The organism is Paenacidovorax caeni (genome assembly GCF_001298675.1).
Taxonomy (GTDB): domain Bacteria; phylum Pseudomonadota; class Gammaproteobacteria; order Burkholderiales; family Burkholderiaceae_C; genus Paenacidovorax; species Paenacidovorax caeni.
In genome coordinates, this window is record NZ_CYIG01000007.1 from 164716 (window position 1) to 218858 (window position 54143).

General features: G+C 65.7%; 54 protein-coding genes and 2 tRNA genes (2 of these 56 only partly in view). 29 read left to right on the forward strand and 27 right to left on the reverse strand.

Annotated features, from left to right (window positions below; all coding sequences use genetic code 11):
• From BN2503_RS04900 to BN2503_RS04910, 3 genes are all read left to right on the forward strand, one after another.
• Positions 1-115 carry the 3' end of a LysE family translocator gene (locus BN2503_RS04900; protein ID WP_054255618.1) on the forward strand. The gene continues 524 nt to the left of window position 1, outside the view, so only the last 115 of its 639 coding nucleotides appear in the window; the start codon falls outside the window, past its left edge; the stop codon is at positions 113-115.
• A gap of 82 nt (positions 116-197) precedes the next feature.
• The gene (locus BN2503_RS04905; RefSeq protein ID WP_054255527.1) at positions 198-815 is read left to right on the forward strand and encodes a nucleotide-binding protein; all 618 of its coding nucleotides are present in this window, start codon (positions 198-200) and stop codon (positions 813-815) included.
• Between the two features lie 107 nt (positions 816-922).
• Positions 923-1387 (forward strand): MaoC family dehydratase, encoded by a 465-nt coding sequence (locus tag BN2503_RS04910; protein ID WP_054255619.1) that lies wholly within the window; start codon positions 923-925, stop codon positions 1385-1387.
• A 68-nt stretch (positions 1388-1455) separates the two neighbouring features.
• Here the strand turns inward: BN2503_RS04910 and BN2503_RS04915 are convergent, their stop codons facing one another.
• On the reverse strand, positions 1456-1926 hold the full coding sequence (locus tag BN2503_RS04915; protein ID WP_054255620.1) for a tRNA (cytidine(34)-2'-O)-methyltransferase: 471 nt from the start codon (positions 1924-1926) through the stop codon (positions 1456-1458).
• A 195-nt stretch (positions 1927-2121) separates the two neighbouring features.
• A complete protein-coding gene (locus BN2503_RS04920; RefSeq protein ID WP_054255528.1) occupies positions 2122-2832 on the reverse strand; it encodes a ComF family protein in 711 nt (236 codons plus the stop codon).
• A gap of 26 nt (positions 2833-2858) precedes the next feature.
• Between BN2503_RS04920 and BN2503_RS04925 the strand changes: the two genes are divergently transcribed.
• The 12 genes from BN2503_RS04925 (at position 2859) to BN2503_RS04975 (ending at position 12709) form a co-directional block, all read left to right on the forward strand.
• Positions 2859-3743 (forward strand): class I SAM-dependent methyltransferase, encoded by an 885-nt coding sequence (locus tag BN2503_RS04925; RefSeq protein ID WP_054255529.1) that lies wholly within the window; start codon positions 2859-2861, stop codon positions 3741-3743.
• A gap of 176 nt (positions 3744-3919) precedes the next feature.
• Positions 3920-5089, forward strand: a complete 1170-nt coding sequence (gene coxB, locus BN2503_RS04930; protein WP_054255530.1) for a cytochrome c oxidase subunit II — start codon at positions 3920-3922, stop codon at positions 5087-5089.
• Between the two features lie 16 nt (positions 5090-5105).
• Positions 5106-6719 (forward strand): cytochrome c oxidase subunit I, encoded by a 1614-nt coding sequence (ctaD, locus tag BN2503_RS04935; RefSeq protein ID WP_054255531.1) that lies wholly within the window; start codon positions 5106-5108, stop codon positions 6717-6719.
• A gap of 14 nt (positions 6720-6733) precedes the next feature.
• Complete coding sequence (locus BN2503_RS20845; RefSeq protein ID WP_217647512.1) at positions 6734-6835, forward strand: cytochrome oxidase small assembly protein; 102 nt, start codon at positions 6734-6736, stop codon at positions 6833-6835.
• 12 nt (positions 6836-6847) lie between these two features.
• Positions 6848-7444, forward strand: a complete 597-nt coding sequence (locus BN2503_RS04940; protein ID WP_054255532.1) for a cytochrome c oxidase assembly protein — start codon at positions 6848-6850, stop codon at positions 7442-7444.
• Entirely contained in the window at positions 7441-7641 is a 201-nt protein-coding gene (locus BN2503_RS04945; protein ID WP_054255533.1) for a DUF2970 domain-containing protein, read from the forward strand. The genes BN2503_RS04940 and BN2503_RS04945 overlap by 4 nt, the downstream gene beginning before the upstream one ends.
• A 23-nt stretch (positions 7642-7664) precedes the next feature.
• Entirely contained in the window at positions 7665-8546 is an 882-nt protein-coding gene (locus tag BN2503_RS04950; protein WP_054255534.1) for a cytochrome c oxidase subunit 3, read from the forward strand.
• Positions 8547-8618: 72 nt separating this feature from the next.
• A complete protein-coding gene (locus BN2503_RS04955; RefSeq protein ID WP_054255535.1) occupies positions 8619-9347 on the forward strand; it encodes an SURF1 family protein in 729 nt (242 codons plus the stop codon).
• Positions 9316-10026: a redox-active disulfide-containing membrane protein gene (locus tag BN2503_RS04960; RefSeq protein WP_054255536.1), complete on the forward strand. Its 711-nt coding sequence runs from the start codon at positions 9316-9318 to the stop codon at positions 10024-10026. Before BN2503_RS04955 ends, BN2503_RS04960 begins: the two co-directional genes overlap by 32 nt.
• Complete coding sequence (locus tag BN2503_RS04965; RefSeq protein ID WP_054255621.1) at positions 10026-11192, forward strand: COX15/CtaA family protein; 1167 nt, start codon at positions 10026-10028, stop codon at positions 11190-11192. Before BN2503_RS04960 ends, BN2503_RS04965 begins: the two co-directional genes overlap by 1 nt.
• Positions 11189-12085: a heme o synthase gene (gene cyoE, locus BN2503_RS04970; RefSeq protein WP_054255537.1), complete on the forward strand. Its 897-nt coding sequence runs from the start codon at positions 11189-11191 to the stop codon at positions 12083-12085. Before BN2503_RS04965 ends, cyoE begins: the two co-directional genes overlap by 4 nt.
• 12 nt (positions 12086-12097) lie before the next feature.
• Positions 12098-12709 (forward strand): SCO family protein, encoded by a 612-nt coding sequence (locus tag BN2503_RS04975; protein WP_139235300.1) that lies wholly within the window; start codon positions 12098-12100, stop codon positions 12707-12709.
• 60 nt (positions 12710-12769) lie between these two features.
• Here BN2503_RS04975 and rpoH read toward each other — a convergent pair whose 3' ends face one another.
• Both rpoH and BN2503_RS04985 read right to left on the reverse strand, forming a co-directional pair.
• A complete protein-coding gene (gene rpoH, locus BN2503_RS04980) occupies positions 12770-13735 on the reverse strand; it encodes an RNA polymerase sigma factor RpoH (protein ID WP_411914282.1) in 966 nt (321 codons plus the stop codon).
• A gap of 94 nt (positions 13736-13829) precedes the next feature.
• Entirely contained in the window at positions 13830-14312 is a 483-nt protein-coding gene (locus BN2503_RS04985; protein WP_054255539.1) for a methyltransferase family protein, read from the reverse strand.
• A gap of 328 nt (positions 14313-14640) precedes the next feature.
• On the opposite strand from BN2503_RS04985, the gene BN2503_RS04990 reads away from it, so the two are divergent.
• Complete coding sequence (locus BN2503_RS04990) at positions 14641-15645, forward strand: DnaJ C-terminal domain-containing protein (protein ID WP_074930026.1); 1005 nt, start codon at positions 14641-14643, stop codon at positions 15643-15645.
• 172 nt (positions 15646-15817) lie between these two features.
• Here the strand turns inward: BN2503_RS04990 and BN2503_RS04995 are convergent, their stop codons facing one another.
• From BN2503_RS04995 to BN2503_RS05040, 10 genes are all read right to left on the reverse strand, one after another.
• Positions 15818-16513 carry a histidine phosphatase family protein gene (locus BN2503_RS04995; RefSeq protein WP_054255541.1) on the reverse strand — a complete coding sequence of 232 codons (696 nt, stop codon included), beginning with the start codon at positions 16511-16513 and terminating at the stop codon, positions 15818-15820.
• Between the two features lie 15 nt (positions 16514-16528).
• Positions 16529-17890: an esterase-like activity of phytase family protein gene (locus BN2503_RS05000; protein WP_054255542.1), complete on the reverse strand. Its 1362-nt coding sequence runs from the start codon at positions 17888-17890 to the stop codon at positions 16529-16531.
• 301 nt (positions 17891-18191) lie between these two features.
• On the reverse strand, positions 18192-18749 hold the full coding sequence (locus BN2503_RS05005; protein WP_054255543.1) for a hypothetical protein: 558 nt from the start codon (positions 18747-18749) through the stop codon (positions 18192-18194).
• A 170-nt stretch (positions 18750-18919) separates the two neighbouring features.
• Positions 18920-20038, reverse strand: coding sequence for a ribonucleotide-diphosphate reductase subunit beta (locus tag BN2503_RS05010; RefSeq protein WP_054255544.1), 1119 nt, complete (start codon positions 20036-20038; stop codon positions 18920-18922).
• Positions 20039-20176: 138 nt separating this feature from the next.
• Positions 20177-23065, reverse strand: a complete 2889-nt coding sequence (locus BN2503_RS05015; protein WP_054255545.1) for a ribonucleoside-diphosphate reductase subunit alpha — start codon at positions 23063-23065, stop codon at positions 20177-20179.
• A gap of 405 nt (positions 23066-23470) precedes the next feature.
• Positions 23471-24097 (reverse strand): 1,6-anhydro-N-acetylmuramyl-L-alanine amidase AmpD, encoded by a 627-nt coding sequence (gene ampD / locus BN2503_RS05020; RefSeq protein WP_054255546.1) that lies wholly within the window; start codon positions 24095-24097, stop codon positions 23471-23473.
• Positions 24075-25556 (reverse strand): sigma-54-dependent transcriptional regulator, encoded by a 1482-nt coding sequence (locus BN2503_RS05025; RefSeq protein WP_054255547.1) that lies wholly within the window; start codon positions 25554-25556, stop codon positions 24075-24077. Before BN2503_RS05025 ends, ampD begins: the two co-directional genes overlap by 23 nt.
• Positions 25557-25563: 7 nt before the next feature.
• Positions 25564-27258 carry a sensor histidine kinase gene (locus BN2503_RS05030; protein WP_054255548.1) on the reverse strand — a complete coding sequence of 565 codons (1695 nt, stop codon included), beginning with the start codon at positions 27256-27258 and terminating at the stop codon, positions 25564-25566.
• A gap of 16 nt (positions 27259-27274) precedes the next feature.
• The gene (locus tag BN2503_RS05035) at positions 27275-27502 is read right to left on the reverse strand and encodes a PP0621 family protein (RefSeq protein ID WP_054255549.1); all 228 of its coding nucleotides are present in this window, start codon (positions 27500-27502) and stop codon (positions 27275-27277) included.
• Positions 27499-28299 (reverse strand): cytochrome C assembly family protein, encoded by an 801-nt coding sequence (locus BN2503_RS05040; RefSeq protein WP_054255550.1) that lies wholly within the window; start codon positions 28297-28299, stop codon positions 27499-27501. Before BN2503_RS05040 ends, BN2503_RS05035 begins: the two co-directional genes overlap by 4 nt.
• Positions 28300-28402: 103 nt before the next feature.
• Between BN2503_RS05040 and ffh the strand changes: the two genes are divergently transcribed.
• The 3 genes from ffh to BN2503_RS05055 are packed head-to-tail and all read left to right on the forward strand — an operon-like array spanning position 28403 to position 31946.
• The gene (gene ffh / locus BN2503_RS05045) at positions 28403-29776 is read left to right on the forward strand and encodes a signal recognition particle protein (RefSeq protein ID WP_054255551.1); all 1374 of its coding nucleotides are present in this window, start codon (positions 28403-28405) and stop codon (positions 29774-29776) included.
• An 18-nt stretch (positions 29777-29794) separates the two neighbouring features.
• Positions 29795-30610, forward strand: a complete 816-nt coding sequence (locus BN2503_RS05050; RefSeq protein WP_054255552.1) for a TlpA disulfide reductase family protein — start codon at positions 29795-29797, stop codon at positions 30608-30610.
• Positions 30611-30641: 31 nt separating this feature from the next.
• Complete coding sequence (locus tag BN2503_RS05055) at positions 30642-31946, forward strand: amino acid deaminase (RefSeq protein ID WP_054255553.1); 1305 nt, start codon at positions 30642-30644, stop codon at positions 31944-31946.
• An 80-nt stretch (positions 31947-32026) separates the two neighbouring features.
• Here BN2503_RS05055 and miaB read toward each other — a convergent pair whose 3' ends face one another.
• The 6 genes from miaB to BN2503_RS05085 form a co-directional block, all read right to left on the reverse strand.
• Positions 32027-33364: a tRNA (N6-isopentenyl adenosine(37)-C2)-methylthiotransferase MiaB gene (gene miaB / locus BN2503_RS05060; protein ID WP_054255623.1), complete on the reverse strand. Its 1338-nt coding sequence runs from the start codon at positions 33362-33364 to the stop codon at positions 32027-32029.
• An 86-nt stretch (positions 33365-33450) separates the two neighbouring features.
• Positions 33451-33527: transfer RNA gene (locus BN2503_RS05065), tRNA-Met, on the reverse strand.
• Positions 33528-33553: 26 nt separating this feature from the next.
• Entirely contained in the window at positions 33554-34333 is a 780-nt protein-coding gene (locus tag BN2503_RS05070; RefSeq protein WP_054255554.1) for an enoyl-CoA hydratase, read from the reverse strand.
• Between the two features lie 54 nt (positions 34334-34387).
• On the reverse strand, positions 34388-36160 hold the full coding sequence (locus BN2503_RS05075; RefSeq protein WP_054255555.1) for a M61 family metallopeptidase: 1773 nt from the start codon (positions 36158-36160) through the stop codon (positions 34388-34390).
• A 93-nt stretch (positions 36161-36253) separates the two neighbouring features.
• Positions 36254-37012, reverse strand: coding sequence for a DsbC family protein (locus tag BN2503_RS05080; protein ID WP_054255556.1), 759 nt, complete (start codon positions 37010-37012; stop codon positions 36254-36256).
• Positions 37013-37021: 9 nt separating this feature from the next.
• A complete protein-coding gene (locus BN2503_RS05085; protein ID WP_175537899.1) occupies positions 37022-38170 on the reverse strand; it encodes an FAD-dependent monooxygenase in 1149 nt (382 codons plus the stop codon).
• Between the two features lie 96 nt (positions 38171-38266).
• Here BN2503_RS05085 and ychF point away from each other — a divergent pair, with 96 nt between their 5' ends.
• The 3 genes from ychF to greB all read left to right on the forward strand — a co-directional run bounded on the left by ychF (position 38267) and on the right by greB (position 40259).
• Positions 38267-39361, forward strand: a complete 1095-nt coding sequence (ychF, locus tag BN2503_RS05090) for a redox-regulated ATPase YchF (protein ID WP_054255558.1) — start codon at positions 38267-38269, stop codon at positions 39359-39361.
• A 185-nt stretch (positions 39362-39546) separates the two neighbouring features.
• Positions 39547-39623: transfer RNA gene (locus tag BN2503_RS05095), tRNA-Arg, on the forward strand.
• A 60-nt stretch (positions 39624-39683) separates the two neighbouring features.
• Positions 39684-40259: a transcription elongation factor GreB gene (gene greB, locus BN2503_RS05100; protein ID WP_054255559.1), complete on the forward strand. Its 576-nt coding sequence runs from the start codon at positions 39684-39686 to the stop codon at positions 40257-40259.
• Here greB and BN2503_RS05105 read toward each other — a convergent pair.
• The 4 genes from BN2503_RS05105 to BN2503_RS05120 form a co-directional block, all read right to left on the reverse strand.
• The gene (locus BN2503_RS05105; RefSeq protein WP_054255560.1) at positions 40253-42517 is read right to left on the reverse strand and encodes a RelA/SpoT family protein; all 2265 of its coding nucleotides are present in this window, start codon (positions 42515-42517) and stop codon (positions 40253-40255) included. The two genes, greB and BN2503_RS05105, sit on opposite strands and share 7 nt — an antisense overlap.
• A 99-nt stretch (positions 42518-42616) precedes the next feature.
• On the reverse strand, positions 42617-42820 hold the full coding sequence (gene rpoZ, locus BN2503_RS05110; protein WP_054255561.1) for a DNA-directed RNA polymerase subunit omega: 204 nt from the start codon (positions 42818-42820) through the stop codon (positions 42617-42619).
• 19 nt (positions 42821-42839) lie between these two features.
• Positions 42840-43460 carry a guanylate kinase gene (gene gmk / locus BN2503_RS05115; protein WP_054255562.1) on the reverse strand — a complete coding sequence of 207 codons (621 nt, stop codon included), beginning with the start codon at positions 43458-43460 and terminating at the stop codon, positions 42840-42842.
• A gap of 65 nt (positions 43461-43525) precedes the next feature.
• Positions 43526-44422, reverse strand: a complete 897-nt coding sequence (locus BN2503_RS05120) for a YicC/YloC family endoribonuclease (RefSeq protein WP_054255563.1) — start codon at positions 44420-44422, stop codon at positions 43526-43528.
• A 93-nt stretch (positions 44423-44515) separates the two neighbouring features.
• Between BN2503_RS05120 and BN2503_RS05125 the strand changes: the two genes are divergently transcribed.
• The 5 genes from BN2503_RS05125 (at position 44516) to hemW (ending at position 49149) form a co-directional block, all read left to right on the forward strand.
• Positions 44516-45538 (forward strand): serine/threonine protein kinase, encoded by a 1023-nt coding sequence (locus BN2503_RS05125; protein ID WP_054255564.1) that lies wholly within the window; start codon positions 44516-44518, stop codon positions 45536-45538.
• On the forward strand, positions 45535-46440 hold the full coding sequence (locus tag BN2503_RS05130; RefSeq protein ID WP_054255565.1) for a PP2C family protein-serine/threonine phosphatase: 906 nt from the start codon (positions 45535-45537) through the stop codon (positions 46438-46440). The genes BN2503_RS05125 and BN2503_RS05130 overlap by 4 nt, the downstream gene beginning before the upstream one ends.
• Before the next feature lie 41 nt (positions 46441-46481).
• Positions 46482-47207 (forward strand): ribonuclease PH, encoded by a 726-nt coding sequence (gene rph / locus BN2503_RS05135; RefSeq protein WP_054255566.1) that lies wholly within the window; start codon positions 46482-46484, stop codon positions 47205-47207.
• 45 nt (positions 47208-47252) lie between these two features.
• On the forward strand, positions 47253-47858 hold the full coding sequence (rdgB, locus tag BN2503_RS05140) for an RdgB/HAM1 family non-canonical purine NTP pyrophosphatase (RefSeq protein WP_054255567.1): 606 nt from the start codon (positions 47253-47255) through the stop codon (positions 47856-47858).
• A gap of 94 nt (positions 47859-47952) precedes the next feature.
• Positions 47953-49149, forward strand: a complete 1197-nt coding sequence (gene hemW / locus BN2503_RS05145; protein WP_054255568.1) for a radical SAM family heme chaperone HemW — start codon at positions 47953-47955, stop codon at positions 49147-49149.
• Positions 49150-49158: 9 nt separating this feature from the next.
• On the opposite strand, the gene BN2503_RS05150 is transcribed toward hemW, so the two are convergent.
• Positions 49159-49473 (reverse strand): I78 family peptidase inhibitor, encoded by a 315-nt coding sequence (locus BN2503_RS05150; RefSeq protein ID WP_054255569.1) that lies wholly within the window; start codon positions 49471-49473, stop codon positions 49159-49161.
• 77 nt (positions 49474-49550) lie between these two features.
• The gene (locus BN2503_RS05155) at positions 49551-50774 is read right to left on the reverse strand and encodes an SPOR domain-containing protein (protein ID WP_074930024.1); all 1224 of its coding nucleotides are present in this window, start codon (positions 50772-50774) and stop codon (positions 49551-49553) included.
• A gap of 181 nt (positions 50775-50955) precedes the next feature.
• Between BN2503_RS05155 and BN2503_RS20445 the strand changes: the two genes are divergently transcribed.
• Positions 50956-51315 (forward strand): DUF2946 family protein, encoded by a 360-nt coding sequence (locus BN2503_RS20445; protein ID WP_054255571.1) that lies wholly within the window; start codon positions 50956-50958, stop codon positions 51313-51315.
• A 101-nt stretch (positions 51316-51416) separates the two neighbouring features.
• Entirely contained in the window at positions 51417-53675 is a 2259-nt protein-coding gene (locus BN2503_RS05165; protein ID WP_054255572.1) for a TonB-dependent receptor, read from the forward strand.
• Positions 53676-53715: 40 nt separating this feature from the next.
• Here the strand turns inward: BN2503_RS05165 and BN2503_RS05170 are convergent, their stop codons facing one another.
• Positions 53716-54143 carry the 3' portion of a class I SAM-dependent methyltransferase gene (locus BN2503_RS05170; protein WP_054255573.1) on the reverse strand. 451 nt of this gene lie beyond the right edge of the window, so the window shows 428 of its 879 coding nt (coding positions 452-879); its start codon lies off the right edge, out of view; its stop codon occupies positions 53716-53718.

A 54143-nucleotide genomic window follows, 5' to 3' on the forward strand; every position in this document is an offset into this window, starting at 1 on the left:
CCGCCTGCTGCGCAGCGCCCAGGCCGTGCGCACGCAGAACCGCGTGTTTGGCGGCCTGCTCATGGCCGTGGGCGCGGGGCTGTTCTTCGTCAAGCGCGGCGGCGAGCATGCTTGATTTTTCATAGCGCCTGGTGCTTGCTGCGCGCGCGCTGGAGGCCATTTGGGCCATGAACGGATGAATTCCAAAGGAGGTCGATATGCCGGTGGTCGTGGTGGCCAATCCCAAAGGCGGCGTGGGCAAATCCACGCTGGCGACGAACATCGCTGGCTACTGGGCCAGCCAGGGGCACGCGGTGATGCTCGGCGATGCCGACCGCCAGCAGTCCTCGCGCCTGTGGCTGTCGCTGCGGCCCGAGAACGTGCGCCCCATCGGCACCTGGGACATCCACAGTGACTTCATCGCCAAGCCGCCGCGCGGCACCACACACGTCGTCATCGACACGCCCGGCGGTCTCAACGGCTGGCGCATGGGCGACCTGCTGAAGATCGCCGACAAGCTCGTGGTACCGCTGCAGCCCAGCGTGTTCGACATCTTCTCCACGCGCAGCTTTCTCGACGAGCTGGCCACCCAGCGCAAGGGCCACGCGCTGGAGGTCGGCCTGGTGGGCATGCGCGTGGACCGGCGCACCCTGGCCGCCGACCGGTTGCAGCAGTTCATGGAAGAGCAGGGCCTGCCCGTGCTCGGCACGCTGCGTCCCACGCAGAACTATGTGCACCTGGCGGCGCACGGCCTGACGCTGTTCGACCTGGCGCCGGGGCGCGTGGCGCGCGACCTGGAGCAGTGGCAGGGCATTACCGCCTGGCTCGACGCTTAGGCTGCCGCAGGCTACCGACATGGCGCGTGTCCATGCGGGTTTGTGCGGGGCGCGGGATGTCACGCGGCCGACATGCCCGCTGCCTGGGGCGCCGCTACATTGAAGGCATGAAAACCTTTCAGACATATTCCGAAGTCATCGCCAGCGTAGGCCAGGAAGTGGCCGTGACCGACTGGATCACCATCACGCAGGAGCAGGTCAACCAGTTCGCCGAGGCCACGGGCGACCACCAGTGGATCCACGTCGATCCCGAGCGTGCACGCTCCGGCCCGTTTGGGGCGCCCATCGCGCACGGTTTTCTCACGCTGTCGCTGATTCCGCGCTTCTTCGAGTCCGCTTTCGCCATTGAGGGCGCGCGCATGGGCGTCAACTATGGCCTCAACCGGGTGCGTTTTACCTCTCCCGTGCCCGTGGGCAGCCGCCTGCGTGCCCGCCTGACGCTGCAGGCCGCCGAGCCTCTGGAGCCCGAGGGCCTGCAGATGACCTGGCTGGTGACCGTGGAGCGCGAGGGCGCGGACAAGCCCGCCTGCGTGGCGGAGTCGCTGGCGCGCAGCTACGGTGCGCGCGCCTGATACGCGCTAGCTACTTCTTTAATAGCTGCTAGCGCTCTCCAGTAAAGCGCTAGAGGCATTTTTTGTTCTTAATCTGGCATGGCGAAGCCGTTTTGCCGCCAGGCCTCGAACACCGTTACCGCCACGGCGTTGGACAGGTTCAGGCTGCGCTGGCCCGCCACCATGGGCAGGCGCAGGCGCTGGCCGGGCGCGAAGGTCTCGCGCAGCGCGGGCGCCAGACCGCGTGTCTCGGCGCCGAAGACCAGCCAGTCGCCGGGCTGGAAGGCCGTGGCATGCACCGGCTGGGCACCGTGCGTGGTCATGGCAAACATGCGCGCCGGGTCGGGCCGTGCATCACGCAGGAAGCTCGGCCAGTCGGCGTGGCGCAGCACGCGCGCGGTCTCGTGGTAGTCCAGTCCGGCGCGGCGCAGCAGGCGGTCTTCCATCGAAAAGCCCAGGGGCTCGACCAGGTGCAGGGCGCAGCCCGTGTTGGCGGCCAGCCGGATGACGTTGCCGGTGTTCGGCGGTATTTCGGGTTCAACCAGGACGATGTGGAACATGCCGCGTATTGTGCGGCCGCGCAGCGGGGCATACGGGTTGGAGTGATCCATGGGGGTGCGCGCCACCCGCAGCGTTTAAAACTGGCGCGCCCCAGGCTGGGCAGCCGCGCAAGGGCCGCCGCGCTGGCTGCGTCCCCTTTCCATATGCTGCGTGAGCGAGGGGGAGGGCGCTGAAGGCGACTCAGGGGGTGTTTCTCAATCCTGCGGTGTGCGCGCCAGCACCAGCGCGGTAACGCGCGCCGCGCCGGCCTGGCGCAGCACGGTGGCAGCGGCCTGCAGGGTGGCGCCAGTGGTCATCACGTCATCGACCAGCAGCACCTGCCGCCCGGCCAGTTGCGCGGCGCACAGTGGCTCCACGGCGAAGGCGCGTGCCAGGTTGCGCAGGCGTTGGGTGCGGTCCAGCCCGCTCTGGGCCGGGGCGTCGTGCGTGCGCAGTAACAGCCCAGCCTGCACCCGCGCGGGCGCAAGCGCCTGCGCCAGCAGCAGGGCCTGGTTGAAGCCGCGCATGCGCAGGCGCTGCGGTGCCAGCGGAATGGGCAGCACCATTTCAGCGGCCTCCAGGGCCGGCTCGACCCAGGGCGTGCTGCGCAGCAGGGTTGCCAGGGCGCCGGCCCAGCCCGGGTCGCCGCGGAACTTGAACGCCTGCAGCACGCCGGACCAGGGGTAGCCGTAGTCCACGGCAGCGTGGCAGGCGTCCAATCCGTTGGGGTGGCGCAGGCAGGCGCCGCAGTGCGCCACGCCCTCGGGCACGGCCAGGGCGCAGGTGCGGCAGCGTGGGCGCTGGCGGGCAAAGCGCCGCACGCAGTCGTCGCACAGGCGCTGTGTGGGCCAGGCATGGCAGATGGCGCACTGGCTGGGCACCGTGCGCAGGGCCTGTGAAATCCCTTGCAGCCATGGGTGGGGCATGGGCTCAATATACTCGCCAGCTCTTCATGTCCGAGCACCTTCCTCCCACCATCGATCCCGTGGCTGCCGCGCGCTGGCAGTCCGCGGCCCCTGCTGCGTCGCCTTGGCTGCACGAAGAGGTGGCGCGCCGCATGGAGGGGCGGCTGCAGTGGATTCGCCAGGCACCTGCCGCCTGGTGCCACTGGGAGCCGGTGCGCGGGGGGCTGGAAGGTCATGCCCTGGTGGCGCAGCGCTACCCGCAGGCAGCATGCGCCGTGTACGAGCACCCGGCGCGCGAGGCGGCGGCGCGCGAGGCCCTGGGTGCCAAGTGGTGGGCGCGCTGGCGCACGGCGGCGCCGCGCTTCGGCCTGCCCGAGGCGGCCAGCGTGCACATGCTCTGGTCCAACATGGCGCTGCACACGGCGGCCGACCCGCAGGCGCTCATCGCCCAGTGGCACCGCGCCATTGCCGTGGATGGCTTTCTCATGTTTTCCTGCCTTGGGCCGGACACCGTGCGCGAGCTGCATGCGCTGTACCGCGACCTGGGCTGGCCGCCTGCCGGCCATGCGCTGACCGACATGCACGACTGGGGCGACATGCTGGTGCAGGGAGGCTTTGCCGAGCCGGTGGTGGACATGGAGCGCATCACGCTGACCTTTGCCACGCCGCAGCGGGCGCTGCAGGAGCTGCGCGAGCTGGGGGTGAATCTGCACCCGCAGCGCTTTGCCGGGCTGCGCGGCCGGGGCTGGCGCGCGCGGCTGGAGCAGGCCATGGCACAGCGCCTGGCGAGTCCGCAGCATGACGGACAGATCGCGCTCACTTTCGAGATTGTTTATGGCCACGCCTTCAAGCCTGCGCCCCGGGTGCGGGTGGAGGCGAACAGCACGATTTCCCTGCAAGACATGCGCGCCATGCTGCGCGAGCGGACCTAGCGCGCGTCGTCCATCCAGTCGCCTGCGCTTTAACCCCATTCCGGGGTAATGAAAACCGAGTATTTCCCCTTGTCAATGATCTAGCGCAATGGGCGCTACAATTTTCGCATAACGTACGCAGCTTCTCCCGGCATGGCGCCGTGGCATGTGGGCAGGGGCAATCCGGCGGGGGACTTATGAGCACCATCTCCAACATGCTGGCGACTGGGCTGCTGCTGGCAGGCTCCTGGGCCAGCAGCGGCGCATATGCTGTGCAGGATCTGCCGGGCGGCCCCGCAGTGCGCCAGTTGAACCTCCATCCACCCGTGACGCGCATCGCCCAGGAGCAGCATTCGCTGCACTGGATGATGCTGGTCATCTGCACGCTGATCTTCGTCGCCGTGTTCGCGGTGATGTTTTATTCCATCTGGAAGCACCGCAAGGCGCGTGGCGCGCAGGCGGCGCATTTCCACGAGTCGGTGGTGGTGGAGCTGGCCTGGACCATCGTGCCCTTTCTCATCATCATCCTGATGGCGCTGCCCGCTACCAAGGTGCTGGTGGCGCAGAAAGACACCACGAACGCCGACCTGACCGTGAAGGTCACCGGCTACCAGTGGAAGTGGGGCTACGACTACCTGCGCGGCGAGGGCGAGGGGTTGGCCTACATCTCCACGCTCGACAGCAGCCACCGCGCCATGTCGAGCAGCGGCAACGTGGCAAACGCGCCCGCCGACTATCTGCTCAAGGTGGACTACCCGCTGGTGGTGCCGGTGGACAAAAAGGTGCGCATCATCACCACGGCCAACGACGTGATCCACTCATTCATGGTGCCGGCCTTCGGCATCAAGCAAGATGCCATTCCCGGCTTCGTGCGCGACACCTGGTTCCGCGCCGAGCGCGTGGGCGACTACTACGGCCAATGCGCCGAGCTGTGCGGCAAGGAGCATGCGTACATGCCGATCCACGTGCGTGTACTGTCGGCGCAGGACTATTCCGCCTGGGTGGCCGAGGAAAAGAAAAAGGCCGCTGCCAAACAGGACGACCCGGCCAAGGTCTGGACGCTGGCGGACATCCTGCCGCGCGGCGAAAAGGTGTATGCCGCCAATTGCGCCGCCTGCCACCAGGCCAATGGCAAGGGTGCGGGCGCCATCAAGCCGCTTGATGGCTCGGCCATCGTGCGCGACGAGGACCATGCCAAGCAACTGCAGGTGGTGCTGCGCGGCGCGGCCAATGGCGCCATGCCGTCGTGGAAAACACTGAGCGACACCGACCTTGCGGCCGTGGTCACCTACACCAAGAATGCCTGGTCGAACCGCACCGGCCAGCTGGTGCAGCCTGCCGAGGTCGTGGCCCAGCGGGCCCGATGAGAACGAGGAGCCGAATATGAGCGCAGTTCTGGACACCCACGGCCACGCGCATGTGCACCACCCCACGCCCACGGGCTGGCGCCGCTGGCTCTACGCCACCAACCACAAGGACATCGGCACGCTGTACATGCTGTTTGCCTTCACCATGCTGATGGTGGGCGGCGCGCTGGCCATGCTGATCCGCGCCGAGCTGTTCCAGCCGGGGCTGCAGATCGTCAACCCCGAGATGTTCAACCAGCTCACCACCATGCACGGCATCATCATGGTGTTTGGGGCCATCATGCCGGCCTTCGTGGGCTTCGCGAACTGGATGATTCCGCTGCAGATCGGCGCGTCCGACATGGCGTTTGCGCGCATGAACAACTTCAGCTTCTGGCTCATGGTGCCCGCGGCGCTGCTGCTGGTGGGCTCGTTTTTTCTGCCCGGTGGCGCGCCAGCGGCGGGCTGGACCTTGTATGCCCCGCTGTCGCTGCAGATGGGACCGTCGATGGACGCGGCCATCTTCTCGCTGCACATCCTCGGGGCCAGCTCCATCATGGGGGCGATCAACATCATCGTTACCATCCTGAACATGCGCGCGCCGGGCATGACGCTGATGAAGATGCCCATGTTCTGCTGGACCTGGCTCATTACCGCATACCTGCTGATCGCCGTCATGCCGGTGCTGGCAGGCGCCATCACCATGACGCTGACCGACCGCCACTTTGGCACCAGCTTCTTCAGCGCCGCAGGCGGGGGCGACCCGGTGATGTACCAGCACATCTTCTGGTTCTTCGGCCACCCCGAGGTGTACATCATGATCCTGCCGGCCTTCGGCATCATCAGCCAGGTGGTGCCAGTGTTCAGCCGCAAGAAGCTGTTTGGCTATGCCTCCATGGTGTATGCCACCTCGTCCATCGCGATCCTGTCATTCATCGTTTGGGCACACCACATGTTCACCACCGGCATGCCGGTGACGGGGCAGCTGTTCTTCATGTACGCCACCATGCTGATCTCCGTGCCCACGGGCGTGAAGGTGTTCAACTGGGTGGCCACCATGTGGCGCGGCTCGATGACGTTCGAGACGCCCATGCTGTTCGCCGTGGGCTTCATCTTCGTGTTCTCCATTGGCGGCTTCACGGGGCTGATTCTGGCCATGGCGCCGCTGGACATCCAGCTGCAAGACACCTACTACGTCGTGGCGCATTTCCACTACGTGCTGGTGGCGGGGTCGTTGTTTGCCCTTTTCTCCGGCGCCTACTACTGGCTGCCCAAGTGGACCGGGGTGATGTACAGCGAAACGCGCGGGCGCATCCACTTCTGGGGCTCGCTCATCACCTTCAACGTTACCTTCTTCCCCATGCACTTCCTGGGGCTGGCCGGCATGCCACGCCGCTATGCCGACTACCCCATGCAGTTCGCCGACTTCAACATGGTGGCCTCCATTGGCGGGCTCGGCTTTGGGCTGATGCAGGTGTACTTCTTCCTGGCCATCGTCTGGCCTGCCATGCGCGGACGCGGGCCGAAGGCACCGCAGAGCCCTTGGGAGGGGGCCGAGGGGCTGGAGTGGGAAGTGCCATCGCCCGCACCCGCGCACACCTTCGTCACCCCGCCCAAGCTCGATGCCAGCGCCACGCGCGTGATTGGCTGAAAGGAGGCTCCCCCGTGGAAAAAAGCAACCTGCGCCTGGCGCTGACGCTGGCCACCGTAGCGGCGGCATTCTTCCTGGGCTTCATCATCAAGATGGCCTGGCTGGCACCACACTGACCGGAGTACGCCATGGGCATTCCACGCGAAAACAGGGCGATGCTGGCCAAGTTGGGCGTGGTGGCGCTGGGCATGTTCGCCTTCGGCTACGGCCTGGTACCGTTGTACCAGCGCATCTGCGAAGCCATGGGCATCAACATCCTGGCCCTGTCGGAGCGCCAGGTGCCCGGCAACGCCACGGCGCAGCCCGCCAATACCCAGGTCGATACCAGCCGCACCATCACCGTCGAGTTTGATGCCAATGCGCACGGCCCCTGGGCTTTCAAACCCGCGCAGCGGGCCGTGCAGGTGCACCCTGGCGAGCTCGCCACCGTGGTGTACGAATTCCAGAACGTGCAGGACCGCCGCATGGCCGCCCAGGCCGTGCCCAGCTATGCGCCGCGCCAGGCGGCGGCGTATTTCAACAAGCTGGAGTGCTTCTGCTTCAACCAATACCAACTCGAACCGGGTGAAAAGCGCCAGTGGCCGGTGACGTTCGTGGTCGATCCGCGCATCTCACACGACGTCAAGACCATCACGCTGTCCTACACCTTCTTTGAGGTGGGCGGGCGCGCGTTGTCCGCGCCGCAAGCGGCGGTGTCCCTGCGGGGCACGGAGGCCGGATCATGAATGCGGCGCCGCCACGCAAGGGCTCGTTCCTGCGCACGGTGCAGGCGGTCGCGTGGTCGCTCATCGGACTGCGCCAGCACAGCGCCTACCAGCAGGACATCGAGAAGCTGCACCCGCTGCACATCGTGCTGGTCGGCCTGGTGGCCCTGCTGCTGTTCGTGGCCGGGCTGATCGTATTGGTGAAGTGGATCGTTTGAATGGATAGGAGAGGAGCGCAGACATGAGTGCAAGCACCCCCGGCGCAACGCCGCACTACTACGTGCCCGCCGACTCCCGCCACCCCATCATGGCGGCGGGCGGCCTGTTCTTCGTCATCCTTGGCGCCACCATGTGGATCAATGGCCACGGCTGGGGCGCATATTCGCTGGCCTTGGGGCTGGCGTGGTGGCTGTTCGTGCTGTTCCAGTGGATGCGCGACGCCGCGCGCGAGAGCGAGGGCGGCCTGTACGGCCGGCGCATTGACCTGTCGTACCGCTGGAGCATGAGCTGGTTCATCTTCTCAGAGGTCATGTTCTTCGGCGCCTTCTTCACGGCCTTGTGGTGGGCACGGGCGCACTCGGTGCCGCAGCTCGCCAGCCTTGACAACGCGCTGCTGTGGCCCGACTTCAAGGCCGTGTGGCCAAGCAACGGCGTGGGCGTGACGGCGTCGCCCGCGGGCATCGTCGAGCCGTTCCAGACCGTGGGGCCGCTGTGGCTGCCGACCATCAACACCGCGCTGCTGCTGACTTCGGGCGTCACCCTCACCATCGCCCACCACGCGCTGCGGCTGGGCCAGCGTGCACGCACCATCGGCTTCATGTGGGTGACGGTGCTGCTCGGCGCCGCTTTCCTGGTTCTGCAGGCCTATGAGTACCACCACCTCTATACCGCGCTGAACCTCAAGCTCAGTTCGGGCGTCTTCGGCTCCACCTTCTTCATGCTCACCGGCTTCCACGGCTTCCACGTCTTTCTGGGCATGCTGATGCTGCTGTTCATCACGCTGCGCCTGCACAGCGGCCATTTCACTGCGCAGCGCCACTTTGGCTTCGAGGGGGCTGTGTGGTACTGGCACTTCGTCGATGTGGTGTGGCTGGGGCTGTACCTGCTGGTGTATTGGTTGTGAAACTCCTTTTTTGATAGCTGCTAGCGCTTGTCTGGTAAGCGCTGGAGGCTGTTTTTGCTAGTATCCAGTCGCATGCTTCACACTGTCTCTGCGCGCTGGCGTTTTGCCCTGGTCACGGGCGCTGCCCTGGCGGGGGTGCTGGCCACGGCGTCCCTGGGGTTCTGGCAGCTCGACCGGGCGGCGCAGAAGGAGGCCCTGCAAGCCGCCATGGACGCGCGCGAGCAGCAGGCGCCTTTGGATGGCGCAGCTGCCATCGCGGCGCTGGCGCCGTCAGAGCGGCTGCACCGCGCCGTGTACCTGCAGGGCCGCTGGCAGGCAGAACACACGGTGTACCTGGACAACCGGCAGATGCACGGGCGGCCTGGCTTTTACGTGCTCACGCCGTTGCGGCTTGACCCCGGCCCTGGCGTGGTGCTGGTGCAGCGCGGCTGGATTGCGCGCGACTTCCAGGAGCGCACGCGCCTGGCGCCGGTGGAGACGCCTCCCGGCCTGGTGCGCATCGCCGGGCGCGTGGCTGGCGCGCCCTCGCGCCTGTACGACTTCGCGCCAGCCGCAGCGGAGCCAGGGTCTTCGCCCATCCGGCAGAATCTCGACCTTGATGCCTTTCGCGCCCGCACCGGGCTGGATCTGGCGCCCTGGACCGTCGTGCAGACAGGCGCGCCCAGCGAAGGGCTGCTGCGCGACTGGCCGTCCGTGGGGTCGGGCGTGCACAAGCACTACGGCTACGCATTCCAATGGTTCGGGCTTTGCGGCCTGATGGCACTGCTTTATGTCTGGTTCCAATTCGTCCGACGCGCTTGACGCTGGCGTGCCCAGCGGCGTGCAGCCCCTGGGGTTGACCGTGCACAGCCTGCCCGTGGCCGAGGATGCCCTGGCGGCACAGCGCACGCGCCAGGGCCGCTGGAAGATGCTCGGCGTGCTACTGGCCTGTGCCGCGCCCGTGATCGCCTCGTACTTCGCTTACTACGTGGTGCGGCCCGAGGGGCGGCGCAACTACGGCGAACTGGTAGAGCCGCAGCGCCCCATGCCCGCGATGGCCGCGCAGGCGCTGGACGGCACCACGCAGCCCCTGGCGGCATTGCAAGGGCAATGGCTGCTGGTTAGCGTGGCCGGCGGCGCATGCGACGCGCAGTGCCAGGGCAACCTGTACCTGCAGCGCCAATTGCGCGAGAGCCTGGGCAAGGACAAGGAGCGTGTGGACTGGGTCTGGCTCGTCACCGACGGCGCGCCCATTCCCGCCACCATCGCGCCCGCATTGCAACCCGCCCGCGTGCTGCGTGTGGACGAGGCCGCGCTGGCGCGCTGGCTGGCGCCGGCACCGGGCCATGCGCTGACGGAGCACCTTTACGTGGTCGATCCACAGGGGCATTGGATGCTGCGCTTCCCCGCGCACATGGACGCCAAGGATGCCGTGCGCGCGCGGCGCGACCTTGATCGCCTGCTGCGTGCCTCGGCCTCATGGGACCCACCGGGGCGCTGATGGAAACCCCACCGCTGTACGACCTGGCACCGCTGGCGCGCCTGATGCTGCTGGGCGCGGCCATTGCGCTTGCGCCGCTGGCCTGGGTGTACTGGCGCAGTCGCCACCATGCGCCGCACGATGCGCCTGGCCAGCGCTGGCAGGCGCTGGCGTTGCTCACGCTGTTTCTGACCTTCGACCTGGTGCTGTTCGGCGCTTTCACGCGCCTGACGGATTCGGGCCTGGGCTGTCCCGACTGGCCTGGCTGCTACGGCCATGCCAGCCCCGTTGGCGCCCAGACGCAGATTGCCGCCGCCCAGCAGGCGCTGCCTTCCGGGCCCGTCACGCACGGCAAGGCCTGGGTGGAAATGGTGCACCGCTACCTGGCCACGGCGGTGGGCGTGCTCATCATCGCCCTCACCGTGGGCGCCTGGCGCCAGCGCGCGCGCGGTGGGCAGGCGGCGCCCAGCCCCTGGTGGGCTACGGCCACCCTGGTATGGGTGTGCCTGCAGGGCGCCTTCGGCGCGCTGACGGTGACCATGAAACTGTTCCCCGCCATCGTCACGCTGCACCTGCTCGGCGGCGTGGTGCTGCTGGTGCTGCTGTGCGTGCAGACCGTGCGCCAGGCGCAGCGGGCTCAGGGTGTGGCGCCTGTGCCGGTGGCACGCGGCATGCGTGTGGCGCTGTGGCTGTGTGCCGGGCTGCTGGCCGGACAAATCGCCCTGGGCGGCTGGGTTAGCACCAACTACGCAGTACTGGCCTGCAGCAGCTTTCCGCAATGCCAGGGCAGTTGGTGGCCCGAAATGGCGTGGCGCGAGGCCTTCGTGCTGTGGCGTCCGCTGGGCCTGCTGCCGGATGGCAGCCACCTGGCGTTCGCTGCGCTCACGGCTATCCACTACGCGCACCGGCTGGCCGCCTATGTCGTTTTGGCAGCGCTGCTGCTGCTGGCCTGGCGGCTGGGGCGCGTGCCGGCGCTGCAGCCGCAGCGGCGCTGGCTGGCGGGTCTGGCGCTGCTGCAGCTTGCCACGGGGCTGTCCAACGTCGTACTCGGCTGGCCGCTGCTGGCGGCGGTGCTGCATACCGGGGGCGCCGCAGCCCTGGCCCTGGTGCTGACCTGGACGCTGTGTGCCAGCCGTGCGGCCCCCGTTTCCCTTGCGCCTGCGGGCGCGAACCGAGTCCCTGCATGAGTGCCGTTGCTTCCCCGTCGCCGCCTTCGCGGCTGTCCCAGTTCTACGTGCTGACCAAGCCGCGGGTGGTGCAACTCATCGTTTTCTGTGCCTTCATCGGCATGGTGCTGGCCGTGCCTGGCATGCCGACGGGCGCCCAATGGGGGCACATGGCACTGGCCAGCCTGGGCATTTGGTTGGTGGCCGGGGCAGCGGCGGCATTCAACTGCCTGGTGGAGCGTGGCATCGACGCACGCATGAAGCGCACCGCCTGGCGCCCGACCGCGCGGGGCGAACTGACGAGCCTGCAGGCCCTGGCGTTCTCTGGTCTGCTGTGCGTGGCTGGCTCGGCTTTGCTGTACTGGACAGTCAACCCGCTGACCATGTGGCTCACGCTGGCCACGTTCATCGGCTACGCGGTGGTCTACACCGTGGTACTCAAGCCGTTGACGCCGCAGAACATCGTCATTGGCGGCGCCTCCGGGGCCATGCCGCCGGTGCTCGGCTGGGCCGCCATGGCGGGGGAGGTGGGGCCCGAGGCGCTGATCCTGTTCCTCATCATCTTCCTGTGGACGCCGCCGCATTTCTGGGCCCTGGCGCTGTACCGTGTCGAGGACTACCGCAAGTCCGGCTTGCCCATGTTGCCGGTGACGCATGGGAACGAATTTACGCGGCTGCAGGTCTTTCTCTACACCTTGATCCTGTTCGCGGGCTGCCTCATGCCTTTTGTGTATGGTATGAGTTCGTGGATCTACCTCGCGGCAGCGGTGCTCCTGGGCTTGGGCTTCTGCGGTTACGGCTTCGCGCTGTGGCGCAGGTATTCCGATACGCTGGCGCGCAAGACTTTCCGTTTTTCCCTGATCCACCTGAGCCTGCTCTTTGCGGCGCTGCTGGTGGACCATTACGTTCTGTGATGTTGGAGTGGCATGCTCAAACGCGATGCTCTTAGATTGATAGCTGGTTGCGCTTTATCCATAAGCGCTGTAGCCATTTTGGCTGCATGTTCTGAAAAGAAAGCGCAGTTCCGCGGCGTTGACGTAACGGGCGCGGACTACGCCCGCGACTTGCCGCTGCCGGACCACAATGGCCAGATGCGCAGCCTGCGCGACTTCCGTGGCAAGGCCGTGGTGGTGTTCTTTGGCTACACCCAATGCCCGGACGTGTGCCCCACCTCGCTGCAAGAACTGGTCGAGGCCAAGCAGTTGCTGGGTGCTGATGGTGAGCGGCTGCAGGGCGTTTTCGTCACCGTAGACCCTGAGCGCGATACTGCCGAGATGCTCAAGGCCTACATGGCCAACTTCGACCCCAGCTTCTTGGCGCTGCGCGGCTCGCCCGAGCAGCTCGCTGCCGTGGCCAAGGACTTCAAGGTTTACTACAAGCGCGTCGAGGGCAAGACGCCCACCAGCTACACCATGGACCACTCGGCTGGCAGCTACATCTACGACCCGGCCGGGCGGCTGCGCGTGTACCACCGTTACGGCAGCGGCTCTCAGGCATTGGCGGAGGATGTGCGCACGCTGTTGCGCGAGACGCCGTAAAAAAACGAGGCGCACGGCCCGAAAGGGCGGTGCGCCTTGGCGGTGGCGGCCAGTGGGGTGTCAGGCGTACTCGGCCAGCGACTTCTTCATCTTCTTCATCGCAGCCACCTCGATCTGGCGGATGCGCTCAGCGCTCACCCCGTATACGGCGGCCAGTTCGTGCAACGTCATGCCGCCAGAGCCGTCGTCGTTTACCTTCAGCCAGCGCTCCTGCACGATGTGGCGGCTGCGCTCGTCCAGACCGGCGAGCGCCTGGGCGATGCCGTCAGTGGCCAGCACATCGCGCTGGCGCGACTCAATCATCGCCGTTGGTTCGTGCGCCTTGTCCGACAGGTAGGCGATGGGACCGTAGGCCTGTTCGCCGTCGTCCGAGGGGCTCGGATCCAGCAGCACGTCGCCGCCGGCCAGGCGCGTCTCCATCTCAATGACTTCCTCGCGCTTGACGTTGAGCTGCTCGGCTACCAGGTCGATCTCGTGCTCGGACAGGCTCTCGCGGTGCGCGTCGGCGTCCAGCGCCTCGGCTTTGAACCCCTGTTTCATTGAGCGCAGGTTGAAGAACAGCTTGCGCTGCGCCTTGGTGGTGGCCACCTTGACCATGCGCCAGTTCTTCAGAATGTATTCGTGAATCTCAGCCTTGATCCAGTGCATGGCGTAGCTCACCAGGCGCACGCCCTGGTCGGGGTCGAAGCGCTTGACGGCCTTCATCAGCCCGACGTTGCCTTCCTGGATCAGGTCGCCCTGCGGCAGGCCGTAACCCAGGTATTGGCGCGAGATCGATACCACGAGGCGCAGGTGCGACATCACCAGGCGCCCAGCTGCGTCCAGGTCGTTGTGTTCCTTGAGGCGGCGCGCGTAGTCCTGCTCCTCCTCGGGGGTGAGCAGCGGCAGCCGGTTCACTGCCGAGATATAGGCATCCAGGTTACCCAGCGGAGGCACCAGCGCCCAGGGATTGGCAGGCGCCAGAGCGGTCACGGCGGGAGCGGAGACAGCGGCCATTGCACGATTCCTTTCTTCCAGATAGGGCATGTTAGCACTCTATGTGAGAGAGTGCTAAAGACAAAGTTCCCCACCCGCTATGTCTGACGGGCTCAGGAAATCGAGGGGACTTCAATACGCTCGCTTACAGCCAGCGCCGCACCTGTTGGCAATAGATATCGAACGACACCCCAAATCGTGCGCGCAGCGCGTCTTCCTCCGGTCGTATCTGAAAGTGCTGCAGGTAGGCCACAAACAGCGGCACGAGAAGTATCGCCGACATCTTGCCCAGCCACACGGCAAGGGCCAACAGCAGCAATGCGAAGCCTAGGTACATGGGATTGCGTGTCAGTCGATAGACCCCACACACCACCAGTGCCGTCGAAGCCTCCGGGTTGGTCGGATTCACTGTGGTGTTTGCATGCCGAAATGCCAGAACGCCAGCCATACAAAGCGAGCCACCTGCCATAGCCAGCGCGCAAGCCACAATCCACACACCGGGGATCATGATCGATAGGAGAGCGGGCAAAGACCACATGGTGATGGCAAACAGAGCGGCGAGCACCAGGGGTGGCACACGCAGAGACAACCAAGGGTAATGGTTCCGCGACGGAGATTGAGAAGACATGTGAGGGGCGGTGCAGAATGCGGTCGATAGACTTTAAAGCTTGAAGTGACTTTAGGGTCAACGCATAGGTGCAGGTATGACCGTAGACTTGCTTAACCTTCTCCAGCCATGGCCGACCAATTCCTCTACCAGCGTTGGACACGTCACAGTTTCCGAGTTTTGCAACGGAATGGCACCTGCGCAGCTTTCCATGAAGCGGACATCCCTGGAGTCGGGCAAGGCCTGCGGTGTACAGACGAAGCCAGACTGGCGCTCAGCCTGAGGAGGCTGGGGGCAAGCGGTGCCTGCTACCATGCTGCATCGCAACAAAGCTTGCGCCATTGATGCCATGGACCTCGACGACCCATACCACGAACTTGGCCTGGCACCGGGCTCCAGCGATGCAGAGGTAAAGGTTGCTTGGCGCCGCCTGTCAGCACGTTGGCACCCTGATCGCAACAGCAGCCCGCATGCCTTGCGAAAGATTCAGCGCATTAATCGGGCGCTGGAGATGATCCGTAATGCCCGGGGCGAACCGGTGGCTGAAACCGAGAATCCCGCCTCCGATGCGGAAAAATCCATCTTGGAGCACACCATCAGCCTCACGCTCGAGGAGGTGGTGACCGGTTGCGTCAGGGAGGTGCGGGGCGAGGTGTCGGAAGACTGTGCGGAGTGCTGCGGCAGTGGCTTGCAACTACAGGCGACCCAGTGCGGCGAATGCGGTGGCACCGGCCACCTCCGGCAGCCTCTCTGGTTCGCCTGGGTCTCATCCTCGGTCGAATGCACAGCCTGCCAGGGGCAGGGGAAGACGCGCCAAGGCTGTGCAGCCTGCGCTGCCAGCGGCAAGGCACCGGCGCGCAAGTACCGCTGCCGGGTGCCGATCGCGCCTGGCGCGCGCGCTGGCGACCTGCTCGATGTCACAGCCTGGGTGCAAGGCCGTCAACGCCAGCACGCACTGGCGCTGCGCGTGCGTGTGGAATTGCAGCCGCACGCATTCTTCAACGCTGAAGCCGACGGAACCTTGAAGTGCGAACTGCCCGTCGATGGTTTTGCATGGATGGCCAATCGCTGGATCGAGGTTCCAACCCCCTGCGGGCTGCAACAGATGAAGCTACGGCGGGGCCACCTGAACTACCGCATCAAAAACGCAGGCCTTCCGTGGACGAGCCAGGCCGAGGCTGGGGATTGCATCGTCACCGTCGTGCCGATGTTTCCGCACGAGTTCAGCCAAGAGCAGGAAGCAGCGATAGATCGGCTGGTGGCCAGCAACTCCGGTAGGGCCGATACGTCGGCTGGCGAGCGCCTGGCGGCATGGAACCAAGTGTTGGACTCCTGGCAGGATCGGCGCACGTGAGATGGTCAGTGGCCATCAGCATGGCGGACTGATGGTGGCCGTAAAGCTATGACCGCCTTGTTCAGGCTGAAAGCTGCTATTGCACAGCGTTGGCTTGGGCGGCACAGCTTCCTATCAAGAAAGGCCATGCAGCCGGGCGACCCTGCCGCCCGGCTTTGGGCTCACGTTGGGCTCAGAGCTGTTCCAGCGTGCTGCGGATCACCTGCTTCCAGACCGAGGGCGGCTGACCGCTGCGCAGGCGCACCAGGTAGACCTCATCGTTAGCCTGCTTGATGCGCGCCACCGCTTCGGCCACTGGGATGTCGAGCAGGGCTGCAAGTACCAGCGGATTGACGCCACCATGGGCCACGATGGCGATGCTGCCGGTGGTGTGGCTGGTAGTGATCTGGCGTACGGCTGCCTTCACGCGGTCGGCTTGGCTCTGCAGCGACTCGCCGCCTTCCAGGCTGTCGTCCAGCACGGTGCCACGTTTACCGAACTCGGCAAAAAGGGCGGCATCGCGCTGGTCTTCGTAGATGCCTTCAAACTTGCCGAAAGAGCGTTCGTTGAGGGCAGGCAGCGCAGTCACTGGTGTCGCGCCAGCGAAAGCGGCTGCTGTCTCCTGCGCACGGCGCAGGCCGCTGCTGTAGATGTGGCTGAACGACACCCCTGCCAGCCGCTGGGCCAGCTCCGCGGCTTGGCGGCGGCCGGTTTCGTTGAGCACGTTGTCGGTGGCGCCTTGCAGGCGTTTTTCCAGGTTCCACTGGGTCTGGCCGTGGCGCACGAGGTAGATGTCTAGTGCCTGTGTCTCTGCCGCCACCGGCAGCGCGAGGGCGCAGCTGGCGGCGAGCAAGGCCGAGGTAAGCAGGGTGCGGCGTTGCATGGTCATGTTGCCCAACTCCTTTCAGCGTGCCGACAGCAACTCGGGCACGTGCAGCAGGATGAACTCGTTGTCGTCGTTCTTGCCCAGCTGGCGGCCCGAGGAGTAGGGCAGGTTGTTGTCGTTCGCCACGATGATGTGCTCGGCGTCGACCACATCCACATCCTCAATCGTCACGAAGGGGAAGGTGAACTTGCCGTTCTGGCCACCGACTTTAGCCACGCCCTTTGGATCCTGGATGTCGAGCAGGTCGATGTAGCCGATCTTGCGCACGAAGCCGTTGGCATCCGCATCCTTCAGGCTGACCTTGTAGACGCGTTTGAATTTGGCCGGTACGTTTTGGCAGTCCGGGCGCGCCGGGCCGTTGCAGGCCGTGCTTTCAAGGCCCTCGCCGTTGTCACGCTCGATGATCAGGCCGGTGTCGGCATCGATCATGTTGAAGTCACCGATGTTGTTGCCGTTGAGTTCCAGCGCGTACTTCCAGGAGCGGCCGGTCCACTCGCCCTTGGCCACGCTGAATTCCAGAATGCGCAGGTACTCGCGGCCATCCTGGGTCTCCCATTTCTTCTCTGCTTCATTCCACAATGGGCCTTCGAGCAGTGGGTAGAGATATTGGCCATCCTTTGAAGCGGCCATGCCTTCGTAGCCGCGCGAGCGACGTACCGGGGTGGAGAAGACGCCGGCCACGGCCGGCGTGGTCACGGAGAAATGGTCGGGCGAACGCACCGTCTTACCGTCGATCTTGGTGTCGAAAACGGCCAGCACCTTGCCCTTGCGGTCGGTCTTGATCAGGTAGGGGCCGAGTTCGTCACCGAACCAAACATGCTCACCGATGAACTGCATCGACTCGATGTCGAAGTCTGCGCCCGTCAGGTAGCGTTGCTTCGTGCCTTCGTTGACGATCAGGAAGGGTACCTTCTGGTCAGGGTCGTGCAGGAACACGGTCTGCAGGCGCTGCACGCTGCCACTCTTCCAGTCCGGCTTGACGTGGTGGAACATCAGCATGGCGTCGGCTGAATTGGCCTTGCTACCAAAGCCGTTGTCCGTCAGCACCCAGTAGCTGCCGTCCTTCATGGTCTTGATGCCAGAAAATCCCTGCACCGGCTGGCCCTTGAACGGCAGGCTGATGCCGGTGGGCTTGGGTGCGTCCTTGGCCGAGAGGTAGGAACTCCCGGCAATGGCGCCCAGACGGTCTTCACGTCGGCCGTCAGCGGTGGTGTACTTGCCCGACGTCTGCAGGCTGGCCGGTGCGTCTTTGGGGGCTGCCACAAAGGTCTGCGCGGGCAAGGCGGCGTGGCCTACCAGGGTGGCGGGGTAGGCCTGCTGGGCCTGTGCGGTGGCGCAGCTCAGCAAGACCAGGAGGGGAAGCAGAGGTTTCTTGTGCATGGTTTCCTAGGCGGGTGGTGTGAACAGACTGCCCCATGCTACGAAGTACCCGCGACAGATCGATGAAGCTTTTGCTACAACTTCAAGGCACTGGCAGGGGGCGGCTACGACCGGGAGCAGCCCCCACGCAGTGAAAAGTAAATACAACGATGTGTACTGCAGGCCCCACTAAGTGCTTGATTTTTCTTGAGCGTGTGAATGCAACGCTCAGCGCACATTGACACCCGCGAAGCGCGGTGTTGGTGTCCGCCCGAAATGAAAAACCCGGCATAAGCCGGGTAGTTTGCATGTGCGTCGGAGTTTACGGCTTGCCGCCGGTGGGGAAGGGCCACTTGGCTTGAGGGTTGAGCGTGGTCTGCACGGCAGGAGCGGCTGGTGCCGCCTTGGCTACTGGCTTGGCGGCGGCTTTCTTCGTTGCCGGGGCTTTTTTCGTGGCGGTACTGGCCTTCGCGGCTACCTTTTTGGTTGCAGGTGCGGTGGCTTTCTTGGCGGGTGCGGCCGCTTTATTTGCAGCTGTAGGCGCGGCCTTCTTGGCGAGGGTGGCCTTTTTTGCGGGGGCTACGGCCGCTTTTTTCGCGGGCGCAACCGCTGCCTTCTTGGCGGGAGTGGCAGCCTTGGCTTCTTGCGGTGTGGCTGCTACCGCTTTCTTGGCGGCGGGAGCGGCTTTTTTTGTCGCTACTGTTTTGGCCGGTGCAGCGGCTTTCTTAGCGGGTGCTGCGGCCTTCTTGGCGGGTGCTGCGGCCTTGGTAGCCGGCGCGGCCTTTTTTGCGGCTACGGTCTTCTTGGCCGGTGCCTCGGTGGCTGTGGCCTTCTTGGCGGGTGCGGCTTTTTTGGCGGCCGGCTTCTTTGCAGTTGCCATGATGGTCTCCTGGGTCGATGGGCATGGAGCACTTCACGCCGAACCGGTGCGAAGCGATCCATGGCGTTGGATACGTGCATCCAACGCCATGAATGAGGCAAGCCCCTGGGTGCGGCAGCGTGCCAGCCGCCAGTGGGCTTGGGGAATATTTGCCATCGCCGTGCAGATCATCAGTCCCAGGAGAGTGCACCGCCAGACTGGTACTCGATGACACGTGTCTCGAAGAAGTTGCGTTCCTTCTTCAGGTCGATCATCTCGCTCATCCAGGGGAACGGATTTTCTTCATTGGGGAAGAGTGCCTCGAGCCCAATCTGGGTGGCACGGCGGTTGGCGATGTAGCGCAGGTAGCCTTTGAACATGGAGGCGTTCATGCCGAGCACGCCGCGCGGCATGGTGTCTTCGGCGTAGCGGTACTCCAGGTCTACGGCCTTGAGGAACAGGGTCTTGATTTCGTCCTTGAACTCGGCTGTCCACAGGTGCGGGTTCTCCAGCTTGAGCTGGTTGATCAGGTCGATGCCGAAGTTGCAGTGCATCGACTCGTCGCGCAGGATGTACTGGTACTGCTCGGCCGCGCCCACCATCTTGTTCTGGCGACCAAGCGCCAGGATCTGCGTGAAGCCCACATAGAAGAACAGCCCTTCCATCAGGCAGGCGAAAACGATCAGGCTCTTGAGCAGCGTCTGGTCGGTCTCTGGGGTGCCGGTGTGGAAGTTCGGATCCATGATCGCGTCGATGAACGGGATCAGGAATTCATCCTTGTCGCGGATCGAGGCGATTTCGTTGTACGCGTTGAAGATTTCGCCTTCGTCCAGGCCGATGGACTCGACGATGTACTGGTAGGCGTGGGTGTGTATGGCTTCCTCGAATGCCTGGCGCAACAAAAACTGACGGCACTCGGGCGCGGTGATGTGGCGATAGGTGCCCAGCACGATGTTGTTGGCGGCCAGCGAGTCGGCCGTGGTGAAGAAGCCCAGATTGCGCTTGACGATGCGGCGTTCGTCTTCGGTCAAACCGTTCGGGTCCTTCCACAACGCGATGTCGCGCGTCATGTTGATTTCCTGCGGCATCCAATGGTTGGCGCAGGTGGCCAGGTATTTTTCCCACGCCCACTTGTACTTGAAGGGGACGAGTTGGTTGACGTCGGTCTGGCCGTTGATGATGCGCTTGTCGGCGGCGTTGACGCGGCGTTGCTGAGAAGCAGCCGCAGAAGCTTGCGGGCTGTGGGGGGGAGTGCCGCTTTGCAGGGAATCTTGCGGTGCGGGCTTGGCTTCTTCGTCCCAGGTCAGCATAGGTTGTCCAGTGTCCGGATTATGAAAGCAGTGCTGCAAAAAGGAAAGCGCTGCAGCGTTGTGCAGCAAGGTTTTGTTGCATGGTGGCTGCGTGCACGGCCCGGTTTCCCGGGGCGTGCAACGGGCCCTTCCCAGGCTTTACTGGCAGGCCTCGCAGCCCGGGTCGTCGATGGCGCAGAACTTGACGTCCGTGGCCGGGACGGCGTTCATCTGTGCCTGCGCCGCTGCGGCCGCTGCCTCTAACGCGTCCGTACCATGACTGGCCACAGCGTTGAGCTGGCGCTTGTTCACCGTGCTCATTTCGACGTGGGTTGCGCTTTGCGTGCGCAGGTAGTAAGTGGTCTTGAGCCCGCGCACCCATGCCAGCTTGTAGGTTTCGTCGAGCTTCTTGCCCGATGCACCGGCCATGTAGATGTTGAGGCTTTGCGCCTGGTCGATCCACTTCTGGCGCCGCGAGGCGGCCTCCACAAGCCAGCGCGGCTCGATCTCAAACGCGGTGGCGTACAGCGCCTTGAGCTCCTGCGGCGCGCGGTCGATGGGTTGCAGCGAGCCCTTGAAGTGCTTCAGATCCATCACCATCACGTCGTCCCACAAGCCCAGGCGCTTGAGGTCGCGCACCAGATAGGCGTTGACCACCGTGAATTCGCCCGACAGATTGGACTTGACCGACAGGTTGCCGAACGAGGGCTCGATCGAGGCATCAACCCCGACGATGTTGGAGATGGTCGCGGTGGGAGCGATGGCCACGCAGTTGGAGTTGCGCATGCCGTCCTGGGCGATCTTGCGGCGCAGCGCGTCCCAGTCCAAGCGTGTGTTGCGATCCACCTGCACGTGGCCACCGCGTGCCTGCTCCAGCAGGTTCAATGTGTCCAGTGGAAGGATGCCGCGATCCCACAGCGAACCGCGGTAGCTGGAGTACTGGCCGCGTTCCTTGGCCAGCTCGGTCGAGGCCCAGTAGGCGTAGTAGCAGATGGCTTCCATCGACTCGTCGGCGAAGGCCACGGCGGCGTCGGACGCGTAGGGAATGCGCAGCTCGTACAGGCTGTCCTGGAAGCCCATCAGCCCCAGGCCCACGGGGCGGTGGCGCATGTTGGCATCGCGTGCCTTGTCCACGGCGTAGTAGTTGATGTCGATGACGTTGTCGAGCATGCGCATGGCCGTGGCGATGGTTTTGCGCAGCTTGGCGTGGTCGAGTTGGCCGCCCTGGATGTGGCGCAGCAGATTCACCGAGCCGAGGTTGCACACCGCAGTCTCAGTCTCGCTGGTATTCAGCGTGATCTCGGTGCACAGGTTCGATGAGTGCACCACGCCCACATGCTGCTGCGGCGAGCGGATGTTGCACGGATCCTTGAAGGTGATCCAGGGGTGGCCGGTTTCGAACAGCATCGACAGCATCTTGCGCCACAGATCCACGGCCGCCACGCGCTTGAACAGCGTGATTTCGCCACGGTCGGCCTTGGCCTCGTAGGCGCAGTAGGCGCGCTCGAAGTCCTGGCCGTACAGGTCGTGCAGGTCGGGCACGTCGGAGGGGGAAAACAGCGTCCACTGGCCCTTGTCCATCACCCGCTTCATGAACAGGTCGGGGATCCAGTTGGCCGTGTTCATGTCGTGCGTGCGGCGGCGGTCGTCGCCGGTGTTCTTGCGCAGCTCCAGGAACTCCTCGATGTCCAGGTGCCAGGTCTCCAGGTAGGTGCAGACAGCGCCCTTGCGCTTGCCACCCTGGTTGACTGCAACGGCGGTGTCGTTTACCACCTTCAGGAAGGGCACCACGCCCTGCGATTCGCCGTTGGTGCCCTTGATATGGCTACCCAGGGCGCGCACGCGTGTCCAGTCGTTGCCCAGGCCGCCGGCAAACTTGGATAGCAGCGCGTTTTCCTTGATGGCGTCGTAGATGCCCTCCAGGTGGTCGGGCACCGTGGTCAGGTAGCAGCTCGACAACTGCGAGCGAAGCGTGCCGCTGTTGAACAGGGTGGGGGTGCTGCTCATGAAGTCGAACGACGACAGCACCTCGTAGAACTCGATGGCGCGTGCATCGCGGTCGCTCTCGCGCAGCGCCAGGCCCATGGCGACGCGCATGAAGAACGCCTGCGGCAATTCGATGCGGGTCTTGCGCACATGCAGGAAGTAGCGGTCGTACAGCGTCTGCAGGCCGAGGTAGTCGAACTGCAGGTCGCGTTGGGGCTGTAGCGCCTTGGCGAGCCGGGGGAGGTCGAACTGCAGCAATTGGGGGTCGAGCAGCTCGTTGTCTACCCCCTTCTGGATGAACTGCGGGAACGAATTGGCATAGGCCTCGCCCATGGCAGCCGGTGCCACGTCCTGCCCCAGCACTTCGCGCACGATGGTGTGCAACAACAGGCGCGCGGTGGCGTAGGTGTAGTCGGGCTCTTTCTCGATCAGGGTGCGCGCCGCCAGAATCGAGGCCTTGTAGACCTCGTCCATGGGAATGCCGTCGTACAGGTTGCGCAGTGTCTCGGCCACGATGGGCTCGGGCTGCACGTCGCTGCTCAGCCCCGTGCAGGCGCTGGCCACGAGCGCACGCAGGCGCAGCGGGTCGAGCGGCACGCGCTGGCCGTTGTCCACCACGTGGATTGCCGCAGCCTGGGGCAAGAGCTGCGCCTGCTGTTGCGCGCGTTCCTGCGCGCGGCGCTCGCGGTACAGCACGTAGGCGCGCGCCACTTCGTGGTGACCGCCGCGCATCAGGCCGAGTTCCACCTGATCTTGGACGTCTTCGATGTGAAAGGTACCGCCGCCGGGGCGTGAGCGTGCCAGCGCGCGCACCACGGTATGGGTCAGTTCGTCCACCACATCGCGCACGCTGGCCGAGGCCGCGCCCTGCGTGCCGTGCACTGCCAGGAACGCCTTCATCAAGGCGACGGCGATCTTTTGCGGCTCGAAGGCGGCTACGGAGCCGTTGCGGCGCAGGATCTGGTAATGGGCCAGGGCGGACTGGGCGCGGGCGGTCGCCTCGAAAGCCTGGAGTGCCGGGTCGGCATGCGTGGAAGAAGGCGTGTCAAACGCAACTTGCATGGTGAATCCTCGGGTTGGGGTCTTTGGTCAGCCGGGCGCGCGCAGCGGGGGCTGTACCAGGGTGTAACGCTACATCTAGTGGTTCGCACGAAGGCGAGACGCTACCTGTAGTGTACCGTCGTTGCGGTTATCGATGCGGCACCCGGGTCGGGCTGCTGTGGGTAGCGTCGGGGGAGGCTGCGTGCAAAACGCCACGCCATGCGGCTTGCCTGGCCCAAATGACGGGCCCATGCCGCTCGCGCCGCGATTTCCGCTGGCAGGCGGCGTGGATACTTGGGCGCGCCGTTTCTCTGCGTGCGATGAAAACCCTTTTGTGACGTGGGGTAAGGAGGGCTCGGCGACTGGTCTGTGTTGCCATTTTTGAGGTTTTTTGGCCTCTAGCCCTTATGTGGCAAGCGCAAGGCGCTATGTTTTTTGATTTTCGCTGCGATCCGGTGCGGGAAAACGGGCCACCTCCCACCCCAGCGCCTGCTGCAGGCGGCGCCACTGGAATCCGGGGCCAGGGTCTTGTTTGCGCCCCGGGGCGATGTGCTCGTGTCCCGCAATGTGGGTGATGGGGTAGCGCGCCGCCAGATCCTGGCTCAGGCGTACCAGCGCCGTGTATTGGGCGGGGGTAAAAGTTTGCCCCTCCAGGCCTTCGAGCTCGATGCCGACCGAATCATCATTGCAGCGCTCGCGGCCACGGTAGCGCGAGACGCCCGCGTGCCAGGCGCGCTGGTCGCAGTCCACGAACTGCCACAGCACCCCAGCACGCGTGATGAAAAAATGGGCGGAGACTTCGAGCCCGCGCAAGCCCTGGTAGTAAGGGTGGGCGTCCCAGTCAAGCTGGTTGGTGAACAGCTGCTGCACCGCGCCCGTACCGTATTCCCCCGGCGGCAGACTGATGGAGTGCACGACGATCAGGTCGATGTGCGCTCCCGCGGGCCGGGGACCAAAGTTGGGCGAGGGCAGGCGCCGTGCGCCGGTGTGCCAGCCTCCGTCCCAGGTGGTGGTGGCAGGTGCGGGCTCCTCACTCGGCGTCGTCGGCACCATCGCAGTCCTGTGGGGTGGGGATCTGCAGGCGCGCGATGCGGTAGCGGATCTGGCGCAGGCTGATGCCCAGGCGCACGGCAGCGGCGGTGCGGTTGAAGCCGCTGTCGCGCAGGGCGCGCACAAGAATTTCGCGCTCCTGCTGGTCCAGCCAGCCTTGCAGGTCCGAGGGCAGCTCCTGCAGCGTTTGCGCCGGCGCTGGCGCTGGCAGGGGCTCGGGCGTTTGCACTGGCGCGGGTGGCTTTTCGGGCGTGGGAGGCGCCACGGGCGGTGGCGCCGTTGCGTGGCCAAGCTGCAGCGTGCCTTCCTCGCTGAGGGTCATGGCCCGGTGAAGCAGGTTTTCAAGTTCGCGCACGTTGCCCGTCAGCGGGTGGTTGGCGATCTGTGCCAATGCCTGCGGCGTGAGTTGCGGGGCGGGCTGGCCAGATTCCTGTGCGATGCGTGCCAGCAATGCCTCGCACAGCGCAGGCAGATCCTCGCGGCGCTCGCGCAGGGCAGGGAGCACCAGCTCGATCACGTTGAGCCGGTAGTACAAGTCTTGGCGAAAGCGCCCGGCCTGCACGTCGGCGGCCAGATCGCGGTGCGTGGCGCTGATGATGCGTACGTCCACGGTCTCTTCCTGGGTGGAGCCGAGTGGACGCACGCTGCGCTCCTGGATGGCGCGCAGCAGCTTTGACTGCATGGACAGGGGCAGATCGCCAATTTCGTCGAGGAACAGTGTGCCGCCTCGCGCCGCCTGGAAATAGCCGTCGCGGTCCTGGGTCGCGCCGGTGTAAGAGCCCTTGCGGGCGCCAAAGAACTCGGCTTCAAGCAGGTTCTCGGGGATGGCGCCGCAGTTCACCGCCACCAGCGGGCCATCGGCGCGCTGGCTGTTGGCGTGCAAAGCGCGCGCCACCAGCTCCTTGCCGGTGCCTGATTCGCCGCGCACCAGCACGGGGGCCATGCCGCGTGCCACCTTGGTGATGTGCTGCTTGATGGTGCGCATCGGCTCCGAGTCGCCCACCAGGCGGTCGAGCGCGGCGCAGCCGTCGTGCAGCGCGGCCGCGGGTTTGGTGCCGGGGCGCGCGCTGCGCGGCGCAGGTACGCCGCCCGTGCCCTGCACGGCAGAGGCCACGACGGCGCGGAACTGCTTGAGATCCACCGGCTTGGTCAGGTAGTCGAAGGCGCCAGCACGCAGTGCTTCCACCGCGTTCTCGGCCGAGCCGTAGGCCGTCATGACCACGCAGCGCTCACGCCGCTGGGCGTCGCGCAGTTCCATGATCAATTCCAGGCCCTGGCCGTCGGGCAGGCGCATGTCGGTCAGCACCACGTCAAAGTGCTGCGCGCGCAACTTTTGCCGCGCCTCTTGCACGCTGGCAGCGGTTTCCACGCGGTGGCCCTCGCGCAGCAGGGTCAGCTCATACAAGGTGCGCAGATCGGGTTCGTCGTCGACGACCAGTACGGAGGCAGCGTTGGCGGTCATGGGTGGTTCAGACCAGGAGGGTGTCGAAAAGCCCCGCAGGCTCTGCCGGGCGCGTGGTCTTGCGGAAAGTAACGGTGAAAGCGTTGCCGCCGGTCGGACCCAGTGCCGTGGCACGGGACAGCCGTTGGTACGTCAGCGATGCACCATGGCGTTGGCACAGCTCACGGCAAATGTACAGCCCCAGGCCGCTGGAGCGGCTGTGCGAGGAGAAGAAGGGCTCGAACAGGTGGCGCTCCACCGAAGGGTCGAGGGGGGCGCCATCGCTCCACACCTGCAGGCTGACCAGGCCGGTGCCGGCGGCGTGGGTATGGAGCTGCAGCGAGTCAGGCTGCGAGCCCATGAAGCGCAGCGCATTGTCGAGCAGGTTGATGAGTACGCGCCGCAGATGCTCCGTGTCGAACTCCACTTGCACCCCAGGCGCTTGCAAGGCCACCATGGCCTGGCGTCGCACGGGCTCGGTAGCGCGCCATTCGTTCCAGACCTGGGTGACGGTTTCATCCAGTGCCAGCGAGGCGGCGGGTGCATGGCTGATTTGGTTTTGCACGCGCGCGATGTCGAGCACCTCCTCGGCGATGCGTGCCAGGCGTTCAGCGTTCTGCTGCACCATGTGGCACAGCCGCTGCTGCGCGGGGTCGCTGAGGTCTTCGCCGAGCAGTGCGTTGGCTTGTACGATGGCGGCCAGTGGGTTGCGGATTTCATGCGCCACTGCGGCCGACATGCGCCCCATGGCGGCGAGCTTTTCGGTGCGCAGCCGTGCCTCCAGTTCGCGCAGGTCATGCAGAAACATCACGCACTGCGGCTCCGTGCGGGTCTCGCGCGTACCCTGCTGTGCGGCCGTGAGCCAGGTGCGCACGCGCAGACCGGTAGGGCTCTGCCCAGGGTGCAGCAGGCCGACATCGGCGCGCTGCGGTTGCCCGCTGGCGAAGGTGGTGTGCGCCATGCGCCACAGCGGTTCCCATGCAGGCTCGGCGCCGAGCAGGAAGGGTGGCTTCAGACCCTCCGCCCGTCCGCCCAGCAACTGCCGCGCCGCCGGGTTGGCAGCACGCACGCTGCAGTCCTGCGACAGCACGAGCACGCCGTCGCTCAGGTTCTCGATCACCAGCGCATTGACCTGGCTCTGCTCGCGCGCACGTTGCTGGCTCTGCTGCGCCATCTGCTGCTCGCTCAGCAGGCGCTGGGCCAACTGGTACGCAAGGTACGCCACCATGAAGTAGCCGGTGCCGGTGAGTGCTGCCTGCAGGTAATGCGGCGCGGCATCGCCCGCGCTCGGATCCAGGCTGCGCCACCAGGCGCTGCCCAGCAACAGCAGCGTGGCCGTGGCGGTGGTCCCCAGCGCCAGGGTGAGCGAGCCCAGCACCGAGGCCATGAGGATGGGAATGCCAAACAGCGGCGTGTAGTTCATGCTGCCGCTTTGCAGCCACTGCAGCAAGCCCACCATCAGCAGGTCCACGCCCAGCAGCGGCAGCCACGACGGCCCCGGTTGCGGGTCGGGCGGCAGCGGCGCTGCCAGCAGCCGCGTGAGCACGGCCACCACCAGGTACAGCGCACACAGTGCCAGAAGCTCGGGCTCAGGGTTTTGGTGCAGCGCCAAGCCAGCGCCCTGCAGCAGCAGCAAGGCCAGCGCCACGAGGGCGCGCGCGCTCAGGAAACCGTGCCACAGGCGCTGGAAGGGGGTGTCGGAACGCTGCGGGGTGGCAGGCATCGCTGCGGGGCGCGTGCTAGCGCGGGCCGGCGCTGCGGTGCTCGGCGCAGCAGTAATGGCGGTGCGCGTGCTCCAGTGCTTCGGCGCGCGGCAGGTGCAGTCCGCAATGGGCGCAGGCCACCATGGCCTGGGGCGCCGACTTGGCGGGCGTGCGTGCCGTGGGAGAGGGCGGGGGCGTGCGGTGCTTGTTGCGCCACAGCGCCCAGGCCAGGCCCAGCACGGCAAAGACCAGCAGGTACTTCATGCGCTCTTGCCCAGCACCACTTCGAGCACGAAGCGTGAGCCCACGTAGGCCAGCAGCAGCAGCATGGCGCCGCCGTACAGCACACGCATGGCGCTGCGCCCACGCCATCCGAACTGCGTGCGTCCCAGCAGCAGGATGGCAAAGGTCACCCAGGACAGCAGCGAGAACACCACCTTGTGGTCCCAGCGCCAGGCGCGCCCATAGAGTTGCTCGCCGAACAGGCCGCCCGCCAGCAGCGTGGCCGTGAGGAGCACGAAGCCCGCCATGACGAAACGGAAGGTGAGCCGCTCCAGCGTCAGCAGCGGCATGCCGCTGTGGGGGTCTGCGGCCTGGCGGATCTGTCGTTCAGCGCGTGCCATGAGCGCGGCGTGCACCACGGCGGCGGCAAACAGACCGTACGACGCGATGCCCAGCGTCAGGTGCAGCGGCAGCCACGGCGAGGCTGTGCCGTGCAGCGGCTGGCCCGGAAAGACGCTGGCCAGCAGCACAACGACAGCGCCCAGCCCCGCCAGCATCCAGCGTGCCTGCATCTGGGGAAACAGCTGGCGCTCCACGGCGTAGACCGTGAGCACCAGCCAGGCGGTCATCGACAGCGCAGGTGCGAACCCGAAGCGTGGCGGCGTCTCGCCCACCAAGGCCCAGGCCAGGACGGCACCATGCAGCCCCCATGCCAAGGCCAGTGCGGTGCGTGTGGCACCCGTGCCCAGGCGCGGGCCTGCGGCGGCTGGCACGGCATAGGCGACGGCTGCAGCCGCCGCGAGCAGCCAGCCGAAGGGGGAGGCACTGGGTAAAATCATGTCCCACAGTGTACCTTTGGGCCAGGGGTTTTCCCTCTGGCACCGCCCTTCCATCGCCCTCGGCTGTCCTGGCCCGCGGGCCCATCCAGAGACCGCAGCAGACATGGCTTCCGCACTTACCGACAAACTCTCGCGCCTCGTCAAGGAAATGCGCGGCCAGGCCCGCATCACCGAATCCAACGTGCAGGACATGTTGCGCGAAGTGCGCATGGCCCTGCTGGAAGCCGACGTGGCCCTGCCCGTGGTGCGTGACTTCGTCGCGCGCGTGAAGGAAAAAGCCCTGGGCCAGGAGGTGCTGGGCTCGCTCAAGCCTGGACAGGCGCTGGTGGGTATCGTCAACAAGGAACTCGCCGCCACCATGGGCGAGGGCGTGGCGGACATCAACCTCAACGCCCAGCCGCCAGCCGTCATTCTCATGGCGGGCCTGCAGGGCGCGGGCAAGACCACCACGACGGCCAAGTTGGCCAAACACCTGCAGGAAAAACGCAAGAAGAAAGTGCTCACGGTCTCGGGCGACGTGTACCGCCCGGCCGCCATTGAGCAGCTCAAGACCGTCACCAAGCAAGCTGGCGCAGAGTGGTTTCCCAGCCGCCCGGACCAAAAGCCGCGCGACATTGCGCTGGCTGCGCTGGACTACGCCAAGAAGCATTACTTTGACGTGCTGCTGGTCGATACCGCTGGCCGTCTGGCCATTGATGACGTGCTGATGCAGGAAATCAAGGAACTGCACGCCACGCTGAACCCGGTGGAGACGTTGTTCGTCGTCGATGCCATGCAGGGCCAGGACGCGGTGAACACCGCCAAGGCCTTCAAGGAAGCGCTGCCGCTCACGGGCATCGTCTTGACCAAGCTCGACGGTGACTCGCGCGGTGGTGCGGCCCTGTCGGTGCGCGCCATCACCGGTGCACCTATCAAGTTTGCCGGCGTGTCGGAAAAAATCGACGGCCTGGAGGTGTTCGACGCCGAGCGCCACGCGGGCCGCGTGCTCGGCATGGGCGACATCGTGGCGCTGGTCGAGCAGGTGACGCAGAACGTGGACCTGCAGGCCGCGCAGAAGATGGCCGAGAAGCTCAAGAGCGGCGACGGCTTCGATCTCAACGACTTCCTGGCCCAACTGCAGCAAATGAAGCAGATGGGCGGCCTCTCCAGCCTCATGGACAAGCTCCCTGCCCAGCTCACGGCCAAGGCCGGTCAGGTGGACATGGACAAGGCCGAACGCGAGATCCGCCGCAAGGAAGGCATCATCTGCAGCATGACCGCGCTGGAGCGCCGCAAGCCCGAACTCATCAAGGCCACCCGCAAGAAGCGCATCGCCCAGGGCGCGGGCGTGCAGGTGCAGGAAGTGAACCGCCTGCTCAACGAATTCGAGCAGATGCAGACCATGATGAAGAAGATGAAAGGCGGCGGTCTCATGAAGATGATGAAGCGCATGGGCGGCATGAAGGGCATGAAAGGCATGCCCGGCCTGCCGTTCTAAGCTGCTGCGCACGCGCCCATGGGCGACACCCTGCGCCTTGGCCCGCTGGCGCTGTCATGGGGCGTGCTGTTCCTGTTCGCCGGTTGGTGGCTGGGCACCTGGGTGCACGAGCGCTCGGCGCGCCGCCAGGGCTTGGTGCCCGGCCCGCACGCCTGGCGCCTCGGGCTGGTGGCGTTGCTCGTTGCGCGCCTGGGTTTCGTACTGCAATACCCGGCTGAATACGCAGCGGCCCCTTGGTCCGTCATCGACATCCGCGACGGCGGCTGGGCGCCCTGGTGCGGCCTGGCCGCAGCGCTGGCCTATGTGGCCGTCCTGGCCTGGCGGCGCAGCCCGTGGCGCCGCACCGTTGCCACTGGACTGGCAGCGGGTGCGGGGCTGTGGCTTGTGGGGCTGGCCGCACAGCATTGGAGCGGCCCCGACCCCGCGCCACTACCGCACTGGCAGGGCGTCGCGCTGGACGCCTCCACCGTCGCGTTGCCCGAGCTGCGCGGCCAGCCCGTGGTGATCAACCTGTGGGCCACCTGGTGCCCACCGTGCCGGCGCGAAATGCCGGTGCTGCGCCAGGCACGCGCGCAGCATCCGCAGGTGCGCTTTCTGTGGGTCGACCAGGGCGAAGCGCCCGACGTGGTGCAGCGCTTCGCCGCACAGCAGGGCCTGCCGCCCGCCGATGTGCTGCTCGACCCAAGCTCCCGCCTGGGCGCGTTGCTGGAGCGCCGTGCCCTGCCCACCACGCTCTTCTTTAACGCCGAGGGCGGGCTGGTAGCGGTGCGCACGGGTGAGTTGTCGTCGGCATCGCTGGCGCATCATTTGGCGCAGATACTGCAAAAACCATAGCTGCCAGCGCTTGCTGCATAAGGGTAAGACCATGAAAAACCTTAAAATACTCGCCGCAGAGCCGCTGCTTGACGCCTCGTACAAGGGCTACCCGCTGACCGCGCCGCCGTGCCGCCCCGGCGCGCTCGCGCAGCAGGGCTGGAATGTGCTTGCGGGCGACCTGCCGCTGCCGCTGGCTGTGCTCGACCGCGAGGCGCTGGCGCACAACCTGGCGTGGATGCAGGACTACGCCCGGCAGCGTGGCGTGCTGCTGGCACCGCATGGCAAGACCACCATGTCGCCTGAACTGTTCGCGCAGCAGCTCGCCGCCGGGGCTTGGGGGCTGACGTTCGCCAGCGTCTGGCAGGCGCGCGTGGGCGTGGCGGCGGGGGCGCGGCGCATCATCATCGCCAACCAGGTGCTGCAGGACGCCGACCTTGACGGGCTCGACGCCCTGCTGGCCGCAGTGGACGGGCTGCGCGTGTGGTTCCTGGTCGATTCAGCGGCGCAACTGGCACTCATCGAGGACTGGGCCGCGCGGCGTGGCAGCGCGCGCGTATTCGACGTGTTGCTGGAGATGGGCATGCCCGGCCAGCGCACCGGCTGCCGCAGCACTGAGGAGGCGCTGGCGCTGGCGCGGCGCCTGGCGGCCAGCCACGTGGTGCGCCTGGGCGGTATCGAGTGCTATGAGGGGCTGGCCGCACGTTGTGACGACGCGCACGACGTGCCTGCCGTCACGGCCCTGGTGCGCAGCGTGGGCGCGGTGGCGCGCGGCTGCGACGCCGAGGGCCTGTGGGCGCCGGGCGAGGCTGAGATCCTGCTGTCGGCCGGCGGCTCCGCCGTGTTCGACCTGGTGGTGCCGCTGCTGCGTCTGCAGGGCCTGTCGCGCCCGGTGGCCGGCGTGCTGCGCTCGGGTTGCTACGTGACACACGACCACGGCAACTACCAGCGCTTCGTGCGCCTGCTGGCGCGGCGCGAGGGGCTGGACGAAACCTTGCGCCCGGCGCTTACTGTGTGGGCCCAGGTGCAGTCGGTGCCTGAGCCAGGGCTGGCGCTGCTGGGCTGCGGGCGGCGCGACGTGTCGTTTGACATCGACATGCCGCTGCCGCTGCGCCGCGCCGCCTGGGGTGCGCGTGTGGCACAAGCGGCGCCGCAGGACTGGCGCATTACAGCGCTCAATGACCAGCATGCTTACCTGCGCTTCGACCCCGAGGCACCCGAGGGTGCCGCGCCACAAGTGGGCGAGCGTGTGGAGCTGGGCATCTCGCATCCCTGTACCACCTTCGACAAGTGGCGCTGGATGCCGGTGGTGGATGGCGACGGTACCGTTACCGGGGCCATCCATACCTGCTTTTAGAACGGCGTTGAGACATCTCTCGGATTCGTTGCCTTGTCGAGAGAATCCGGCTGTAAGGCGCTTTCAGCAAGCGCTGGATGCTATGGTTTTTGATTCTTCATGACCACTTCGCCACGCAAGGTATAGGTCATGGCCTCGGTGATCTGCACGTCGATCATCTGCCCGACCAGACGCTCCTGGCCAGGGAAGTTGACTACGCGGTTGCACTCGGTGCGGCCCATCAGCTCGCCGTTGCCACGCTTGCTGAAGCCTTCCACCAGCAGGCGCTGCACCGTGCCCACGCGCTCCAGGCTGATGTCCTTGATGTTCTGGTTGATCACTGCCTGCAGTTCCTGCAGGCGGCGCAGCTTCACCTCGTGCGGCGTGTCGTCGGGCAGATTGGCCGCAGGCGTGCCGGGGCGCGGGCTGAAGATGAAGCTGAAGGAGTTGTCAAAGCGCACGTCGTGGATGAGCTTCATCATCTTCTGGAAGTCTTCCTCGGTCTCGCCGGGAAAGCCGACGATGAAGTCGCTGCTCATCGCCATGTCGGGGCGGATGGCACGCAGCTTGCGGATCGTGCTCTTGTATTCCATGGCGGTGTAGCCGCGCTTCATGGCCATGAGAATGCGGTCGCTGCCGTGCTGCACCGGCAGATGCAGGTGGCTCACCAGCTTCGGGATCTTGGCGTAGGCCTCGATCAGGCGGGGGGTGAACTCGTTCGGGTGGCTCGTGGTGTAGCGAATGCGCTCGATGCCGGGAATTTCGGCCACGTATTCGAGCAGCAGCGCAAAGTCGGCCTTCTCTGCGGTGTCGCCCATGGCGCCCAGGTAGGCGTTCACGTTCTGGCCCAGCAGCGTGACCTCCTTCACGCCCTGGTCGGCCAGGCCGGCGACTTCCACCAGCACGTCTTCGAACGGGCGGCTCACCTCTTCGCCGCGCGTGTAAGGCACCACGCAGTAGCTGCAGTACTTGGAGCAGCCTTCCATGATGGAGACGAAGGCGCTGGCACCTTCCACGCGCGCGGGCGGCAGGTGGTCGAACTTCTCGATCTCGGGGAAGGAGATGTCCACCTGCGGCTTGGCCTTGGCGGCGCGGGCGTTGAGCAGTTCGGGCAGGCGGTGCAGGGTTTGCGGGCCGAAGACCACGTCCACGAACGGTGCGCGCTTGATGATCTCTTCGCCCTCTTGGCTGGCCACGCAGCCGCCCACGCCAATCAGCACGCCTTTTTCTTTGAGGTGCTTGACGCGGCCCAGGTCGCTGAACACTTTTTCTTGCGCTTTTTCGCGCACCGAGCAGGTGTTGAACAGGATCAGATCGGCGGCTTCAGGGTCGTCCGTGGGCTCGTAGCCTTGTGCGGCACCGAGCACGTCGGCCATCTTGTCCGAGTCGTACTCGTTCATCTGGCAGCCAAAGGTTTTGATGAAGACTTTCTTGGTCATGGCGTGGGGCGAGGCAGACGAGCCCGGGCGCACGCGCGCCCATGTGAAAAACCCGCAGCATGTTGCCACGCTGCGGGTTTTGATTTTGGTGGTCGTAGGTGGACTTGAACCACCGACATCAGCATTATGAATGCTGCGCTCTAACCAACTGAGCTATACGACCGACAGAACAAAATTATATGCCAAAAATTATTGGTGTGTAAAGTTCGCCGGGCGCTTGTTGACGAAGGCGTCCATGCCTTCCTTCTGGTCGGCCGTGGCGAACAGGCCGTGGAACAGGCGGCGCTCGAACATCAGGCCATCGCTCAAGGTGCCTTCGAAGGCGCGGTTCACGGTTTCCTTGGCGGCCATCACGGCGATCTGCGAGAAGCCGCTGATGGTCAGCGCTGCGCCCAGGGCTTCTTCCATCAGCTTGTCCAGCGGCACCACGCGGCTGACGAGGCCGGCGCGTTCGGCTTCGGTGGCGTCCATCATGCGGGCGGTCAGGCACATGTCCATGGCCTTGGATTTGCCCACGGCGCGTGGCAGGCGCTGCGTGCCGCCGGCGCCAGGGATCACGCCGAGCTTGATCTCGGGCTGGCCGAACTTGGCGTTGTCGGCAGCGATGATGAAGTCGCACATCATCGCCAGCTCGCAGCCACCGCCCAGGGCGAAACCGCTCACGGCGGCGATGACGGGCTTGCGGATGGTGCGCAGGGTTTCCCAGTTGCGCGTAATGAAGTCACCCTTGTACGCATCGGCGAAGCTGTACTTGGCCATGGCCGTGATGTCGGCGCCAGCGGCGAAGGCTTTCTCGCTGCCGGTGACGATGATGCAGCCGATCTTCTCGTCGGCGTCGAACGCCTTGAGCGCCTCGCCCAGCTCGTTCATGAGCTGGTCGTTGAGCGCGTTGAGCTGCTTGGGGCGGTTGAGCGTGATGACGCCGACTTTGTCGGCTTCAGTGCGCACGGCGATGCATTCGTAGGCCAAGGGAATCTCCAGAATGGTTGTGGTTGAACCAAGGAACTATACCCAACGGCGCTGTCAGCCTGCGGACAGCCACGCCTGGGCGCGTGCGGCGTCGGCCAGCTCCAGGCGCACGGTGTCGCCGCTGGCATCGGGCGCGGGCAGGTCCAGCGGCAGGCGCAGCAGCCGCCCGTCGCGCGCCACCAGGGCCGTGGCCTGGCGCGCGGTGCCGGCGTACAGCGCCAGGTCGTCCAGGCGCTGTAGGCGCCAGGCCTGGCCTGCGGCTTCTAGCCCGAGCCATTCGTCACCCGCCATGAAGCCGGCACGCTCGGCGGCGCTGCCACGCAGCACGGTCTTGATCTGCACGCTATGGTTTTCCTGCACGCGCAGGCCCAGGCGCTGGGCGGGTTGGGGCGGCTCGGCCTTCAGCGCCACGCCCTGGGCGGCGAGCAACTCGGCCAGGGGCAGCTCGGCGGTGCCGTGTACCCATTGGGCGATTTCGCCCTGCCAGTCGCGGCCGGTGAGGGTTTGCAGCACGGCCAGCAGGTCGGCCTCGGCCATGGGGCCCCCGGCGCAGCGCTGCCACAGGGCGCGCATCACGGCGTCGAGCGTGGCGCCGCCTTCGCGGCGCAGCGCCAGATCCAGGCACAGCGCTACCAGCGCGCCCTTGGTGTAGTAGCTCACGGTGGCGTTGGGCGTGTTTTCGTCCTGGCGGTAGTACTTGATCCAGGCGTCGAAGCTGGCCTGGGCCACGCTCTGCACCTGGCGGCCCGGGGTTTGCAGCACCTGGGTGCAGGTCTTGGCGAGTAGCTTGAGGTAGGTCGCGTCGTCGATCAGGCCGGCGCGGCGCAGCAGCAGGTCGTCGTAGTAGCTGGTGAAGCCCTCGAAGAACCACAGCAGTTCGGTGTAGTTCTCACGCGTGTAGTCGTACTGCGCAAACTCGCGTGGGCGCAGGCGCTTGACATTCCAGGTGTGGAAGTACTCGTGGCTGATGAGACCGAGCAGCTGTGTGTAGCCGTCGCTGGCCTTGGCATCACCCAGCCGTGGCAGGTCGCGGCGGCCGCAGATCAGCGCGGTGGAGTTGCGGTGCTCCAGGCCGCCGTAGCCGTCGTGCACGGTATTGAGCAGGAACAGGTAGTTCTGGAACGGCGGCTTGCCGCGGGGGTGCCAGAAGCGGATGGCGGCTTCGCAAATCTTGCGCGTGTCGGCCAGCAGGCGCGCTCCGTCGAACGAGGGCGCAGCGCCCGCGACGACGAAGCGGTGCGGTACGCCGCAGGCGTTGAAGCTGGCGCTCCAGAAGGCGCCCATTTCCACCGGGCAGTCGGCCAACTCGTCGTAGTTGGCGGCGCGGTAGCGGCCAAAGCCGCGCATGTCCACTTTCAAGGGAAAAAGGCCTGTAGCGCAATGCCAGAGAGCGCTACCAGCTCTCTTTTTGGGAGCAACGATGTCGATCTCGCACGGCAGCGCGGTCTGGCCTGCCACCTGCAGGCACAGGCTGGTGGCGTTGAAGAAGCCGCGCGCGGCGTCGAGCCAGGCGGTGCGCACCGAGGCGTCGTAGGCGCACACCTCGTAGGTCAGCACCAGCGGCTGGCCCGCCTGGCAGTCGGCGCGCCAGCGGTCTTTGGCCAGTTGCACCAGCGCCACGGGCTGGCGGCCTTGGCGCGCGGCCAGGCGCTGCAGGTTCTTGGCGAACTCGCGCACCAGGTAGCTGCCAGGAATCCAGGCGGGCAGGGCCAGCTCCTGCGCGGCGGCGGGCCGCGCGATGGTGAGCGTGACGTGGTACAGGTGGGCGTGGAGGTCGGCCGCTTCCACGCGGTAGTGGACGGCGGCGCGGGTCTGGGCAGAGGGCATGGCGGATGCTTCGAAAAAGAGAGCTTCCAGCGCAGGCTGGATAAGCGCTGGGGCCTAAAAAGGCCCCATTTTTTCAGTGCGGTGTGCGCGAAATCAGTTTGCGGTGGTGGCGCTGGCCGCTTCGGCCAGGCGCTTTTCCACGTCTTGCGCACCGATGGCGCCGGGCACACGCGTGCCGTTGGCAAAGATCAGCGTGGGCGTGCCGGTGATCTTGTGCTTTTTGCCCAGCGCCAGGTTGCGTTGCAGCGCGGCGGTGTCGCAGCTCGCGCTGTCTGGGGCTTTGTCGCGCAGCATGTAGTCGTTCCATGCGGCGGCGCGGTCCTTGGCGCACCAGATGTTGCGCGATTTCTCGGCCGAGTCGGGGCTCAGGATGGGGTAAAGGAACAGGTAGACCGTGACGTTGTTGACGTTGCGCATCTCGCGCTCGAAGCGCTTGCAGTAGCCACAGTTCGGATCCTCGAACACGGCAATCTTGCGCGAACCGTCACCGCGCACCAGCGTGAAGGCATCCTTGAAAGGCAAATCCTCGAACTTGACGGCCGTGAGCTGGTTGATGCGGTCCTCGGTCAGGTTGCGCCGTGCCTTGGTGTCGATCAGCTCGCCCTGGATGACGTAGTTGCCCTTGGCATCGGTGTAGAACAGGTCGGTGCCCACGCGCACCTCGAACAGGCCGGGCATGGAGGTGGTGCGCACCTCGTCGATCTTGGCCAACTGCGGAATGCGCTCACCCAGGGTCTTGCGGATGACGGACTCATCGGCATGGGCGCCCAGACCCAGCAGGGCCAGGGTTGCGCCTGCGCACAGCGAGGACAACGCGCGGAAGGGGGATGGTTTCAGTTTCTTGGCAGTCATGTTCGTTCTTCAGTGCGTTGTTCCCATGGCCTGGCGGGCCGTCCATTCCTTGAGCAACCCGCTGCGCTCGAAGCCCTTGAGGCCCCAGTTACGCAGCGCCTGCAGCGGTGCCTCGCGGCGCGCGAACAGCTGCTGCAGCCCGTCCATGGCCAGGCCCATGGGCAGTAGCGCCGCTTTGCGTTCGCGCTCGTAGCGGCGCAGCAGCCGCAGATCGGCAATGCTGCGCCAGTCGCGCTCCATCAGGGTGCGTGCCAGCGCCTGAACGTCGGCCAGCCCCAGGTTCAAGCCTTGGCCCGCCAGCGGGTGCACGTTGTGCGCCGCATCGCCGGCCAGCACCCAACTGTGCGTGCTTGGTGTCGTGCTGCCTGCGTGCAGGCTGCCGCACCAGTGGTTGGCCCAGGCTTGCTGCAGCGGCCAAGCCGCGCGGCTGCTGGCCAGCTCGAGTGCGCCCAGCGCACCGTGACTGGCTTCTTGCACACGCTGGGCAAAAGCCTCGGGTTCCAGCGCCAGCAGCTGCGGTGCCTGTTCCTGGGGGACAGACCAGACGATGGCGACAGAGTTCCCCTGCTCGCCACCCAGCGGCAGAAAAGCCAGGATGCTGCCATCTGCCTGGAACCACTGGCGTGCTATCTGGCCATGCGGCAGGGTGCAGTGCAACCGCGCTGCAATGGCTTGCTGGGCGTAGGGGGTGGTGGCGAATTCCACGCCGAATTCATCGCGTGTGCGGCTGGCGCGGCCCTCGCACACCGCCGTGAGCGTGGCTGGGACGGGGCTGGAAACAAGCTCCACCTGCGGCTGGTAGCGCACGGCTTCGGCCAGACGGGCCTCCAGCGCGGGCACATCGACGATCCAGGCCAGCGCGTCCACGCCTTGCGCTGCCGCGTCGAAGTGCACGCTGCCATCCTGGTCGCCCTGAATCTCCATGCGCGCCACGGGAGTGGCGTGGCGGGCGTCGGGCCAGGCGCGCAACGACTGCAGCAGCCCGCGCGAGGTGGCGTTGAGGGCGTAGGCGCGCACGTCTTCGTGCGGCTCGGCCGATGAGGGGGTGTCGCTGGGCCCGACCAGCGCTACGCGCAGGCGGTCGCGGGCCAGGAGCAGAGCGAGCGTGCGGCCCACGATGCCACTGCCGCGGATACATACATCAAAGGTTTGCGCCATGGCGGGCATTGTAGGAGGCGCCAAGCCTGACGGATGTGCTGGAGACGGGGCACGTAAAATGGTTGGTTTGTCTCCTCCCTACCAGAAAGCCACGCCATGAGCCTGAAATGCGGCATCGTGGGCCTGCCCAATGTGGGCAAGTCCACTCTCTTCAACGCCCTCACCAAGGCGGGCATTGCCGCCGAGAACTACCCCTTCTGCACCATCGAGCCGAACACTGGCGTGGTCGAGGTGCCTGACCCGCGCCTGGCGGCGCTGTCCGAAGTTGTTCAGCCGGAACGCGTGGTGCCGGCGATTGTCGAGTTCGTGGACATTGCGGGCCTGGTGGCCGGTGCCTCCAAGGGTGAAGGCCTGGGCAACCAGTTTCTGGCCCATATCCGTGAGACGGACGCCATCGTTAACGTGGTGCGCTGCTTCGAGGACCCGAATGTGATTCACGTGGCGGGCAAGGTCGACCCCATCGCCGACATCGAGGTCATCCAGACCGAGCTGTGCCTGGCCGACCTGGCCACTGTCGAAAAGGCCCTGAATCGCTACAGCAAGGCCGCCAAGAGTGGCAACGACAAAGAGGCGGCCAAGCTGGTGCAGCTCCTCACGCCCATCCAGGCCGCGCTCAACGAAGGCAAGCCCGCGCGCACCATTCCAGTGAGCAAGGAAGACGCGCCGCTGCTCAAGCAGTTCTGCCTCATTACGGCCAAGCCTGCGATGTTCGTTGGCAACGTGGCCGAGGATGGCTTTGAGAACAATCCGTTGCTCGACCGCCTCAAGGACTACGCTGCCGCGCAAGACGCACCCGTGGTGGCCATTTGCGCCAAGATCGAGGCCGAGATGGCAGAAATGAGCGACGACGACCGCGCCATGTTCCTCGAGGAAATGGGCTTGGAGGAGCCGGGCCTGAACCGCCTGATCCGCGCGGGCTACGACTTGCTGGGCCTGCAGACCTACTTCACCGCTGGCGTGAAGGAAGTGCGCGCCTGGACGATTCACAAGGGCGACACCGCGCCACAGGCCGCAGGCGTGATCCACGGTGACTTTGAACGTGGCTTCATCCGCGCGCAGACGATTGCGTTCGATGACTTCATCCAGTTCAAGGGCGAGCAGGGCGCCAAGGACGCAGGCAAGATGCGCGCCGAAGGCAAAGAGTACGTCGTCAAGGATGGCGATGTGATGAACTTTCTGTTCAACGTCTAAGGTTCAGTCCTGGCGCGCCGGTTTTTTCTTGGTGTGCCGGTGTAGGTGACGCAGGATTTCATGTTTTTCTTCCGAGCGGGGAAAAATACGTTAGAATCATGGCTTCGCTTAGTTTTCTTCTTTTCGAGAAAACGCTGTAAAAGAAATTTTTAAACGCAAAAATTTCTGCTACAATAAATAGCTTAGCGGCTGTAGCTCAGCTGGATAGAGTACTTGGCTACGAACCAAGGGGTCGTGGGTTCGATTCCTGCCAGCCGCACCAAACGGTAAGCCCTGGAACTAAAAAGTTCCAGGGCTTTTTCGTTTTTGTGAAAATTTCACCATGAGCAAGGCTTTCACGAAAGAAACGGACGGCGACGAGGAGGAAGTAGCGCTTGCGCCGATTCCTCCAGGTGGCAAGAACTACATCACTCCTCAGGGCTATGCGCGTCTGCGGGGCGAGTTGTTGGAGTTGATCGATGTCGAGCGGCCGAAGATGGTCGAGGTGGTGCATTGGGCTGCCAGCAATGGCGACCGTTCGGAAAATGGCGACTATCTCTATGGGAAGAAGCGCTTGCGCGAGATCGACAGGCGCATCCGCTTTCTGACCAAGCGTCTGGAGATTGCCGAGGTGGTCGATCCGGCGCTGCACGCGGGGCGTGACCAGATCTTCTTTGGTGCTACTGTCACCTACCTGGAGGATGGAGAAACCGAGCGGGAGGTAACAATCCTGGGGATTGATGAAGCGGATAGCGCTCAAGGGCAGATCAGCTGGATTTCTCCGGTGGCACGTGCGCTCCTGAAGGCACGCATAGGGGACGAAGTCCAGTTACCGACGCCGGGTGGGTTGCGCGCCCTTGAGATCGTGGCGGTGCGCTACCCTCCAAAGGGGGAGCGCACAGATCCCGACGCTTATTGAGGAAGGATGCGTTCCGCGCGAAGGACGGCTTGCGTACGGCGCAGGTTCTTCAGCGCATTCTCAAGGTGGGCCTGGTCGTGGGCGAGGACGATGAAGCGCAGGTCCACCGTGTCCATGGCGGTCTCGTCATCCATGTCCACATGCACGATGTCGGCTTCGGATGTGGCCAGCTCCGAAGCAATGCGCGCCAGCACGCCTTTGCCGTTGCGCACCGTGATCTTGATGCCTGTCTCAAATGCCCGTGTTGGCTCTTCACTCCAGTCAACTGCGATGAAGCGTTCACTGTCCTTGTGTTGTAGTCGTTTCGCCACATTGCATTCCGTGCGGTGTACCACCAAGCCTTCTCCGCGTCCGAGGTATCCAACAATGGTGTCGCCTGGCACGGGGCGGCAGCAGGATGCATATTTGACCGAGGCGTTCTCGCTCCCATCCAGTGCCACTGCGCCTTGCGAAAGGTTCTCATGAGAGGTGTAGCGCTCTTTGGTCATCAGCAAGGCATTCGGGCGATGGCCATGTTCACTGAGCAGTACCATGAGCCGCTTGGCAACAATGCTGGCAATCCGCTTACCCAGCCCAATGTCGGTCATGAGCTCTGCGCGTGTGCGATTGCCTGTGAAGCGTAGTAGCTTGTCCCACAGAGGCTGGTTGTCCGCTTCGTCGCCAGGCAATTGATCCATGCCTTCAGCGCGCAGTGCCTGGGCGAGTAATTTCTCACCCAGGGTTGCGGATTCGCTTTGTGCCATGGTCTTCAGGTAGTGGCGAATCTTGGAGCGGGCGCGGCCCGTACGAACAAATCCGAGCCACGCCGGGTTCGGGGTGGATTCTGGCGCGGTGATGACTTCAACCACATCCCCGTTGTTGAGCTCGGTGCGCAAGGGAACCGGCTCATTGTTGATGCGTGCCGCAGTGGTACGGTCCCCAACATTGCTGTGGATGGCGTACGCGAAATCCACCACGGTGGCGCCGCGTGGCAATGCCATGATTTGGCTCTTGGGCGTGAAGACATAGACGGCGTCGGGAAACAGGTCAACCTTGACGTGATCCCAAAACTCGGCTGCATCGCGTGTCTCGTTCTGGATATCCAGCAGGGATTGCAGCCATTTGGTGCCGAGCCGCTCGGCCGCGCCGCTGCCGGTGTCCTGTGCCTTGTAAAGCCAATGGGCGGCCACCCCGGCCTCGGCGACCACATGCATTTCCTCCGTGCGCATCTGAAATTCAATGTTGATGCCCGAAGGGCCTACCAATGTCGTGTGCAACGATTGGTAGCCATTGAGTTTGGCGATCGCGATATGGTCCTTGAACTTGCCAGGGACGGGTTTGTACATCTGGTGCAGCACGCCCAGTGCCGTGTAGCAGTCAGTGACCGTGGGCACGATGACCCGGAAGCCATAGATGTCTGTGACCTGGGCAAAGCTCAGGTGCTTGAGTTTCATCTTCTGGTAGATGGCGTACAGCGTTTTTTCCCGCCCTGCCAGACGAACACGCATGCCGAGCTTTGCGAAAGCGGCGTCTACTTCCGTCTGCACTTTCTGAATCAGGTCACGTCGCCGGTTGCGCGATTTGCCGACCGCCTTAGTCAGTGTGGCGTAGCGCCATGGGTGGAGGTGGCGGAAGGCGAGATCTTGCAGTTCGCGGTAGGTTTGGTTGAGCCCCAGTCGGTGTGCGATGGGCGCATAAATGTCCAGGGTCTCCGAAGAAATACGTGACCACTTGCTGCGCGGCATATCCGACAGCGTACGCATGTTGTGCGAGCGGTCGGCAAGCTTGACCAGAATGACGCGGACGTCCCGGGCCATGGCAAGGAGCATCTTGCGAAACGACTCGGCCTGGTTTTCTTCCCGCGTGTTGAATTGCAGTTTGTCGAGTTTGGTGAGTCCGTCCACCAGCTCAGCTACTGGTGCGCCAAAACGGTCGATCAGATCAGCTTTCGTAACGCCGCAGTCTTCCATGGCGTCGTGCAGCAATGCGGCCATGAGGGCCTGTGCATCAAGCTTCCAGCTTGCACACTGTGCAGCTACCGCGATGGGGTGGGTGATATAGGGTTCACCGCTGTTGCGCAGTTGTCCCAAGTGGGCTGCGTCGGCGTAGCGGTAGGCCTGCCGTACCTGTTCGATGCTGGCTGCGTCAAGGTAGCCCAAGTTTTCTGTCAGCGCAGCGAAACTCGCCGCAGCGGCATTGGCGGCAGCAACGGTGGGACCCGCCGGGCTTGGGCTTGGGTCGATTCGAGAGAGGGTGGCTGGGGGCGTGGCCGCGTTCATAGCCTTAATGTAGCGCGGAGAGGGGCGGTTGGGGATTGGGCAAAAAAAAGCACCGCTTGGCGGTGCTTTTCCACGGGAAGGCGTGGCGTGCGTTTGGTATCAGCCCGGCACTTTCTTCAGCATTTCCAGGCCAACCTTGCCCTGGGCAATCTCGCGCAGCGCGGTGACTGCGGGCTTGTTGCGGCTTTCGATTTTGGGGGCGTGGCCTTGGCTGAGCATGCGCGCACGGTAAGTTGCGGCCAGCACAAGCTGGAAGCGGTTGGGGATCTGCTGCAGGCAGTCTTCAACTGTGATGCGTGCCATGGGAAATACTCCAGAGGAATCAGGTGATATTGAGCGACTCGAACGTGCTTGCGCGGGCGCGGCGCTGGGCCGCGTACTTGAGGCGCTGTGCGTGCACGATAGCCTTCAGGTCGAAGAGCGCACGCTCAAACATTTCGTTAATTATAACGAAGTCAAACTTTTCTACTTGCGCCATCTCGTGCGCAGCATTGCGCAGGCGCCGTTCGATCACTTCGGCCGAGTCTTCGCCCCGTCGCTCCAGTCGGGAGCGCAATTCTTCCCAGCTCGGCGGGAGGATGAAAACCAGCACGGCATTGGCGAATGCTTGCTTGATCTGCAGGGCGCCTTGGAAATCAATCTCCAGCACGATGTCTGCACCCTGGGAAATGCGCTCTTCGATGGCTTTCTTCGAGGTGCCGTAGCGATTGCCGTGCACATTGGCCCACTCCACGAAGGCGTTGCCGGCCACCATGGCATCGAATTCCTGCTCGGAGGCAAAAAAGTACTCCCGCCCGTGCTTCTCCTGGCCTCGGGGTGCGCGTGTCGTGTGCGAAATGGAGCGGTGGGCTTGCGAGTCCAGTTCGAGCAGGGCCTTGACCAGCGTGGATTTGCCCGCCCCGCTGGGGGCAGAGACGACGAACAGATTTCCAGGGTAGTCCATGCTGCCCTTACTCCAAAGACCAAAACGGGATTATCCCAGATCGTTAGCGCCCTCCGGGTTGGGCATCACTCAATGTTCTGCACCTGCTCGCGCATTTGCTCGATCAGCACCTTCATGTCCACACTGATGTGCGTGAGATCCAGCGCAGCCGACTTGGAGCCCAGCGTGTTCGCCTCGCGGTGCAGTTCCTGGATCAGAAAGTCCAGGCGCTTGCCAATTTCGCCGCCTTTTTCCAGCAGGCGTTCGATCTCGTCGAGGTGGGACTGCAGGCGCGTGATTTCCTCGGCCACGTCGATGCGAATGGCGAAGGCGGTGGCCTCGGTCAGGGCCCGGTCCTGCGCCGCTTCCGGCGCCACGGCGCCATCGGCCAGGGCCATGGCGTCTTTCCAGCGTTCCATGAAGCGCTGGCGCTGCTGCTCCACGAGTCGGGGCACCATGGGGGTGGCCCTGCCGGCCAGCGCGCGCAATTGCGCCACGCGGTCCTGCAGCATCGTGGCCAGGCGCTGGCCCTCGCGTTCGCGTGCCGCGATCAATTCGTCCAGGGCCTGTTCGGCGAGTTGTGGGGCGATGCTGCTCCAGTCCTGGTCGGTGCTGGCATTGGCGTTGGCGCACAGGCGCAAGGCGTCGGCCACGCTCAGCGGGGCGGCCTGGGGCAGCCAGGCCTGCACGCTGTCCTGCAGCCCGTTCAGGCGCTGCAGCAACTGGGGTGAAGGGGTGGGCAGGGCGCCGCCGCCTTCGCTTTCGATGGCGGCGCGCAGCTCCACCTTGCCGCGCTTGAGCCGGGTGGTCAGCAGCGTACGCAGCTGCGGTTCCAGTGCACGCAGTTCGTCCGGAAGACGCAGCGTAAGGTCAAGGAATCGGCTGTTGACGGAGCGGATTTCCAGTCCCAGCCGGTGTGCCGCCGCCGGCGTCTGGGTGCCCTCCGCACTGGTGCCATGCTGGGCACTGGCGTACCCGGTCATGCTGTAAACTGGCATAGGACTTTCCGATGGTTGCTTGCGATCCGGCGATTATCCGGGTTCCGCCACCCTGCCCGAGGTCTCTTCGCAGAAAGTATGTCGTCGCCCAAGATCAAGCCCGCCCCTTTGCCTCCCGACACCCTGATTGGTGGCTATCGCGTGGTGCGCCGGCTGGCCGCCGGGGGCTTTGGTGTCGTGTACCTGGCGGTGGATGGCGAGGGCCAGCAAGTGGCCATCAAGGAGTACCTGCCTGCCTCGCTGGCCACGCGGGCGCCGGGGGAGTTGACGCCCAAGGTGCCGCCGGAAAAGCTCTCGCTGTACCGCCTGGGCCTCAAGAGTTTCTTTGAAGAGGGGCGCTCGCTCGCGCAGATCTCGCATGCCTCGGTGGTGAGCGTGCTCAACTTCTTCCGTGAGAACGAAACCGTCTACATGGTGATGAACTACCTGGAGGGCGCGTCCCTGCAGGACTTCATCATCACCGCGCGCGAGCTCAAGACGCAGAAGGTGTTTCGCGAGTCCACCATCCGTTCGCTGTTCGACGAGGTGCTGCGCGGCCTGCGCATCGTGCACCAGCACAAGATGCTGCACCTCGACATCAAACCGGCCAATATCTTCATCACCGACGACAACCGCGCCGTGATGATCGACTTCGGCGCGGCGCGCGAGGTACTGTCCAAAGAGGGCAACTTCATCCGCCCGATGTACACCCCCGGCTTCGCTGCGCCCGAGATGTACCGGCGCGACGCCTCGATGGGCCCGTGGACCGACATCTACGCCATCGGCGCCTGCATCTATGCCTGCATGCAGGGCTTTCCGCCCAACGAAGCGCCGCAGCGCACCGAGAAAGACCGCCTCTCGCTGGCGCTGACCAAGCTGCGTGGCGTGTACTCCGACAACCTGATCGAGGTGGTCGAGTGGTGCATGGCACTCGATCCGCTGTCGCGTCCGCAGTCCGTGTTCGCCCTGCAGAAAGAGCTTTCGCGCGAGGGCGAGCGCCGCTACACCAAACTCACAGTGGCTGAAAAAATGCGCTTGCAGCTTGACACCCTGGTCTCCGACGCCAAGAAGAACGTGCAAAAACTTGGCGAGGCCACCGATCTCGGTGTGAAGCCCAAATGAAGTTCTCCGTATTCCAGGTCAGCCGCCGTGGCGGCCGCGAGAAGAACGAAGACCGCATGGGCTACTGCTACACGCGCGAGTCGGGCCTGTTCGCGCTCGCTGACGGCATGGGCGGGCATCCCCAGGGCGAGGTGGCGGCGCAGATCGCGCTGCAGACCATCTCGGCGATGTTCCAGCGCATGGCCAAACCCAAGCTCGACGATGTGCGTGAGTTCCTCTCCGAGGCCTTGCTGGCGGCGCACCACCAGATCCTGCGCCATGCCATCGACAAAGGCATGCTCGACACGCCGCGCACCACGCTGGTGGCCGCGGTGGTGCAGGACGGGCGCGCCCAATGGATTCATTGCGGCGACTCGCGCCTTTACATGGTGCGCGACGGTGCGCTGCTCTCGCGCACGCGCGACCACTCCTACCTGGAGTTGCGCAACATGGCGCTCACTCCCGGCCTGGAGCGTGTCAACCGCAACGTGCTGTTCACCTGCCTGGGCTCGCCGTCCAAGCCCATCTTCGACATCACCGGCCCGGTGACGCTGGAGCAGGGCGACCGCATCCTGCTGTGCTCGGACGGCCTGTGGGGCAGCCTGGACGACGAAACCATCACGCGCGAGCTCGGTCGCCAGGGTGTAGCCCATGCCGTGCCCGACCTGGTGGAAGACGCGCTGCGCAAAGCCGGCAGCACCAGTGACAACGTCACCGTCGTGGCCATGGAATGGGAAACGCCCGACGCCTTCGAGTCCACCCAGGGCATTTCTACCGAGGGCATCGATGACGACGCCTTCGAGTCCACCATCCAGGCGGGGCCGCTTGATGCACTGGTCGATGACCTCGACGATGCGGCGATCGAGCGCTCCATCGCCGAGATCAACGAAGCCATTCGCCGCTCCGCCGCCAAAAAAGCGTGAGCGCACAGCGCACTACGCCTCCCCGAAAAGGAATCTTCTCCATGACGTTTGAACGCAGCGGCCAGCGCGCCGCCGACCAGTTGCGCGCCGTGCGCATCACGCGCGGCTACACCATCCATGCCGAGGGCTCGGTGCTCATCGAGTTCGGCAACACCAAAGTGCTGTGCACCGCCTCGGTTGAAGAAAAGGTGCCACCGCACAAGCGCGGCAGCGGCGAAGGCTGGGTCACCGCCGAGTACGGCATGCTGCCGCGCTCCACCCACACGCGCAGCGACCGCGAGGCCGCGCGCGGCAAGCAAAGCGGGCGCACGCAGGAGATCCAGCGCCTCATCGGTCGCAGCCTGCGCGCGGTGTTCGACCTCAAGGCGCTCGGCGAGCGCACCATCCAGCTCGACTGCGACGTCATCCAGGCGGATGGTGGCACGCGCACGGCGGCCATCACCGGCGCCTTCGTGGCGGCGCAGGATGCGGTCAACGGCTTGCTCGCGGCGGGCAAGTTGGCCGCCTCGCCCATCACCGCGCCCGTGGCGGCGGTGTCGGTGGGCATCGTGCAGGGCACGCCGCTGCTCGACCTGGAATACGTCGAGGACGTCGATTGCGACACCGACATGAACGTCGTCATGACCGGCGCTGGCCACTACGTGGAAGTGCAGGGTACGGCCGAGGGCGTGGCCTTCACGCGTGCCGAGATGGACCAGCTGCTGGCGCTGGCCGAAAAAGGCATTGGCGAACTGGTGGCGCTGCAGCGCCAGGCACTCTCGAACTGATAGCTGCCAGCGCTTGGTGGACGGGCGCTGGAGCCCGATTTGACTATGAAAATCGTTTTGGCATCGAACAACCGCGGCAAGCTCGCCGAGCTGCAGGCCATGCTGGCGCCGCTGGGCGTGGAGCTGGTGCGCCAGGCCGACCTGGGCGTGGGCGAGGCCGAGGAGCCGCATTGCACCTTTGTCGAGAACGCCTTGGCCAAGGCGCGCTTCGCTGCTGAGCACACGGGCCTGCCCGCGCTGGCCGACGACGCGGGTCTGTGCGTGCACGCCTTCGGCGGCTTGCCGGGCGTGCAGACCGCCTACTACGCCACCCAGTTCGGCTACGACAAGGGCGACGACACCAACGTGCGCGCACTGCTGGAGCAAATGCAGGGCATCGCCGACCGCCGCGCCGCCATGGTCAGCACGCTGGTCGCCGTGCGCAGCCCGCAAGACCCCGAGCCGCTCATCGCCGTGGGCCGCGTCAAGGGCGAGATTGCGACCGAGCGCCGCGGCAGCGGCGGCTTTGGCTTCGATCCGGTGATGTTCATCCCCGAATTCGGCAAGACCTTCGCTGAACTGCCTACCGAGGTGAAGAACGCGCACAGCCACCGTGGCCGCGCCGCGCAGCAGATGCTGGCGCTGATGCGCGAGCATTGGCTATCAAAATGAGAGCTTGTGGCGCTTTTCTATCGTGGGATTGCGATGGTTTTTGCATCGAAAGCCTTGCTGATAAAGCGCTAGCCGCTATTTTTTCAAGAGCGCAATGACTTCTCCCCGCGACATCCAGCACTACATGCGCCCCGGGCTGCTGCAGCTGCAGAGCCTGCCGCCGCTGTCGCTGTACGTGCACCTGCCCTGGTGCTTGCGCAAGTGCCCGTACTGCGACTTCAACTCGCACGAAATGAAGGCGGGCGAACTGCCCGAGCAGCGCTACATCGACGCACTGGTGGCCGACCTCGAAGCCGCGCTGCCGCTGGTGTGGGGCCGCACCGTGCACAGCATCTTCATCGGTGGTGGAACGCCCAGCCTGTTCTCGCCCGATGGCATCGACCGGCTGCTGTCGGACATCCGCGCGCGCCTGCGCGTCGAGGCCGACTGCGAGATCACGCTCGAGGCCAACCCTGGCACGTTCGAGAAGGAGCGTTTTCGCGCCTTCCGCGGCGCCGGGGTGACGCGCCTGTCCATTGGCGTGCAGAGCTTTGACGACGGGCACCTGAAGGCCCTGGGCCGCGTGCACGACCGTGCACAGGCGCTGGCGGCCGTGCAGGAGGCCGCGCAGGCGTTCGAGACCTTCAACCTCGACATCATGTACGCGCTGCCGGGCCAGACCCTGGCCGGCCTGGAGCGCGACCTGGAGACGGCGCTGTCCTTCGCGCCACCGCACCTGTCGGTCTACCACCTCACCATCGAGCCCAACACCTGGTTCGCCAAGCACCCGCCCACGCTGCCCGAGGGCGATGAGGCCTACGCCATGCTCGACCGCATCACCGAGATGACGGCGGCCGCAGGCCTGGCGCGCTACGAAGTGTCGGCCTACGCGCGCAAGGGCCACCAGTGCGTGCACAACAGCAACTACTGGCAGTTTGGCGACTACCTGGGCATCGGCGCCGGGGCACACAGCAAGCTCAGCTTTGCACACCGCATCGTGCGCCAGGTGCGTTACCGCGAGCCGCGCCTGTACATGGACAACGCCCTGGCGGGCTGTGCCGTGGCGCAGGACGAGGACGTGCGCCGCGCCGACCTGCCGTTCGAGTACATGCTCAACGCCCTGCGCCTGCGCGAAGGCTTTGCCCTGCAGGACTTTTGCGAGCGCACCGGCCTGGCGGTGACGGCCATCGCACGCGGGCTGGACGAGGCCGAGCGCAAGGGGCTGGTCGTACGCGACATGGGCCACGTGCGCCCCACGGAACGTGGCTTTGACTTCCTGAGCGACCTGCAGGCGCTGTTCCTGGCCGATTAAGGCCTGCCGTCAGCCGCAGCGCACGGCGACGATGCGCCCCTGCGCATCGACTTCGAGGTTCAGGCGCTCGGCGTCAAACTCCTTGGTCACGGCCTGCCCGGGCCGCAGAATGCGCGCCATCAGCGCCCCCGAGCGCTGGCGTGCCTGCTCCATGACGGATGCCGTGGCTTGCTGGCCCACCACCGACTGCGCCGGCCCCGCGCTGCAGGTGCCGCCTTGCGGCTGCCAAACCGGCGAGGCGTGCGGGCGCGGGCTGCTACAGCCGGCCAGCACGGTCAGACCGACCAGGGCGCAAAGCAGTGGGAACGTGGGGGATTGGCGCATGGCGGGAACTCCTGTCGTAGTGGATGGGGACGCTGCGCTACCTTATCCGGCTTGGCGCCAGCGCGTGTCACCAACTGTCAGCGCTGCTGGAATACCACCGCCTCCAGCCCCATGGCGCGGATGCGCCGGGCGGCCGCGCGGGCTTCGCTGGCTTTGCGGAAAGGGCCGGCGCGCACGCGTGTGTACTCGCCCTTGTTGGTGCCCACGGTTTGCACCTGGGTGGGGATTTTGGCCTGGCGCAGCTGCTTGTCCACCTTGCGCGCGTTGGCGTCGTCGGCAAACACGCCGACAGTGATGTAGTAGCGCTTGGCCTGCAAGGGGGCCGGCTCGGTGTCTGGTGGCGCCTTGGCCGGCGCGCTGCTGGCCTGGGCCGGCTTGCCCGCCGTCTTCTTGGCGCTGGTTTTCGTCGCTGTGGCGGATTCGGTGGCTTTGGCCGGGGGCTTGGCCGCTGGGCGGTGCGCCTTGCTGCCCGCAGGCTCGGCAGCGTGGGCGGCCGGTGCTGCGGTGGCTACCGCTGGCGCGTGGGGCGCCACGGGCGCTGCCGCGGGGGGAGGTTCTGGCAGCGGGGGCACCTCTGCCGACGGCGGTGGGGGCGGCGCATCCGATGCGGCCGCCACGCTGGCCGACGCGACGGTCAGGGGCTCTGGCGCCGGGGCGGAGGCCGGCGTGCGCGGCAGGACGGTGGCCGTGCCTGCGTGGGCCACGCTGGTTGTGACTTCGTGCGAGGGGCGCGGCACCCACAGCGCTGCACCCAGCAGGGCTGCGCCCAGGGCCACGTACAGGCCGGCCAGCGCATAGAGCCGTGGCAGAGTCGGGGCCACCTGCGCCAGCGCGGTGTGCGCCTGGGCCACGCTGGGCGCGGCATCCAGCGCGCGCAGGGTGCGCTTGCGAATGTCGGTATAGACCAGCGCATCGCCCCACAGGCCCGGCAGCGCGCAACTCAGCACCAGCAGGGCCAGTCCCAGCCCGGCCTCGATGGGCAGTGGGGGCTGCAGCCAGGGGCGCAGGGCCGCGAACCACAGCAGCACCAGGCCCTCCACCGTGCAGGCATACACCAGAGCGGGCAGCCACAGCCTGCGGTAGAGCAGCCAGCCCAGGGTGCACAGCGCGGCGGCCCAGTTCCACCCCGTGCGGGTGCGTCCCAGGGTCTCGAAGATTTCGAAGCGGGGAAGGTAATGCGGCGCCCCGGTCGGGCCGAGGGCGGCTTGGTACAACGTGTCGATCACGTTGGGCGGGGTGTCGTCGGTGCGTTGCGGGGGGGCCATCTCGGCGTCCGCCGCAGAGGCCGGGGTCGCATGCATACCGCATTGTGGCATGGGGGCATGGCCGGCCCGTGCCGCGTGCGCGCCGATGGCGTTGCGCACCGGCAACCCCGGGCCGTTTATTGATGCCCGACAAGGCGGCACAGGGCCCTTGGTGGCAGCATGGCCGCCCGTGACTGCTCCCGCTTCTTTCTCTCGCCACCGCCGCTGGGGCTTGGGCATGGCCCTTGCCGCCCTGGCGCTGCTGGGGCAGCTGTGGATGGGGCAGCTCAGCACCGCGCACCTGGCGCGGTGGCTGTCGGCGCAGTACCTGCATGGCGATATTTGCTCCGTGCAGGTGGCCGACGCATCCGGCGCTGCCAGTGTGCCGGTGCAGGACACCGACCCCATGGGCCACCATGGGCAGGGGTGTCCCGTCTGCAGTGTGTCCGGCACGGGGCTGGCGCCCGCCAGCACTGCCTCTGCAGTGCCGGGCCTGGCACTGCAGGCATCGCGTCCTACCCTGCCGGAGCCCGAGGCACTGCGCACGCTGCTGCGCAGCTATGAGCGCCCGCCTGCGCAGGCACCGCCTTGGGCCTGAGTGTTCGCCTGAGTCTTTTTCTGCCTGGTTTCTGTGACCGTGTCGGCGTGCTGTTCGCTGCCGCGCGCACACGGCCCGTCCCTTTTCGTTTTTGATTTGCCATGAACCGTGAAAACCGTTGGCACGCCCGTGCGGCATGCCCGCGCAGCCTTGCGCTGCGCCCTCTTTGTGCCTTTCTTGCCACCCTGCCGTTGCTCGCTGGCGCCCAGGAAAGGGCGCTGGACGCCGTCAATGTGACGGCCCCTCGTTCCGCGACCCAGCCGCTGGGCGCCAGTGCCGCCGACGCCGCCAGCCTGCAGGCCGGGCGCGCCTGGGACAGTGACACCGCACAGCTGCTGCGCAACCTGCCCGGCGTGAGCCTGGTGGGCGCAGGCGGCGTGTCCAGCCTGCCCAGTGTGCAGGGGCTGTCGGACGACCGGCTGCGCATCCAGGTGGATGGCATGGACCTGGTTTCCTCGTGCGCCAACCACATGAACCCGCCGCTGTCGTACATCGACCCGGCGCGCGTGGGCAGCGTGCGCCTGTTCGCCGGCATCACGCCGGTGAGCGTTGGGGGCGACAGCATTGGCGCCACGATCCAGGTGGAGTCGGCGCCGCCGGAGTTCGCCGAGCCCGGCCAGGCGCGCCTGCTCAAGGGCGAGCTGGGTGGCTACTACCGCAGCAACGGCAACGCCAGCGGCGCCCGGGCCTCGGCCACCTATGCCACCGAGCAGATGAGTCTGCGCTACGACGGTGCGGCGGCGCAATCGGACAACTACAAGGCTGCGAGGGCCTTCAAGGCCGCCGGGCCCGCTGCCAGCAACAAACCTGCCCAGTGGCTGGGGGGCGACGAAGTGGGCTCCAGCAGCTACAAAACGCGCAACCACGCTCTGACCTATGCACTGCGCGATGCCACGCAACTGGTGGAAATGCGCCTGGGGGTGCAGGACATCCCGTACCAGAACTTTCCCAACCAGCGCATGGACATGACGCGCAACGACAGCCAGCAGCTCAACCTGCGCTACCAGGGCCAGTTTGACTGGGGGCAGCTGCAGGCGCGGGCCTACCACGAGCGCACCCGCCACGGCATGAACTTCGGCTCCGACAAACAGTTCTGGTACGGCGCTGCCAACAACGTGCCGGGCATGCCCATGGACACCGAGGGCAAGACCACGGGCGTACAGCTGCGCGGCGAGATCCCCTTGTCTGCGCGTGACACCTTGCGTGTCGGGGGCGAGGCGCAGAACTACCGCCTGGACGACTGGTGGCTGCCTTCCGGTGGCGGCATGGCGCCAGATACGTTCTGGAACATCCGTGACGGCCGACGCGACCGCCTGGACCTGTTCGCAGAGTGGGAGGCGCGCTGGAGTCCGCAGTGGCTGACACAGGCCGGACTGCGCGCCAGCCGCGTGCGCACCGACAGTGGGCCGGTGCAGGGCTACAACAGCGGCTATGCCATGGAGGCCCAGGCCTTCAACGCGCGTGACCGCCAGCGCAGTGACAACAACCTCGACTTCACTGCACTGGCACGCTACACCGCCAGCGCCAACGCCAGCTATGAATTCGGCTTTGCGCACAAGTCGCGCACGCCCAATCTGTACGAGCGCTACGCCTGGTCCACGGGCGGGATGGCCATGCGCATGGTCAACATGGCGGGTGACGGCAACGGTTACGTGGGCAACCCCGACCTGAAGCCCGAGGTGGCCAACACGCTGAGCGCCACCGCCGACTGGCACGACGCCAGCGGTGAGCGCTGGGGCATCAAGTTCACCCCCTACCTCAGCTATGTGGACAACTACATCGACGCCGAACGCTGCAGCGGCGCGGGCACCATGTCGGCCTGCACGGCAGCCAACCGCACGGCCACGCAGGGCTTTGTGTACCTGCGCTTCGCCAACCAGGACGCGCGGCTGTACGGCATGGACCTGTCGGGCTTCGCCGATCTGGGGCAAGCCGGTGCCTGGGGGCGCTGGCAGTTGGGCGGTGCGGTGAGCTACGTGCAGGGCAAGAACCGCAGCACCGGCGATGGCCTGTACAACACCATGCCGCTGAACGCACGCCTGGCGCTCACGCAGCGCCAGGGGGGCTTCACGGCGTCGGCAGAGTGGCTGCTGGTGGCGGCCAAAACCCGCACGTCCCAGGTGCGCAACGAAGTCAGCACCCCGGGCTACGGCCTGCTCAACCTGCGCGCCAGCTACGCCTGGCAACAGGTGCGCCTGGACGTGGGCGTGGACAACCTGCTCAACCGCATGTACTACCACCCGCAGGGCGGTGCCTACCTGGGGCAGGGCATGACCATGGCCGGCACAGCCGTGCCCTGGGGCGTTTCGGTGCCGGGCATGGGCCGATCGCTCAGCGTGGGTTTGACGGTCAAGTTCTGACCCCGTCGCCGGGCGGTGGGGCGGCGCCTGCGCTGCCCGGCTATTCCACCCCGAGTTCGGCCAGGCCGTACAGCGGCGCGCTGAACCAGGGGCGCCACAGCGCCTCCATGGCCAGGCCGGCCCAGCCGTAGCATTCGGCCACGCTGTGCGTTTGCAGCAGCCGCAGCCGGGGATGGCAGTCGGTCAGCTCGCGCATGTGCCGGATGCCCCAGTGGAACTGCGCACCCGTGCGGCACACGCTGGCGTGCAGGCCCGCTTGGCCCACGGCGCACTGGGACAGGGTGTCGATGAGCAGGCGCGAGCCTGCTGGTGCTTGCGTGGCGAATTCGCGCAGCACCTGGCGCACCTGCGCAGGCTGCAGGTACATCAACACGCCCTCGCACAGCATGAACAAGGGCTGCGCCAGCGCGCGCCGGGGCAGGTGCAGCGCCTGCCACCACTGGGGATTGCGCAAGTCGAGCATGGCCT

What these genes read in the sequence shown, in the direction of transcription:
- BN2503_RS05120 (WP_054255563.1), bottom strand. Translation starts at nt 44,422, where the DNA reads ATGACCGGGTACGCCAGTGCCCAGCATGGCACCAGTGCGGAGGGCACC.
- BN2503_RS05000 (WP_054255542.1), bottom strand. Translation starts at nt 17,890, where the DNA reads ATGCACAAGAAACCTCTGCTTCCCCTCCTGGTCTTGCTGAGCTGCGCC.
- ychF (WP_054255558.1), top strand. Translation starts at nt 38,267, where the DNA reads ATGAGCCTGAAATGCGGCATCGTGGGCCTGCCCAATGTGGGCAAGTCC.
- BN2503_RS05035 (WP_054255549.1), bottom strand. Translation starts at nt 27,502, where the DNA reads ATGAAGTACCTGCTGGTCTTTGCCGTGCTGGGCCTGGCCTGGGCGCTG.
- BN2503_RS04995 (WP_054255541.1), bottom strand. Translation starts at nt 16,513, where the DNA reads ATGACCATGCAACGCCGCACCCTGCTTACCTCGGCCTTGCTCGCCGCC.
- BN2503_RS04990 (WP_074930026.1), top strand. Translation starts at nt 14,641, where the DNA reads ATGGACCTCGACGACCCATACCACGAACTTGGCCTGGCACCGGGCTCC.
- BN2503_RS04940 (WP_054255532.1), top strand. Translation starts at nt 6,848, where the DNA reads ATGGGCATTCCACGCGAAAACAGGGCGATGCTGGCCAAGTTGGGCGTG.
- BN2503_RS05025 (WP_054255547.1), bottom strand. Translation starts at nt 25,556, where the DNA reads ATGACCGCCAACGCTGCCTCCGTACTGGTCGTCGACGACGAACCCGAT.
- BN2503_RS04950 (WP_054255534.1), top strand. Translation starts at nt 7,665, where the DNA reads ATGAGTGCAAGCACCCCCGGCGCAACGCCGCACTACTACGTGCCCGCC.
- hemW (WP_054255568.1), top strand. Translation starts at nt 47,953, where the DNA reads ATGACTTCTCCCCGCGACATCCAGCACTACATGCGCCCCGGGCTGCTG.
- rdgB (WP_054255567.1), top strand. Translation starts at nt 47,253, where the DNA reads ATGAAAATCGTTTTGGCATCGAACAACCGCGGCAAGCTCGCCGAGCTG.
- BN2503_RS04975 (WP_139235300.1), top strand. Translation starts at nt 12,098, where the DNA reads ATGCTCAAACGCGATGCTCTTAGATTGATAGCTGGTTGCGCTTTATCC.
- ctaD (WP_054255531.1), top strand. Translation starts at nt 5,106, where the DNA reads ATGAGCGCAGTTCTGGACACCCACGGCCACGCGCATGTGCACCACCCC.
- BN2503_RS04965 (WP_054255621.1), top strand. Translation starts at nt 10,026, where the DNA reads ATGGAAACCCCACCGCTGTACGACCTGGCACCGCTGGCGCGCCTGATG.
- greB (WP_054255559.1), top strand. Translation starts at nt 39,684, where the DNA reads ATGAGCAAGGCTTTCACGAAAGAAACGGACGGCGACGAGGAGGAAGTA.
- BN2503_RS04955 (WP_054255535.1), top strand. Translation starts at nt 8,619, where the DNA reads ATGCTTCACACTGTCTCTGCGCGCTGGCGTTTTGCCCTGGTCACGGGC.
- coxB (WP_054255530.1), top strand. Translation starts at nt 3,920, where the DNA reads ATGAGCACCATCTCCAACATGCTGGCGACTGGGCTGCTGCTGGCAGGC.
- BN2503_RS04925 (WP_054255529.1), top strand. Translation starts at nt 2,859, where the DNA reads ATGTCCGAGCACCTTCCTCCCACCATCGATCCCGTGGCTGCCGCGCGC.
- BN2503_RS05105 (WP_054255560.1), bottom strand. Translation starts at nt 42,517, where the DNA reads ATGAACGCGGCCACGCCCCCAGCCACCCTCTCTCGAATCGACCCAAGC.
- BN2503_RS05080 (WP_054255556.1), bottom strand. Translation starts at nt 37,012, where the DNA reads ATGACTGCCAAGAAACTGAAACCATCCCCCTTCCGCGCGTTGTCCTCG.
- BN2503_RS05075 (WP_054255555.1), bottom strand. Translation starts at nt 36,160, where the DNA reads ATGCCCTCTGCCCAGACCCGCGCCGCCGTCCACTACCGCGTGGAAGCG.
- BN2503_RS04915 (WP_054255620.1), bottom strand. Translation starts at nt 1,926, where the DNA reads ATGTTCCACATCGTCCTGGTTGAACCCGAAATACCGCCGAACACCGGC.
- BN2503_RS05050 (WP_054255552.1), top strand. Translation starts at nt 29,795, where the DNA reads ATGGGCGACACCCTGCGCCTTGGCCCGCTGGCGCTGTCATGGGGCGTG.
- rph (WP_054255566.1), top strand. Translation starts at nt 46,482, where the DNA reads ATGACGTTTGAACGCAGCGGCCAGCGCGCCGCCGACCAGTTGCGCGCC.
- BN2503_RS05030 (WP_054255548.1), bottom strand. Translation starts at nt 27,258, where the DNA reads ATGCCTGCCACCCCGCAGCGTTCCGACACCCCCTTCCAGCGCCTGTGG.
- rpoH (WP_411914282.1), bottom strand. Translation starts at nt 13,735, where the DNA reads ATGCCCTATCTGGAAGAAAGGAATCGTGCAATGGCCGCTGTCTCCGCT.
- BN2503_RS04910 (WP_054255619.1), top strand. Translation starts at nt 923, where the DNA reads ATGAAAACCTTTCAGACATATTCCGAAGTCATCGCCAGCGTAGGCCAG.
- miaB (WP_054255623.1), bottom strand. Translation starts at nt 33,364, where the DNA reads ATGACCAAGAAAGTCTTCATCAAAACCTTTGGCTGCCAGATGAACGAG.
- BN2503_RS05165 (WP_054255572.1), top strand. Translation starts at nt 51,417, where the DNA reads ATGAACCGTGAAAACCGTTGGCACGCCCGTGCGGCATGCCCGCGCAGC.
- BN2503_RS05005 (WP_054255543.1), bottom strand. Translation starts at nt 18,749, where the DNA reads ATGGCAACTGCAAAGAAGCCGGCCGCCAAAAAAGCCGCACCCGCCAAG.
- BN2503_RS05130 (WP_054255565.1), top strand. Translation starts at nt 45,535, where the DNA reads ATGAAGTTCTCCGTATTCCAGGTCAGCCGCCGTGGCGGCCGCGAGAAG.
- BN2503_RS05125 (WP_054255564.1), top strand. Translation starts at nt 44,516, where the DNA reads ATGTCGTCGCCCAAGATCAAGCCCGCCCCTTTGCCTCCCGACACCCTG.
- BN2503_RS04905 (WP_054255527.1), top strand. Translation starts at nt 198, where the DNA reads ATGCCGGTGGTCGTGGTGGCCAATCCCAAAGGCGGCGTGGGCAAATCC.
- cyoE (WP_054255537.1), top strand. Translation starts at nt 11,189, where the DNA reads ATGAGTGCCGTTGCTTCCCCGTCGCCGCCTTCGCGGCTGTCCCAGTTC.
- gmk (WP_054255562.1), bottom strand. Translation starts at nt 43,460, where the DNA reads ATGGACTACCCTGGAAATCTGTTCGTCGTCTCTGCCCCCAGCGGGGCG.
- BN2503_RS04985 (WP_054255539.1), bottom strand. Translation starts at nt 14,312, where the DNA reads ATGTCTTCTCAATCTCCGTCGCGGAACCATTACCCTTGGTTGTCTCTG.
- BN2503_RS05085 (WP_175537899.1), bottom strand. Translation starts at nt 38,170, where the DNA reads ATGGCGCAAACCTTTGATGTATGTATCCGCGGCAGTGGCATCGTGGGC.
- ffh (WP_054255551.1), top strand. Translation starts at nt 28,403, where the DNA reads ATGGCTTCCGCACTTACCGACAAACTCTCGCGCCTCGTCAAGGAAATG.
- rpoZ (WP_054255561.1), bottom strand. Translation starts at nt 42,820, where the DNA reads ATGGCACGCATCACAGTTGAAGACTGCCTGCAGCAGATCCCCAACCGC.
- BN2503_RS05015 (WP_054255545.1), bottom strand. Translation starts at nt 23,065, where the DNA reads ATGCAAGTTGCGTTTGACACGCCTTCTTCCACGCATGCCGACCCGGCA.
- BN2503_RS05040 (WP_054255550.1), bottom strand. Translation starts at nt 28,299, where the DNA reads ATGATTTTACCCAGTGCCTCCCCCTTCGGCTGGCTGCTCGCGGCGGCT.
- BN2503_RS20445 (WP_054255571.1), top strand. Translation starts at nt 50,956, where the DNA reads ATGGCCCTTGCCGCCCTGGCGCTGCTGGGGCAGCTGTGGATGGGGCAG.
- BN2503_RS05010 (WP_054255544.1), bottom strand. Translation starts at nt 20,038, where the DNA reads ATGCTGACCTGGGACGAAGAAGCCAAGCCCGCACCGCAAGATTCCCTG.
- BN2503_RS04945 (WP_054255533.1), top strand. Translation starts at nt 7,441, where the DNA reads ATGAATGCGGCGCCGCCACGCAAGGGCTCGTTCCTGCGCACGGTGCAG.
- BN2503_RS05055 (WP_054255553.1), top strand. Translation starts at nt 30,642, where the DNA reads ATGAAAAACCTTAAAATACTCGCCGCAGAGCCGCTGCTTGACGCCTCG.
- BN2503_RS04960 (WP_054255536.1), top strand. Translation starts at nt 9,316, where the DNA reads ATGTCTGGTTCCAATTCGTCCGACGCGCTTGACGCTGGCGTGCCCAGC.
- BN2503_RS05155 (WP_074930024.1), bottom strand. Translation starts at nt 50,774, where the DNA reads ATGCATGCGACCCCGGCCTCTGCGGCGGACGCCGAGATGGCCCCCCCG.
- BN2503_RS05150 (WP_054255569.1), bottom strand. Translation starts at nt 49,473, where the DNA reads ATGCGCCAATCCCCCACGTTCCCACTGCTTTGCGCCCTGGTCGGTCTG.
- ampD (WP_054255546.1), bottom strand. Translation starts at nt 24,097, where the DNA reads ATGGTGCCGACGACGCCGAGTGAGGAGCCCGCACCTGCCACCACCACC.
- BN2503_RS04920 (WP_054255528.1), bottom strand. Translation starts at nt 2,832, where the DNA reads ATGCCCCACCCATGGCTGCAAGGGATTTCACAGGCCCTGCGCACGGTG.